Source organism: Nostoc sp. ChiSLP03a, from assembly GCF_034531215.2.
Classification (GTDB): Bacteria; Cyanobacteriota; Cyanobacteriia; order Cyanobacteriales; family Nostocaceae; genus Nostoc.
Map to the genome: position 1 here is coordinate 1 of NZ_JAVRBQ020000188.1, position 43,539 is coordinate 43,539.

At 42.9% G+C, this 43,539-nt stretch carries 32 protein-coding genes and 2 pseudogenes; 13 read left to right on the plus strand and 21 right to left on the minus strand.

Features of this window, described 5'->3' with window-relative positions; all coding sequences use genetic code 11:
• Positions 1 to 608 precede the first annotated feature (608 nt).
• On the minus strand, positions 609 to 896 hold the full coding sequence (locus tag RMY32_RS31435; protein ID WP_322713555.1) for a Mo-dependent nitrogenase C-terminal domain-containing protein: 288 nt from the start codon (positions 894 to 896) through the stop codon (positions 609 to 611).
• A 382-nt stretch (positions 897 to 1,278) separates the two neighbouring features.
• Between RMY32_RS31435 and RMY32_RS31440 the strand changes: the two genes are divergently transcribed.
• From RMY32_RS31440 to RMY32_RS31450, 3 genes are all read left to right on the plus strand, one after another.
• Complete coding sequence (locus RMY32_RS31440) at positions 1,279 to 2,181, plus strand: ABC transporter permease (RefSeq protein WP_322713556.1); 903 nt, start codon at positions 1,279 to 1,281, stop codon at positions 2,179 to 2,181.
• A gap of 368 nt (positions 2,182 to 2,549) precedes the next feature.
• A complete protein-coding gene (locus tag RMY32_RS31445) occupies positions 2,550 to 3,362 on the plus strand; it encodes a DUF3598 family protein (protein ID WP_322713587.1) in 813 nt (270 codons plus the stop codon).
• A gap of 72 nt (positions 3,363 to 3,434) precedes the next feature.
• Positions 3,435 to 4,955, plus strand: a complete 1,521-nt coding sequence (locus RMY32_RS31450; protein ID WP_322713557.1) for a BamA/TamA family outer membrane protein — start codon at positions 3,435 to 3,437, stop codon at positions 4,953 to 4,955.
• Positions 4,956 to 5,141: 186 nt separating this feature from the next.
• Here the strand turns inward: RMY32_RS31450 and RMY32_RS31455 are convergent.
• Positions 5,142 to 5,525 (minus strand): annotated as a pseudogene (locus tag RMY32_RS31455) (ISAzo13-like element transposase-related protein); the annotation flags it as partial.
• A gap of 287 nt (positions 5,526 to 5,812) precedes the next feature.
• Here RMY32_RS31455 and RMY32_RS31460 point away from each other — a divergent pair.
• From RMY32_RS31460 to RMY32_RS31470, 3 genes and pseudogenes are all read left to right on the plus strand, one after another.
• A complete protein-coding gene (locus RMY32_RS31460) occupies positions 5,813 to 6,172 on the plus strand; it encodes a hypothetical protein (protein WP_322713559.1) in 360 nt (119 codons plus the stop codon).
• 99 nt (positions 6,173 to 6,271) lie between these two features.
• Positions 6,272 to 7,093 carry a hypothetical protein gene (locus tag RMY32_RS31465; RefSeq protein WP_322713560.1) on the plus strand — a complete coding sequence of 274 codons (822 nt, stop codon included), beginning with the start codon at positions 6,272 to 6,274 and terminating at the stop codon, positions 7,091 to 7,093.
• 119 nt (positions 7,094 to 7,212) lie between these two features.
• Positions 7,213 to 7,508 (plus strand): annotated as a pseudogene (locus RMY32_RS31470) (ISAzo13-like element transposase-related protein); the annotation flags it as partial.
• A 509-nt stretch (positions 7,509 to 8,017) separates the two neighbouring features.
• Here the strand turns inward: RMY32_RS31470 and RMY32_RS31475 are convergent.
• From RMY32_RS31475 to RMY32_RS31555, 17 genes are all read right to left on the minus strand, one after another.
• Positions 8,018 to 8,695, minus strand: coding sequence for a hypothetical protein (locus tag RMY32_RS31475; RefSeq protein WP_322713561.1), 678 nt, complete (start codon positions 8,693 to 8,695; stop codon positions 8,018 to 8,020).
• A gap of 335 nt (positions 8,696 to 9,030) precedes the next feature.
• Positions 9,031 to 10,209: an ABC transporter permease gene (locus tag RMY32_RS31480; protein ID WP_322713562.1), complete on the minus strand. Its 1,179-nt coding sequence runs from the start codon at positions 10,207 to 10,209 to the stop codon at positions 9,031 to 9,033.
• Between the two features lie 70 nt (positions 10,210 to 10,279).
• Positions 10,280 to 11,551, minus strand: coding sequence for an efflux RND transporter periplasmic adaptor subunit (locus RMY32_RS31485; protein WP_322713563.1), 1,272 nt, complete (start codon positions 11,549 to 11,551; stop codon positions 10,280 to 10,282).
• Positions 11,552 to 11,707: 156 nt separating this feature from the next.
• On the minus strand, positions 11,708 to 12,922 hold the full coding sequence (locus RMY32_RS31490; protein WP_322713564.1) for a glycosyltransferase family A protein: 1,215 nt from the start codon (positions 12,920 to 12,922) through the stop codon (positions 11,708 to 11,710).
• Positions 12,923 to 12,949: 27 nt separating this feature from the next.
• Positions 12,950 to 14,080: a glycosyltransferase family 2 protein gene (locus RMY32_RS31495; protein WP_322713565.1), complete on the minus strand. Its 1,131-nt coding sequence runs from the start codon at positions 14,078 to 14,080 to the stop codon at positions 12,950 to 12,952.
• The gene (locus tag RMY32_RS31500; protein WP_322713566.1) at positions 14,065 to 15,249 is read right to left on the minus strand and encodes a glycosyltransferase; all 1,185 of its coding nucleotides are present in this window, start codon (positions 15,247 to 15,249) and stop codon (positions 14,065 to 14,067) included. The genes RMY32_RS31495 and RMY32_RS31500 overlap by 16 nt, the downstream gene beginning before the upstream one ends.
• A gap of 24 nt (positions 15,250 to 15,273) precedes the next feature.
• Entirely contained in the window at positions 15,274 to 16,410 is a 1,137-nt protein-coding gene (locus tag RMY32_RS31505) for a glycosyltransferase family 1 protein (RefSeq protein ID WP_322713567.1), read from the minus strand.
• Positions 16,407 to 17,747 carry a glycosyltransferase family 2 protein gene (locus RMY32_RS31510; protein WP_322713568.1) on the minus strand — a complete coding sequence of 447 codons (1,341 nt, stop codon included), beginning with the start codon at positions 17,745 to 17,747 and terminating at the stop codon, positions 16,407 to 16,409. Before RMY32_RS31510 ends, RMY32_RS31505 begins: the two co-directional genes overlap by 4 nt.
• A 79-nt stretch (positions 17,748 to 17,826) precedes the next feature.
• Complete coding sequence (locus RMY32_RS31515; RefSeq protein WP_322713569.1) at positions 17,827 to 19,026, minus strand: hypothetical protein; 1,200 nt, start codon at positions 19,024 to 19,026, stop codon at positions 17,827 to 17,829.
• A 2-nt stretch (positions 19,027 to 19,028) separates the two neighbouring features.
• Positions 19,029 to 20,210 carry a hypothetical protein gene (locus RMY32_RS31520; RefSeq protein ID WP_322713570.1) on the minus strand — a complete coding sequence of 394 codons (1,182 nt, stop codon included), beginning with the start codon at positions 20,208 to 20,210 and terminating at the stop codon, positions 19,029 to 19,031.
• Complete coding sequence (locus RMY32_RS31525) at positions 20,200 to 20,850, minus strand: acyltransferase (RefSeq protein WP_322713571.1); 651 nt, start codon at positions 20,848 to 20,850, stop codon at positions 20,200 to 20,202. The genes RMY32_RS31520 and RMY32_RS31525 overlap by 11 nt, the downstream gene beginning before the upstream one ends.
• The gene (locus tag RMY32_RS31530) at positions 20,850 to 21,434 is read right to left on the minus strand and encodes an acyltransferase (RefSeq protein WP_322713572.1); all 585 of its coding nucleotides are present in this window, start codon (positions 21,432 to 21,434) and stop codon (positions 20,850 to 20,852) included. The genes RMY32_RS31525 and RMY32_RS31530 overlap by 1 nt, the downstream gene beginning before the upstream one ends.
• Positions 21,435 to 21,584: 150 nt before the next feature.
• Positions 21,585 to 23,390, minus strand: coding sequence for an ABC transporter ATP-binding protein (locus RMY32_RS31535; protein ID WP_322713573.1), 1,806 nt, complete (start codon positions 23,388 to 23,390; stop codon positions 21,585 to 21,587).
• Positions 23,387 to 25,177, minus strand: coding sequence for an ABC transporter ATP-binding protein (locus RMY32_RS31540; RefSeq protein ID WP_322713574.1), 1,791 nt, complete (start codon positions 25,175 to 25,177; stop codon positions 23,387 to 23,389). Before RMY32_RS31540 ends, RMY32_RS31535 begins: the two co-directional genes overlap by 4 nt.
• Before the next feature lie 222 nt (positions 25,178 to 25,399).
• Positions 25,400 to 25,966, minus strand: coding sequence for a hypothetical protein (locus tag RMY32_RS31545; protein ID WP_322713575.1), 567 nt, complete (start codon positions 25,964 to 25,966; stop codon positions 25,400 to 25,402).
• A 121-nt stretch (positions 25,967 to 26,087) separates the two neighbouring features.
• The gene (locus RMY32_RS31550) at positions 26,088 to 28,142 is read right to left on the minus strand and encodes a glycosyltransferase (protein WP_322713576.1); all 2,055 of its coding nucleotides are present in this window, start codon (positions 28,140 to 28,142) and stop codon (positions 26,088 to 26,090) included.
• Between the two features lie 527 nt (positions 28,143 to 28,669).
• Complete coding sequence (locus RMY32_RS31555; RefSeq protein WP_322713577.1) at positions 28,670 to 31,033, minus strand: NACHT domain-containing NTPase; 2,364 nt, start codon at positions 31,031 to 31,033, stop codon at positions 28,670 to 28,672.
• Positions 31,034 to 32,138: 1,105 nt separating this feature from the next.
• Here RMY32_RS31555 and RMY32_RS31560 point away from each other — a divergent pair.
• From RMY32_RS31560 to RMY32_RS31575, 4 genes are all read left to right on the plus strand, one after another.
• The gene (locus RMY32_RS31560; RefSeq protein ID WP_322713578.1) at positions 32,139 to 32,606 is read left to right on the plus strand and encodes a DUF4870 domain-containing protein; all 468 of its coding nucleotides are present in this window, start codon (positions 32,139 to 32,141) and stop codon (positions 32,604 to 32,606) included.
• 169 nt (positions 32,607 to 32,775) lie between these two features.
• The gene (locus tag RMY32_RS31565; RefSeq protein ID WP_322713579.1) at positions 32,776 to 33,873 is read left to right on the plus strand and encodes a Gfo/Idh/MocA family oxidoreductase; all 1,098 of its coding nucleotides are present in this window, start codon (positions 32,776 to 32,778) and stop codon (positions 33,871 to 33,873) included.
• Between the two features lie 7 nt (positions 33,874 to 33,880).
• On the plus strand, positions 33,881 to 34,126 hold the full coding sequence (locus tag RMY32_RS31570; protein WP_322713580.1) for an HNH endonuclease: 246 nt from the start codon (positions 33,881 to 33,883) through the stop codon (positions 34,124 to 34,126).
• A 38-nt stretch (positions 34,127 to 34,164) separates the two neighbouring features.
• Positions 34,165 to 34,410 carry a hypothetical protein gene (locus RMY32_RS31575; protein ID WP_322713581.1) on the plus strand — a complete coding sequence of 82 codons (246 nt, stop codon included), beginning with the start codon at positions 34,165 to 34,167 and terminating at the stop codon, positions 34,408 to 34,410.
• A gap of 205 nt (positions 34,411 to 34,615) precedes the next feature.
• Here the strand turns inward: RMY32_RS31575 and RMY32_RS31580 are convergent, their stop codons facing one another.
• Positions 34,616 to 37,333, minus strand: a complete 2,718-nt coding sequence (locus tag RMY32_RS31580; protein ID WP_322713582.1) for a DUF3536 domain-containing protein — start codon at positions 37,331 to 37,333, stop codon at positions 34,616 to 34,618.
• A gap of 531 nt (positions 37,334 to 37,864) precedes the next feature.
• On the opposite strand from RMY32_RS31580, the gene cax reads away from it, so the two are divergent.
• Positions 37,865 to 38,956: a calcium/proton exchanger gene (gene cax, locus RMY32_RS31585; protein ID WP_322713583.1), complete on the plus strand. Its 1,092-nt coding sequence runs from the start codon at positions 37,865 to 37,867 to the stop codon at positions 38,954 to 38,956.
• A 206-nt stretch (positions 38,957 to 39,162) separates the two neighbouring features.
• Entirely contained in the window at positions 39,163 to 40,311 is a 1,149-nt protein-coding gene (locus RMY32_RS31590; RefSeq protein WP_322713584.1) for a serine/threonine-protein kinase, read from the plus strand.
• Positions 40,312 to 40,769: 458 nt separating this feature from the next.
• Here RMY32_RS31590 and gndA read toward each other — a convergent pair whose 3' ends face one another.
• Complete coding sequence (gndA, locus tag RMY32_RS31595) at positions 40,770 to 42,254, minus strand: NADP-dependent phosphogluconate dehydrogenase (protein WP_322713585.1); 1,485 nt, start codon at positions 42,252 to 42,254, stop codon at positions 40,770 to 40,772.
• A gap of 216 nt (positions 42,255 to 42,470) precedes the next feature.
• Here gndA and RMY32_RS31600 point away from each other — a divergent pair, with 216 nt between their 5' ends.
• Positions 42,471 to 43,208, plus strand: coding sequence for a Ycf66 family protein (locus RMY32_RS31600; RefSeq protein WP_322713586.1), 738 nt, complete (start codon positions 42,471 to 42,473; stop codon positions 43,206 to 43,208).
• Positions 43,209 to 43,539 lie beyond the last annotated feature (331 nt).

A 43,539-nucleotide genomic window follows, 5' to 3' on the forward strand; every position in this document is an offset into this window, starting at 1 on the left:
TTATACCAATTTAATGTGAAGTTGCACATATCTTGATCCCCCTAAATCCCCTTAAAAAGGGGGACTTTGATAGATGTTTTTCCGGTTCCCCCTTTTTTAAGGGGGGTTAGGGGGGATCGAATTCTATGCAGCTTTATAAAAAATTGGTATGAGGTCAAGATATTAGCTAGGGGTTAGGTCTTTGAGGTTCTATTGTTAGCAATAATACTTTTTAAATATTCCCTTAGACGTAGTACCAATCTCCAAAATAATTATTGTGAAGTCACGTTGCACCATACTTGGAGCGATGCTTTTATCGAGGCTGACATCATTAAACAGTACTTTTAAATGTGAAATTGATTGTCATAGCAATTTTCTATGAAGATGCACTTAATTATTTTGGGACATAGCGAATTATCTTCAGAAAACCTCTGTGTACCTTTGCGCTAACCTCTGCGTACCTTTGCGTTGAAAAAAAGCTAGGATTTGGCGCAGCTTTACAAAGAAACGAGCTCGGTCGTTTATCAGCTTATTTCTGATTCATATCTGATTGCAACTAGGATTCCTATACAATTTTTCTTAATAAAAAGATTTCTCCAATCAATTTTTTTATTTATGCAAACCAATGTTTAGCAATATTTTCTGGCATCTTCACCACATTCATTGACTAAATATAATAAACACTTAAAACGAAGACCAACTATCTGTTCATAAAGGGGGTTTAATTTACACATAGGTGGAATGCGAAGTAGAGTCCGACCGAAAACTTTAACAGTTCTTTCAAAAGGGCAATTGGAAGGAATTATTTTGCACAATAGTTTGGCCAGATTAGAATTATGTATTTCTACGGACTCAAGCTGAGAGCGGATCTGGTTTAATAAGATATTGTCCAAATTGGCTTTGTTTAAGAATTTCATGGTTTAACTTTCCTTCAATTAATCTGTTTCTCCTATAAATTACTCCGATATTTAGAGAAAAACATAGTATAAATACCAAACTATTTTCCCTCTTCCTAGAGGTCAAGTTTAAATAACAGTAAAATTGCTGATAAACCAGAACAGCTAGCCAATTATTATCAATAACTGTTAGAGGCAATAGTGAGTATATCTGTGGCAAATGGTATAAAAATCGGGTAAATGGTCAAGATAGCAGGACGACAGAAGAAAGAAGTAGCAATAGATAAAAGCTGATATATTGGCAAACTTTGCACTATTGACTATAAATAGTGGTGTTATTGACGCAAAGACGCAAAAGCTGAACTTAGTGCTTTGGCGTTAAGTTCAAATTTTGAGGTGATGTGTGTTTAAATCTTTCACGAAACTTGACTATTTGCTAAAAGAAACTTTCCTCGGTTTACTGCGGGGGGGTTGGATGAATTGGGCCGCTGTCAGCACTGTGACGGTGTTACTGTTTTTATTCGGCTTGAGTCTGCAAACCTCTTGGCAAGTCGAAAAACTTCTTTATCAGTTTGGTAGCCAGCTAGAAGTATCAGTTTATCTCGAACCGGATACGCAAATCGAAAGTATTGAGCCACTAATCGCTAAAATGCCAGAGGTAGCGGCGATAAAAACCGTTACCAAAGAAGAAGCTTGGACTAAGTTAGTTAAGGAAATGAGAATTTCTGATATTGAAGGTGCTACCCAGCAGCTAGGTGAGAATCCTCTAGTTGATGAGATGAAGGTGAAAGCACGTAATTCTCAAGTTGTACCAACCTTAGCAACACAGTTGGCTAAATTACGAGGAGTCGAGACGGTGCAGTATGTGGATGAAGCAGTTAAACGCATTGCCCAGTTGCATCGGGGTCTGAACTGGATTACTTTAACAATTACAATGATTCTGACTTTAACAGCGATCGCAGTGACTACCACCACAATTAGGTTGATTGTCATGGCGCGTCGCCAGGAAATTGAAATTATGCAACTAGTGGGAGCAACTTCTGTTTGGATTTACCTGCCGTTTATTTTACAAGGAATTGCCTTTGGTTTGGTTGGTGGTGCGATCGCTTGGAGTTTCATTTCTGTGATTCAACAGTTTCTCGGTAAGTTGCTAGTCAATCAACCTGAGTTTATCCAAGTCATCACCAACAGAGTGCAACTCACTCCAGCAGAAATTTTATTATTGCCTCTGATTCTTTTGAGTTTCGGTGCAGGTGTAGGATTAATGGGGAGCTTATTTGCTGTCCAACGTTTTGCTAAAAGATAGTCATTGGTCATTGGTCATTTGTCCTTTGAACTCGGAACTTCAACCTCTGAACTCGGAACTTCGACTTCTGAACTTGGAACTTCGACCTCTGAACTCGGAACTTCAACCTCTGAACTCAGAATTTTGACCTCTGAACTCGGAACTTCGACCTCTGAACTCAGAACTTTGACCTCTGAACCCGAAACTTTGACCTCTGAACTCGAAATTCCCAAGATTTTAAAAGAATAACTGAAGTTTTGCTTGAACGAATATGAAATTAAACCTATATATCAACTTAACAGGGCTAATCAAATGACAAATGACCAATGACAAATGACAAATGACCAGTGACAAATGACCAGTGACAAATGACAAATGACAAAATCACTATGAAATCACAATGGGAATGTTTTTTGCAAAATCTCGGTATTTGGGAAGGTTCATTTACTAATTTTTCTCCCCAAGGGACACTTTTAAATGATACTCCTAGCCGTCTTTCACTAGAAGGTTTGAACAATAACCAGACAGTGCGTTTAACTCTATGCCGTTCTGGACGAGATGATTTAGTTAAAGAATATAGTTCTCTGGGGCGAAGTTTACTATTTTTTGAAAATGGTTCCTTCTCTGAAGGTGTAATTCAGCTAGGGCCATTTTCCGAATTTGGTGGAGAACTCGCTTTGGTTCATGAAAATCGCCGCTTGCGTCTGGTGCAACTGTTTGATAATACTGGTGAGCTAAAGGAATTAATCTTAATTCGAGAACATCTAGCTGGAACCCCAGCAGATGAACGTCCAACTTTACAGATAAATGATTTGTTGGGAGAATGGCAAGGCCAAGCAGTGACAATATATCCAGATTTGCGATCGCCTGATACTTACTCTACAATTTTCAAATTACAACTTGATGATGCTGGGCGATTAATTCAAAGTACCTCTTTTGCAGAACGCACTATTACCTCAACTGCTACCATCAAAGACTCCATTGTTCTCTTTGACCAAAACCCCCAAAAGCAGGTACAAGTATTGTTTTTACCAAATGGCGCTTCTGCAACTTCACCTGTCAAAGTGCAGTTACGCCAACCATTTTTTCTGGAAGTGGGGTGGTTAATTCAGCCAAACCTGCGCCAACGGATGATTCGCAGCTACAACGATAAAGGCGAATGGGTTAGCTTGACATTAGTCACTGAAGAAAGGAAGCTTTGATATCATGTCCGCTTGATTACTTATCAAATATTTAACTGTTGCCAAAATGTGGGTAATGACAAAGCTTTATTTATGTATATTCAAATAGCTGTAGTTGCGATCGCATTTATCTTAATAGCTGGAGAAAATCTAGAGGCCGTTGCAGACACGCAATCTTCTACTGAAGATAGCCCTAGTAGTATTGTGGCAACAAAACCAACTTTAGAAATAGAGGGAGGATATGCAAAATATGGTGACTATATCGGATTAACTCCAATAGATAACCAGTCTGTGGAGTTTTCCCAAATTTCTCAAAGAATTGTCAAAGATATCCAGATTCGTTTTGTTAACAACAAAGATCGATTAGTCGATGAAAAAGGTCAGCCGATCGAAGGACGTACCCGAAAAGATTTTATCATTGGTCTGCTGAAACTCAAACCTGGTGAGGTATTTCGTGAAGATTTACTAGAAGCAGACTTGCAACGATTGCGGAGATTAGAGTCATTTAATGAAGTCAATGTTTATCGCCAAGAAGATGCCAATAGCGTTAATCTTATCTATGAAATCAAAGAGCGTAACTTCCCTTCTCTAATTTTCGGAGGCGGTAATAACGACGATGTTGGATTATACGGTCGGGTAGGTTATAGAGATGAAAATATCAGCGGTGTTAACGATAAATTAGATACAATTGTACAAATCAGCGGTAAAGATGTCCAATTTAATGGTCAGTTCATTAGTCGTTATCGTCCTCAAGAACCAAATCGCTTAGGCTACAGCATCAGAGCTTTTCGTACTCGTAATACATCGGGAACTTTCAACGACGATATCAGATTGTCTAACGGTGACAAGGTACGCGAGGGAAGGTTTGGCGGTTCTGTAGGAGTTTTAAAATCTTTTGATGAGTGGGATGCAGCTATAAGCTTGAATTATACCAGAATTAGCTTACGCGATCGCGACTATAACGTTACACAGGTCGATAGATTAGGGAGTCCTTTATCTCTTAGCGGTACTGGTATTGATGACTTATATACAGTATTATTTTCTGTATCCAGAGATCGACGCGATCGCCGAGAAAATCCGACTCAAGGATCGATTCTCACTCTTAGCACAGAACAAGCAATTCCGATTGGATTGGGTAATATTTCTAGCAACCGCCTTCGGGGAGATTATATTCAGTATTTACCAGTCAGTTGGATCGGTAATGGTAGACCAACTGACAATCCAGAAATGTTGGCGATTAATTTCCAAATTGGTACGATTCTTGGAAACTTTCCACCAGCTGATGCTTTTAATATTGGTGGACTAAATTCTGTCAGGGGTTATGGTTATGGAAAAGTTGCCAGTGGTCGGAGTTATGGTTTAGCTTCTGTGGAATATCGTTTCCCAATTTCTTACTCAATCGGAGGAGTTGTTTTTACTGATTTCGCCTCAGATTTCGGGTCTAGCGAAACCGTGCTAGGAGAACCAGGAGTGCTACGAGATAAACCCGGAAGTGGCTTTGGTTACGGCTTCGGATTGCGCGTCAAGTCATCCTTTGGACTGATTCGAGGTGATTTAGGAATTAGCGATCAAGGAGAACTTAGATTTGAACTTACAACAGGTCAGCGATTTTAACGAGTGGCAAAAAAGCCCTAGAAAACTACTGAGGATTGCTTGATACAGCAAAATTCACAATTCCGGAGTAAAACTTAATTGCTATTGCCTATACTTGCGCTGTTTTAAGAATCGCGCAGAAATAAATTACCTATTTGCTGAGGATGAAGAAAGATTCAAATCGTCTTGAGGTATGATCCGATAGTTCTATTCCCCATGAAACTCAAACTTCTCCAAGTAGACTTTTGACAGTTCCCGATCACTGATTCTTATTCCTTTTTGATATTTGTGTTTATTAAGTAGAGCTTTAATTGTCAGTTTTTTATTAGTAGTAGTGTTACCAATCAGGTTAATCACTACCTCTTGACTAGTCAATGGTCTGCCTCTCCAGTTTTCTGTAAGATGGCAGAACATACAGTGTTCTATCTTATTCCACTTGCTTGTACCTGGTGGAAAATGTGCAACTTTAATTACAAGTTCAAATTCGTTGGCAAGTTTCTGGATTTGGGTCTTCCATAACCTCAATCGATACCCGTTGCTACCGCCACAATCTGCTGTAATCAATAGCTCTGTTGCATTTTTGTACACGAGTAATATTAGGTTAGCCTTACCTTTGTCAAACTATTAGGTAGGTTATTCAAGCGCGATTAAAGAATCGCTTTATTTCTGAACTGACTAACCTCACATAGGTCTTTTCTGAATTCGCCAACAGTGTCCTCGTTACTTTTACCCCAAGAAAGTCTGGCGTTGCTGAATTAGGGGATGATATAAAGAAACGTATATTTCTTTGACAAACTGCGTAAATCCCCAGCTAATCTCAGATATATCAACAAATCGTTTCTGATTAAGTCTAATAAGTTCATTATTAGGAGTAGTTTATGTCATCCTCTTTGTTTTTGACTCTCCTCGCTTCGGCAAATCTTGCAACCACATCGCCTTTTGTTATCGACGTTTCAATTCAAAACGGCGGCACAGTACAGCAAGAGCACGCGATGCACCTGCTCGACAGCGAATTGAAGGCGCAGTTGCCTTCAACTGGATTTGCATCGAATCTGGGCGATAAGCTTAACAGCATTTCTACCCACGGGCTAGCTTTGAGGCCCTCGTTTATACGAGAAGGCTGCGGATATTTCGCACAAATCCAAGTCCCTCGCGACATTCATGCGACAGTATCCAAATCTGAAGTTGCTCTTTCAAAAGCAAGTGCCGTTGATATTTTCCAGGCAATCTTTGGCTAAAAGGTGGAGAGGGATCTTCTAGATTTCCCTTCACCCCTCACACCACCATTCGTACTTCTGGTATGCGGCGCTTAGTTCAGAATTTAGCTGGAGATATGGATGTTACACTATCTAATCCCAAATAGAGGTTGTGAATGTTTACTGAAGGAAGAAAAGTTCAATTTGTTGTCAAAGTCTCAAAATTCGTGGCGGCTCCCAACCCTCGCAGAACATCAACTCATTTTTTCCGATCAAAAGTCGGGATCGGCTCAAAGCTGGTCGGCAGAAGCAAGCATTGGTATCTTTCGTATTCCAGATATGACATTGAAAATATTTCAAAAGTATTTGCCATTATCGCTCTCTTCTCCCCAAATCTATCCACAGGAATACGCGGATCTGCTGCAATTCTATACTATCGAGAATCTATTGCCGATTCTGAAGGAAGCTATAGCTGAATGGCCAATGAATGTGAGTTCTTTAGAGTTGTTGCGAGTCCATACCGCTCCCCCAGGAATGCAAACTATTACATTAGAATCACCAGATCCAGAAAGATGTCTCTTAGTTGGTATGCATATGGATAGTATAGACGCACTTCCACTCCGGAGCCGTTACAAAGCAAGAAGCCGATTGTGTATCAATATTGGCTCTGAGACTCGTCATCTGCTTTACATTAATCAAACAATAGAAAAGTTATTTGCCTATCTACCCGTCCATGAAACCAAACAAATCGCGAAATATTATCGCGGACAGGAAGTTGGTTATGAGTTTATGAAACGTAATCCGTATTACCCAGTCATTCGCTTAGCACTCGCTCCTGGGGAGTGCTATATAGCACCTACAGACAACTTGCTTCACGATGCGTCAACTGTGAATAAGTCTTACGTGGACATTAGTCTGCATAGCGTCGGTCATTTTCAGGTGGATAAATCTGCCATTTGGTAGCTACCAGGATTGAAGGCGTTGGAGCGCTTTCGGGGAGACAAAATACCCTAAAAAGACTACAAGAGAAAACAGGACTTAGGCATCTCTGATAGGTTAAAAAAATTATTTTTCACCAAGTAACAAGCAAGTGGAATAAGATAGGACACCGTATGTTATGCCATCTTACAGAAAACTGGAGAGGCAGACCACTGAGTAGTAGAGAGGTAGTGATTAACCGGATTGGTAACACTACTACTAATAAAAAACTGACAATTTAAGCTTTAATTGATGAATACAAATATCGAAAAAGCATAAAAATAAGCGTCGGGAACTGTCAAAAGTCTACTTGGAGAAGTTTGAGTTTCATGGGGAATGGAATTATCGGATCAGACCTCAAAACGATTTGAATCTTTCTTCATCCTCAGCAAATAGGTAATTTATTTCTGTGCGATTCCTTATATGGTTGTAATTATTGTCAAATGGAACTCCAAAAATATGTTGGTCGTTTGAAAGAATTAAAGCGATTACACTGCCGACATAGTGCCTTTTGGATTAGTTTGTACGCCTTATGTGAATTAAAAATGCCCAAGCTATAGCAAGGGTTTCAGGCTATAGTTTAGCCAAGATGTTTAGCCATGTTGACGTATTTACGCCTTTCCAGACTGCAACTCACATAAGCCGTTTTATATAAACAACTTTGAGTGGGAGCAATGAAGTTTTGGTCTGATTTAGCTTATGATTTGATGCGCTTAAAGCCCCGTAAACTACCCTATTTTCAGAAGGGTTTACGTGCTATGACTTTTATCTAATCTGTTTTATAGCCTCTTTGTCACCCCTTAATCTCACTTTCCTTGAAATCTGCTGTAACACACTCAGGACTATTTCATTCTAAAAAGCTGCTTGAGTGTGTCTAGTCCAAAAGGACATAATCAAGAATATTGAAGATTAATTGCACATTTGTAACGTGCGGCGATCGCTAGCTGCGATCGAATTTAACCGATAAAAGTCTTGCAGAGCCAGGGAATAAGCATAAGAATTTGACTCATCCTCACCAACCCGGGGCAGTCTATTGCTTGTAGCTACCTGATTCGATTGTTCAGAACTGGCTTCATTTGACGAACTATTAACCGTCATCGCCAACTCTCCTGATGGGTTGATTGTACCCTGAAAGCAATTTAACTCTGATTGGGGCATATACAACGCACCCTTTACCTTGTCTTGCTGCTTTTGAAATATGATATAACCTTGACCAAGCTGGTTTGGCTTTGGGGATTGACCATAAAGGTAAATCCCATCTTTTACAGGAAAACTTCCTTTTGGTAAAACTCTGGCGCTTTTTATAGTTCCCCCATCGCCTGGAACCAGCGCTGTGATTGTAGGTACTGTGTTTCCGCCTCCAGAAGCCGCATTCAGTTGACTTCTTTGATCTCGAACTTTTCTCAGCTGCGACAAAAGAGAGTTTTCGGAGGTTTTGTGAATCTGAGCCGATGATAATCGAGAATCTGTAAATGATGTTACTTGAGTTTGCTTGGCTAGAAAGCCCAAACCGAGAAGTAAGCCTAAGCCCGCGAGGGGAATTCCCCACTTTCGGGGAGATAATAACTGATGAAGGTTGTTAAGCACCCTACTTCTCCTGTTAAAAAACTAACTAAGTTCTCTAGAACTTACTTAAATCATCACCAAGTCTTAATTGTTAAAGACTTTATCCACGACTTATATTACTGTTGTCCAAAAAAGAAAACTGTCAAAAACAAAAGTTTTTATTGGATTTGGTTCTACAATCTTAGATTACCATCAGTTAGAGTCTTTATAACAGAGGGTAGGAGGCAGTTCTTGCTGGGGCAGGAGTCAGAAGGCAGGAGTCAGCCACCTTTAAAAGCATGAGATAAAAGTAAGAAGAATTGTATCTGGCTACACTCTACTCAATATACTTCCTGCCTCAAAATGTAGAAAAAAACTTATGAGCGCAAGGCTTTTACTGGATCGATCTGGCTAGCCCGCACGGCGGGAAGCAAACTAGCTCCCACCCCCACCAGTAGCGCTGAACCCACTGCTAGCACTGCAATTCTGCTATCAAACTTATAGGGCAAGCTAAAGGTATCGGTAATTACAACAGTCAATCCATGCACTACTCCTAGAGCCGCTGTTCCTCCTATTAAACTTAAAAGCATCGCCTCTAAAATAAATTGCAGCATGATTTCGCGTTGGGTTGCACCTATGGCCCGTCTCAAACCTATTTCAGCAGTTCGTTCATTTACAGAGGCAATCATAATATTCGCAATTCCAACACCGCCAACCAAGAGCGCGATCGCTCCTACTGCTGTTAGACCTTGAGAAGCCATCTCTAGAGTTTTCTGCTGCTGTATAATATCTGATACATTATTCCAAAATTTAAATTTGTAACCTGGAAATCTTTGTAACAGTAACTCCTCTGCTTGGTGGCTTAACTCATCCACATCTGCAAGTGCATAAGGGCGCATTTGGATGCTCCCAATGTCGCGGCTACCAGTCGAAGCGTTGTAAATAGACATCGGCACATACAGTTGACCCGCCGGAGGTGCATTTTCACTTAGAATAGTTGCTACCACCCCGATAACGATATAGGGTCTGTCCCCAGCATAAATCAGCTGCCCTACAGGTTCTTGCTTTTGAAAAAGTTGTTCTGCCAGTAATTGATCGATTACGATTACCGGGCGGTAGTTGGCAAAATCTTCAGACGTGAAAAACCGTCCTGATACTAAAAATATCCCTGAAGTCAACAAAAAATCTTGAGAAACAGGTGACAAGGTTGGAGTAAATTCCTTGTCCCGAAATATAGTTGGTGTAGAACCAGCCCAATTAAAAGAACTGATCGCTTGCAAGCCCACCATTCGCTGTCGTAAGAATTCCATATCTTCCAACTTGAGTTGGGTAGCTTGACCACCAGAATCCCAATTTGGATAAACTGAAACTTGAGGCGCGCCTCGTTTTGCTAATTGTTGAGCGATCGCATCTCGGCTAATATTACCAACCTGAAGTGTAGCGCTGACAGCAGCCACACCCATAAATACTCCTAGAGTAGTCAGAGCAGAACGCAAGGGGTTTCTACCTAAAGAGTGAAACGTAATATTTAATAAGTCAAAACCTGAAAGAGCCATAATAGTTGCTTTGCTCTAGCTTGGGGATTGGGCAGAGGGGCAGAGGGGCACAGAGGCAGAGGGGAAAAACTTACTGCAACTTCTCCCCTGCTCCCCTGCTCCCCTGCTCCCCTGCCTTAACTGGCGTTCCTGGCTTGAGTTCCGACTCAACGGGCGGCAGTATAACTTGTTCGCCGGGATGCAAACCAGAGGTTACTTCTACATTCATTAACCCCTCCAATCCTAGATTAATGGTGCGTTTTTGGGCTTGATTTTGGCTATCCAGAACCCATACAAACGGGCGTGGTTGCGATCGCACAATTGCCTCTGTCTTCAAAACTACTACGTTCTGGCGTTGCTGCAACACAACTTCGACATTTACCCTGCTACCAGGGAGCAGTGTGCGAGTCGGGCTATCAAGCTCAACCGTTGCGGGTACTGTTGGTTGCTCTGATTGTTTTGAACTGCTACCATCTTGTTTTTGGGCTTCAGGGCTGAGTGCTTGAGGATACAAGCTTTTTACGCGTCCAGAGAATCTCCTTGCATTCGGCCCGATCGCATTAATGCGGGCAAGTTGGTTGACGCGAACTTGAGCAGCGTTGAGGGTAGAAAGCTGGAGTTTCACTAAAACTTTTCTGGGATCGCCCAAAGTGAGCAGATTGGTACGCAACTCGACCCCATCACCGTTTTCTACATTCACACCCAAAACTACGCCATTCAATGGTGCAGTGACAATATTATCTTGGAGTTGCTGCTGAATAAGTTGGCGCTCCAATTGCAAAGTCTGAATTTTCAGGGCGGTTGTACGTGCTTCTGCTTGACTATCTCGCAGGCTAGCGCGAGCAACGCGTACAGTATCTTCCTGCGTTTTGGCTTGTTCTTGGGCAATAGCTCCCTCTCGCACCAAGGGAGCAAGCCTCTGGAGTTGTTTTTCTTCGGCTGTTAGTCGTTCTTGGGCTTCAATAATTTTCTCGCGACTACGTGCTAGGTTGAGTTGCTCTTGTTGAATTTGTAATTGCTGATTGGTAAGAGCAACTTTTCGTTCGGGGTAGCGCAGGGTCAGCAGCACTTGACCAAGTTTTACCCTCTCACCAGGTTTTACCATGACTCGTTCTACCGCACCCTCTTTTGGGGACTTCAAGATTCGCTGTTCCCGTAACTCAACAGTACCGCTCTCATTGATTGTGGTTTCAACATTACCTCGTTCCACGGTTAACAAGCGTACTGCTACTGGTTCGGGAGGTTGATTCAGAGCTAAGAAGTAGGTTAGCCAACCGCCAGCACCGGCTAAAGCCAAAACTCCTGACCAGGCTAGCCATCGACTTGGGATATTAAATTTATCTTTTTCATATTTCCAGTTCATGACAACTCGATCCAGTGAGTTTGCAGTTAATTACAAGCAATAGACTTCTTGCAAAAGTAGGGAAAAGGGTAAGGGGGAAAGGGGAAAGGAACAATAAAAAACCTTTTCCCTTTTCCCACAAGAGTGCAAAAATTATTTTTGCAAGAGGTCTAATGTCTACGACCAGAGATCGAACACGACGAGACGACTGTTGTCCAAAACGCGGCAAAAATTTGAACTGAGATAATTTCGCAAACCAGAGTAATAATCAAGCCACCAGAAAGCGGGCCAGGCGATGACTATGAAACTTGCTCCCGTTTGACGCATTCGTTCCAGTTCCCGGATGGCAATCTCGTCATTCAGTGGCGCTCCCCAGTATTGACCGTCTTGTTCTAAAAAGGGCAGAGCATCGTATTGCGGCAGAATCTCGCAACTCCATTGATTTTCATCGACCAAAATCAAACGCTTGCCGGCGGGAATCACAGATGCAATTTCCTGCATAGCAATTCGTAGGCGTTCTGACCAACTCAAATTAAGTTCAGGTATCAGCTCAGACGTGAACTGACTGCGGCGCATACTTATATGCAACAGGCGCTCTGCTAGCCACTGACGATAAGATGCATCCTCTGCACGCGGCGACTTTAACAAATAAGCGATCGCATCAGTACGTTCTGCTACCACAGCTAGCGAACCTGTTCCCCCTGGAGAGTGGAAGCTAACCTGGGAATCCTGTTCAACATGGAACCGGACTTGAGCCAGTTCTTTAGCAATAAAGAAGAAATCGAATTGCGCTGCCATCCGCAAATATAGATTTAAATCTAGCAAGTATTTTGTGTGAGTTAGGTCAAAAACGCCAACTGCATTCAGTGCATCAGCGCGAAACATAACTGCTGAGGTACGCAAAATCCATTTTTGCCCATCAACAATTTGATGAATGAAGTCTAGACCGGAGATTAGCCCTTCTGGTAACTTATCTGAAAGTTCTGTACCTGTCAGATGCAGCGTTGCACCGTTAATGTCAATAAACCCAGCTTGGGCAACCGAAAGACCAACACGTGGATGATTGTCTAATGCTAAGACAGATTCACGGATGAAGTTGGGTAGCAGAATGTCATCGTCCGACAAGATGCTGAGATAAGGGCTAGAATTTAGCTCAACAGCCAGCTGCCAATTGCCAAAGATGCCAATATTGGTTTCGTTGCGGACATAAGTGATTCGTGGATCTGCGAATAAGCGGACAACCGCCTCTGTATCATCGTCAGAAGCATTATCCAATACAAGAACTTGGTAATCTCGATAGTCCTGTGCCAATGCACTCTCAAGGCTAGCTTTTAGTAACTCCGAGCGATTGTAAGTTGGGATTGCGATCGTAACTTTGCTTTCAGGTTTCATATTGTTTGGTAATAACGACCAGGTAGTTCAAGCTAAAATCTGTAAATCAAAGACAACCAAGCGCTCATTTTCCAAAACACAACGAAACTTAGTACGCAAATAGCGAGCGAATTCAATATAGTAGTCAAGCCACCAGAAGGCAGGCCATCCAAATACAATGAAACTTGCGCCTGCACCATGCAATCGCTCGAATTCTTGAATCGCGATCGCATCATCTGTTGGTGGGCCCCAATAGAGACGATTTTTTTCTAGAAAGGGGATTGACTGACTATTTTCAAGTAGTTGATGCTGCCCGAATTGATTCATATCAACTAAAATATATTCTTGTTCTCCTGGAATGAAGGGTTCTAATTCTTGCCCCAAATCGACCATGCTTTGCAGAGATTGATGATAAGAACCTTTCCAGTGTTCAAAAGCATCATCGATTTGAATTCCCTGCTCTTGTAAATACTCGCGTAGAACTGCCACTTCATTGTGATAGTGGTTAAGTCGCCAATTGTAACTACGCTTGCTAGTGCCATTGCTGGCATGAATGCGATACAAAGCTTGATATTCAGGAATGCGCTTGATGCTGCCAGAAAAGGGAGCAAGAATTGCTAGGTAGGAATCGGCATTGAATCGATAGCGGCTTTCCGGCAAGGGTAAAATCTTTTCTAAATAGCTGCGTGACCAAGCATTGCCACTGGTAGGGGAAAAAATATGACCTTCTATACCACCTTTAATCTGGGCATCACGTAAATCTCCCTCTGACAAAGGATCTTCGGGAATTAACTTTCCTAACAGCTTGCCATGAACGTCAACGGCAGACAGAGGCCAATGTACCTTAACTACATTTGGATCGTGCAGCAATTCAACTGCTTTTCCAATTGCACTAGGTAGTAAAACATCATCCGCATCCAAGAAGCAGATCGTTTTACCTTGGCTAATCTCAAACCCGGAATTGAATGCGGAACCTTGACCGGCATTCTCTTTTAACAAAGGGATAATTCGTTCTCCATAATCAGCAACAATCTGCCGTGAATTATCCGTTGAGCCATCATCAACTACAATTACTTCTGTCGGCTGATAATCTTGATTTAAAGCACTTTCAATCGCTTCAGGCAGAAAATGCCCGTAGTTGTAGTTATTGATGATAATACTGGCTAGAGGTTTTTGCATAAGCGTAGGTCAAATATAATCACACAGTCATTTCGCAACACACAGGGGAATTTTTGACTTAAATAGTCATAAAATTCAACGTAATAGTCCAGCCACCAAAAAGTGTGCCAAAGGAAAACGATCGCACTAGCACCTGTTTGATAGAGACGATTAAATTCTCGGATAGCCGTTTCGTCGTCTGCTGGTTGCCCCCAATACTGCCCGTTGTGTTCTGTAAAGGGGATAGTCTGGAAACCTTTAATGATTTCGTTACCGTTGAGGATGTCCTCATCGACCAAAATAAACGATTCCTGCGGTGATATCAGGGTTTTGAGTTCTTCTCTAATTGCATGAAGCTGACCGATGCGATTTCGCTCCATGACAAAATCTAAATCTGCGGTTACACGAACCAGATTCCACTTTTTTTGAATGCGATCGATCTCGCTAGCAGCTTGTTGAAGATCCCATCTTTGCCAAAAATAATCGAGTTCATCTAGATGGGGAGGATAAGGATGCCAAAAATGAATAACAGATTTCGGCTCAAACACAACTGGAATTTTGGCATTATATAAAGCCAAACTAGAATCGATCCAATCTAGATAAATAATATCTCCATCGAAAGGATTAACTTTGTCAAAAACACTCCGGCGATAAAGCTGACAGTGAGCTTCTCCAGACAACTTTATCGTCCGGCGATCGCAACCTTGGTCAAGTTGAAGATCGCCTGTCGGTGGCAAGATTTCCCATTTGACTCCGTTGGCTGTTTGCACTGGCTGAACCTCACCCAAGCCTGGATCCCAGTGAATTTTTGTCTCTCCTAAAGACCCTTCAATAATGCGTGGGATTGCCACATCTGCGGGATGTTCTTCACAGGCGGCGATCAAATAGGATAACCAGTCCTCCTCAACCAGAACATCATTCTCTATGAAGCACACAAAATCATCTTTGGCTTCCTGAATCACCAAGTTTTTGGCTTGGTTAGGCATTAAATAACGATCCGCGCGCAGGATTTTGACATTGCTGTGCCCTTCTAACACCTGTTCCATCTGTTGCCAATATACCTTTGGAGTGTTGCCGTCCACCACAATCAGGTTAAAGGGGATAGAGGTGTAATCAAAAATTCGCTGCAAACATTCAGCAGCCAGAGAAAACTGTTCGCGAGGAGAAAAGCCGATAGTTACTGTTGACATAATATCTCCTAAACTGAATGGCAGTTAGTTCATTGCCGCCTCTAGCAGAGACGAAAGAACTTTATCTGAGTCAAAATATTCTTCTGCTAACCTCCGCGCTGCATACTGATGTTGCTCATAGTCAGCGTTGATGGCTTCTACACCTTTGACTGCCTCCTGTTGGTCGCAAAAAGTTAAAATCCCTTCTCCGATGGGTAGCCAATCGCTTAAACCTGTATCTTGAACTAGAATTGGCTTACCGGAGGCAAGGTAACAAACGCTGCGATCGCTAAACCAGCCACCTTTGGTAGCAACATAACCGTGTTTTGCGACTCCAAACTCAGCACAGGATGTTTGGACAAATTTCTGGTAAGATTCTGGTGTAAAGGAGGCAATCCATCCCGGAATCACCTCCCAGCCATACTGTGATAGTTCATCAGGAAAGCCGCCGCTTAAGGCAATCCGAAATTGCTGTTTGGTAAGTTGCGGTATATCAATAAACTTTAAAAACTCTTTATCCTTGTTACCGTAAGTGACTCCTTCGTAGACCACCTCGCGATAACTGTGCCACTGCATAATCGAACTGAAGTGGGTGTTATCGTTTTGAGTCACTGGCCAGTAAGGCAGTACTACAAGAGGTAATGTCTTTTGCCAATGCCTACCGTTTGTGGGGATGAGACAGTCTTCAGCATCTATGCGTTGCCCAATCGTGAACAAGCGATCGCAATGTTCAATTGTCTGTACTAATTCCCCATGACCGCAAGCAATGTTAATCTGAGTGAAACCGGGATCGGCATCAATATAAATACGACGCTGCGGCAGCCTATATTCCTCTCTCCAGAGAGAAATTGGTGAGCCACGGACAATCATCAAATCAGCTTGGGAGCAGATGTCTTTAAACTCGTCAACCTGCATCCCGACAGAGCGATCGCCTGCACGGTAAATCCATTTGTTTGCAAAGCCAAGCGGTTCCAGGCAGTTTCTTACATAATTGGTGGGATAGTCTAACTCGGTTGTAAATTCCTCAGTCTGCCAGTTATAAACCCACGACTCTGAACCGCATTCTTCCAAATAGAAGATATCATGCCCAAGGGCACGCAGACCCAGAAGGTATTGTAGGTCAGACCAGGCGTTGCCCCCTATGGGAAATCGACCGATAGCACTAGCAAAAATTATAATCATCCGACCTCAACTCTTTCTAATTCGTCTTGAACTGTAAATTCCAGTTCGTGCTGGAGATTGAATACGACAAAATAATTGTTTTCTAGGATGCAGTCGAACTTTGTCCTCAAGTAGTCGTAAAACTGGGAATAGTGATCGAACCACCAAAAGGAAGACCAAGCGAAAACAATAAAGTTGGCTCTCAATTGGCGCAACCGCTCTAGTTCCTGAATGGCAGTATTGTCGTCCGCAGGTAAACCCCAGTATTTTCCTTCGCGTTCCAGAAAAGGTATAGTTCTCCACTTGGCAAAAGTCTCTTTACCAAGTCTGTCCTCATCAACGAGAATAAAGGTTTCTTCTTTGAAGATAATAGTTTCCAATTGTTTTACCGATTGTCTAACCTGCTTTAGCCAACGTGCTTCAGAGCCTTTGCGATAAGCTTTGGCAAGTTTTGAACCGATCGCAGGTAAATATTCAGTGGCAACAATCAAATCGTGCCCCAAATTTTGTTGATGATTTTTCACCCATTTGGCTAGTTCACTGTAGCAAAGTAAGCGATCGCGCCAACTCAAAGGCGCTCGATTGATGCCTGCCAGATATTCGGCAAACATCCTCCAAGATGGGAAAATCAGCTTTCCAGCCATTTTTGGGTTGAACCAAACAATAGCCTTATGAGGTTGGCGATAATCAAAGGCACGCGAGCCTCGCTGACTGTGGTCTCGACTGTAGAAGAGATATTCAGGTATCTGATAAAATCTTCCATGAAGACTTAATTCTGCAAGTAAAGGCAGATCGTGAGCCGGATAATTTCCCAGCAAAGGAGTTTTGTTTAGGACATCTGCCCGAATTAACCCTGATATCGGATTGGATGACTGGAAAATTTCCTCGCTAATAAACTCTCGAAATCTTTTGGAGGGAATTGTTGAATTGATCTCGGCGTTTGATTTTAACTGTTTAAAAGGTTTTCCTTGAGCATTAATAGTGATTGTTCTGGTATGACACAAGATAATTGTCGGTTCTCGATCGAGAACTTTGACACATTCGGCTATAAAAGTAGGCGCACAGATATCATCGTGAGCTGCCCATTTGAAATATTCGCCAGTAGCCATTTGAAACACGCGATTGAAATTGTCGGCAGCTCCAAGGTTTTCTGAATTACGATAGTAACGAACTCGCCGATCTTGAGTTACATACGCCTGACAGATTGCTTCAGTGCGATCGCTCGAAGCGTTATCAGAGATGATTAATTCAAAATCCTCAAATGTTTGATTCAGTATAGAATCAATCGCCTCTTTGATAAAGTTTTCTCCGTTATAAACAGGAAGACCAATACTTACTTTTGGTGATTGAGTGTTCATTTTTTATTAATCTCTCATCTTTATTTTAAATTTGTTAAATGTTTTGATTAGCTGATGATTTCTCTTTCTTTATAGGCAGTCAGTAAAATGAAGATATATAAGGTATATTCGTGGTTAAAACTGTTTCCAGTAGTCGAGGTAGCACCACTTTGTAACTAAAGAATTGCTCGGCTAATTCCCTTGCTGCCTGACAGTGAGCCTGATAATTTGTATTGACGCGCTCGATGCAATCTACCGCTTCCTCCAAAGATGAAAACGCCAACACACCTTGCCCTGTCGGCAACCAATCGCTAAATCCGGTATCTTGTAAGATCGCGGGACGACCAGTAGCGAGATAACAAACACTGCGATCGCTAAACCAACCACTACGGGTTTTGACATAAGCTTGTTTGGCAACGCTAAACTCCCCACGGGAGCTAGTCAGATAAGTTATGTAGGTTGACAGACTAGCGCTAATTTCCTTACCATCTTGAACTAACCAACCTGCTGCCTTTAAAGATTTCGTGACCTCTGCTATTTCTGCGTCCTTGCCAGCAAGAGCGAGTTCGAGCTTTTGGCAACAGTAGCTAGGGAGTTCCAGCAAGCGCATAAATTCCCGATCTTTCTGCCCATAATCCTCAGCTTTGTAAGTCACACTTCCATAAGCATTCCAATTAGCAATTGTCGTAAATGGTAAATCTGCGCATTCTTCGCCACTATCTTCGGGAATAAGTATCGAACTTTTCCATATCTCTGGGACAACAGGCGGTACAGTGGGGAGCCATTCAATTCCATCACTCGGTATGCCGCAATTTGGTTGCCCAATATTAACGCCATAACTAAAGTAGGCGTGATAATCGTTACGACCCTCAGCGGCGAACGTCCCAATCTGGGTAAAGAATGGGTCCATATCGATTAATACTCGATGTTTGCATAAAAGAAATTCAGATAACCAGCAAACTCCACCGATATTTAATAGCAGATCCGCCATCCTGAGCATCTGCTTTATTTCTTGCCAATCTGCACCGTAGACATCTCCTGTATCCCGATTTACATAGCAGACTGTTGCATTCACGCCATAACTGTGTATTAGCGTTTGGACTGCGTGAAGTCCAAAGCCTGGGTCATCAGTGTAATTGTGGGTGATGGGATTATAGCAAGACCCAGCCCAGCCGCTTTCCTCCAGGTATAAGACTTCATGTCCCAAATGATGTAGCCCTAAAACATAATGAAAGTAGGCTAAGAGATTGCCAGCTACAGGATGTCGAATCATATATCCGCAAACAACAATGCGTGCCATACTTATAACCCCGCTCGTTCCATGAGACTGCCAATCACTTTCTCTGCGGCAAAGTACTCTGAGGCAATTTCACGAGCTGCCCGACAATTGCCTTCGTAGTCGCTTTCGATCGCGTCCACTGCCGCGAGAATATCTTCCATAGTGTTGAATGCAAATAATCCCTTTCCTGTGGGTAATAACTTGCTAAACCCTGTTTCTTGTGTTATTACAGGACGGCCTGCTGCCAGATAGCAGGCAGAGCGATCGCTAAACCAGCCACTATGCAATCGCGTATATTGATCTTTTGCTACAGTAAATTCACCGCGCGATCGCTGGATATAACTGCGGTAAGAATTTAGATTTTGGGAGAGTTCCATTGAATCTACCTGGCTCCAACCGTGTTTTTGCAGCAAGTATCGGACATCCTGACTGATATCAGCCGCCGCAATCTCAAATTGCACTGAGCGCAGCAGCGGCAGATCGATAAATTTTTCAAACTCGCGTGCCTTGCGCCAGTAATAGGTTTCACCCTGATAGGTAATATCTTTACCTCCCTTGTTGTCCCAGGTGGTAATAGTGTTGTAAGCGATACCTGGTGTGTTATCTGACGTGTGCCACAAGTCTGTTGCGATCGGTTGACGGGTCGGCAACCACTCAAAGCGAGCTGTTGGGACTCCACAATCAGGCGCACCCAGATTTTCCCCAAAGCTAAAGTGTGTATCATGAGCTTCCAGATCGGCAATTAAGGTTTTGTCTCCCTGAACAACCCGAATCTGAGATCCAACTGGATCGGACTCAACATAGATGCGGCGACGACAAGTCAAATGTTCTTCACGGATTTCTTGAGCGCCAGTTACATTCAAGAATGCGTCTGCTTCTTTATATAAGTTGAGGATTTGGGTTTCGCTCATTCCATAACACTCGCCCCCTGGATAATGGCCGCGAAATGCCCAACGCTCTTTAAAGCCATAGTCCTCCAAAATTGGTGCAACTCGCTTAATGTTCTCAGTAGCGTCTGGAGATAAATCATTAATTAAGGGGTTGTAAACCCAGCGTCCTGAATCTTCGATGTAGTAGGGGTCATAGCCAAGCTGACGCAGCCCCAACATATAGTGGAGAAATTGATAAGTTACTCCTGCTAGGGGATACCAAAACAAAATCCCGAAGACAATAATTTTTCCTTTACTGGGGGATTCATAGTTCATACTCGCTACCTCCCGCCTCCTGCCTCCTGCTCCTCTGCCCCTCTACCTCCTGCCTCCTACCTCTGTCCTCTAACTGCCGAACGATCCGAGCAGGATTGCCAGCCACAACCGTGTATGGTGGAACATCCTGGCTAACAACAGATCGGGCACCAACGATCGCTCCTTCACCGATTGTCACTCCCGGCAAAATACAGGCATCAAATCCAATCCAGACGTTATCTTGAATCCAAATTGGTTGGGCTGGGACATCGGCGTTAGAGGATTGAGAAAGTTGACACGATCCTCGTTCTAAAATTTTTCGTCGCTTGGCAATGTCGAATGGTAAGCGGTAGGTATCCATGAGGACGACTTGCCAGGAGATTAAGGCATAATTGCCAATCTTCAATTCGGCATCGCAGACGATGCGGGCCCCGTGAATCAAGGCATATTCTCCTACCTTTACCTGAGCGCGACAACCCAGGTCAAACATAGTATCTTTATATACAGCAGAAGCTTTACCTAATCGTAGTCCTACTGGCAATTGGCTGCGGTAAAGTTTAAAGCTGAGACTAGTCTCAATGTAAGTGTCGTCTCCTAAAACAACATTGTCGGGAATTGTTCCCGGATACCAGTCCCACGGCAATGTTCGTGTGGCTTCCATTAGGCTTCTACCTCCCCAATCACCTGGGCTGGATTGCCCATCACTCTGCTACGTGGTGGTATATTCCGTGTCACCAATGCCCCAGCCTCAATCCAAGCTCCCGCACCGATGCGAACTCCTTTGAGGATCGTGACATTGGGGCCAACCCAAACATCATCCTCGATAATCACCGGCTGGCACATCACAGGAGGGCGGAGCCGTCCTTTCCCTAGAGGAGAGCAGGCGATCGCATCTGCTATTCGTTCTGCTGGTGCGATTGGATGAAAGTCAGTGTCAGCGATCGTGGTATTCCATCCCAAAACCACATAGTTGCCGATGCAAATTTCTTGTTCGCAAAGCAGGATAACACTAGTCAAATAGCAATAGTTTCCAATTTCAACCCTAGCAGCTTCGCCCAGCGCAAAATGCACATAATCCAACGTGCAGTTTTCTCCGACGAGCAACGCGGGGTTAACGCGGCTTTGAAAGCGACCAAAACAGCGCCGATCGTGGTTGATAACACTGTTAAGTCCCACCTGGACATTGGGTGGAAAAGCTATTGTCTGGCTAGGTAAATCATTCACAAATTCAGAGGAGCGCTGCATGTTGTAATGCGAATCAAGGTGAGTTGGTAAACGGTCGGTTAAATTGCGAAAAAGAGTATAATTTGGCTATAAAACAATCAATTTATTCAGTGTTTTTACTTTTAAATAGGTTAGGTAATTGCTGTGTTTAACTCTTTTAAATACTTGCATCTAAGCTGATGCTGGTTGAGTTGAGCCGAAGTGTAATTTATACAGCTTCTTGTAATAGCCACTAACCGCTAGCAACTCCTCGTGAGTTCCCATCTCTACTACTTTCCCCCGATCCAAAACTACGATTCGGTCAGCTCGTTGAATTGTCGAGAGGCGATGGGCAATGATAAACGTAGTCCGTCCTGCCATCAGTCGTTCTAAAGCTTCTAGCAGCAGAAACTCGGTTTGAGCATCTAGGGCGGAGGTGGGTTCATCCAGAATTAGCACTGGAGCATCCTTGAGCAGGGCGCGGGCGATCGCTAACCGTTGTTTCTCTCCTCCTGAAAGTGTGGCTCCGCGCTCGCCAATTACCGTGTCATAACCTTGAGGTAATCGTTGAATAAAGCTGTCAGCATTGGCAACTTGAGCAGCTTTGACGATCGCTTCCCGGCTAGCATTAAAGCAGCCATAGGCAATGTTCTCAGCAATAGTTATCGGCAGTAAAAACGGCTCTTGCAGCACTAGGGCAATCTGCTCGCGCAGGCTTTTCAGTTGTACACTTTGGACATCCACCCCATCAAAGAGGACTCGTCCCTGCCAAGGATCAAAAAACCGGAGAATCAGGGAGACTAGGGTAGTTTTGCCAGCACCCGTTGCGCCTACGAGTGCGATCGTTTCTCCCGGTTGCGCTTCTAGGGTAATTTCTTGAAGGACGGGATAGTTAGGTTCGTAACCGAAGGTGACTTTCTCTAAATATACGTGTCCCCGTCCCCCCAACGGACGAACTGGCAATGGTCTGGCATTAGGGGCATCCTGCACTCCATCTTGAGCATCCAAAACCTCTAACACTCTCCTAGCACTAGCAGCTGCGCTAGCAAAACTAGAGGACATATAAGCCAGAGTCGCCATTGGTACGTACAAGGAGGCGAGATAAGAGAGGAAGACAAGTAAAGAACCAATTGAGAGTGACCCATCCAAAACCTGGAAGCCACCGTAAGCCATGATTGCTGCTGTTCCAACTGCGGTTACACCTCCCACCCCAACTTTGAATTGCATTTGGGCAAGGATAGAGCGTACATAAGCTTGCAGGGCTTTTTGAGACAGGTGGCGAAAGCGCCGATCTTCGTGTGCTTCACGTCCGAATGCTTGAATAATCGGTATTGCTGTTAAGGTCTGCTCGCTGAGTGCGACGATCTCACCTTCAAATTGTTGATACTGATAGGTTCGTTCAGTCATGGGCTGGTTAAAGACCCAAATTAGTAAGATTATTAAAGGAGCAATCGCCAGCGAGAGCAATGAAAGCAGTTGATTAATCTGCCACATCACGCCGAACATTGCGACCAAATTCACCAGAGAAGTAAGCACGGGTAGAAAAACCCCCATTGCCAGATTCTGAATACAGATGCTGTCCGTCATCACCCGCCTGACCAGATCGCCAGCGCGCTGTTGGTTGTGGAATCTCAAAGAAAGATGCTGTAAGCGATCGAACAGTGCTGCTCCCAAGTCATAAACCATCTGGCTGCCAACACCAGCCCCAACATATTCCTGTATCAGCCGAACTCCCTCACTGGATAAAAATAAAACGATTGTGGTAGCTGCTAACCAAGCAAGCAACTGCATATTGGATTCACTACCAGGCAAGGTTTTGAGCCAAATAACGCTATTTGGCAGCGATTGGTTGTTCAGGACGCAATCAACAATCAACTTCAAAGGCCAGGGCTTGAGTACATTCAGCCCGACATTAATCAGCATTAGCAGCATGACAAAAATGAGTCCGCGCCAACGAACCAGGGCGTAACGTGCCAATCGCAGCCACCACAGTTTCATAGAACGACCTCCTGCGGCGGTTTGGAAAACTGCAAGGAGTGCAAACGCTGGTAGAAACCATTGATAGCCAGCAACTCCTGGTGCGTTCCCATCTCCACAACCTTTCCCTGTTCTAGAACCACAATTCGATCTGCTCGTTGAATCGTGGAAAGTCGATGGGCAATGATAAACGTAGTCCGGCCTTCAATCAGGCGATCTAAAGCTTCTAGGAGTAAATTCTCAGTCTGGGCATCCAGGGCAGAAGTAGGTTCATCGAGAATCAGTACTGGTGCATCCTTGAGCAGCGCGCGGGCGATCGCTATTCGCTGTCTCTGTCCTCCAGAGAGGAGCGCTCCTCTTTCACCGATCGGGGTATCATACCCTTGGGGCAACTGTTGGATGAAGTCGTCTGCCTTAGCCGCTTTGGCTACTGCGATAATTTTCGCTAAACTTGCTTCTGGACACCCGTAGGCAATGTTCTCTGCCACCGAAAGCGGCAGTAAAAACGGCTCTTGCAGCATCAGAGCAATTTGCTCGCGCAAGCTTTTCAGTTGTACATCTCGGACATCCACCCCATCAAAGAGGACTCGTCCCTGCCAAGGGTCAAAAAAGCGGGGAATCAGGGAAACCAGTGTACTTTTACCGGCACCTGTCGCGCCGACGAGGGCGATCGTTTCTCCCGGTCGCGCTTCTAGGGTAATTTCTTTGAGGACGGGATAGTTAGGTTCGTAACCGAAGGTGACTTTCTCTAAACATACGTGTCCGCGTTCTCCCAACGGACGAACTGGCAATGGTCTGGCAGCAGGGGCATCTTGTACCCCATCTTGAGCATCTAAAACTTCTAAAACTCTATCTATATTGGCATCTACAGACTTCAGGCTCCCGTAAATGCCAAATAGACCCTTAAATGCTCCTTGTATAGATTGTAGGTATGCTAAAAAGACAAGCAAGCTACCGATACTCATAGCCCCCAGTAACACCTGCTGCCCGCCCACATACAGAACGATCGCAGTACCAATGGTTGTCACAGTACCATTTGCCACACCGTAAACACTCTTGAGCAGAGTTTCGCGTTGTGAGAGAACAACTGCGTCTGCCGCTAAATGCTCAAACTGCCGGGTATTGTAACTCTCTCTACCAAATGCCTGAATCATCGGGATTGCTGTTACCGTTTGGTGGACAAAACTGGTGAGGCGGGACTGGGCTTCACGGTTAAGTTTTGTCCGGCGCTTGAGTCGGGAACCAAAAACAAGGGCTGAACCACCCATTATTGGGGCTACGAAAAGCGAAAGCAGCGTTAGTAAAGGACTCAGATTCCAGGCGACGATGCTAATAGTTGCTAGCGTCAGCAAGTATTGCACAGGTGAAATCAGCAAAGCACCGCTCAAGGTGTAAACGCAATAGGTATCTCCGGCCAGACGGCTGAGGGAATCACCCACAGTCCGTTGGCTGTGGAACAGCAGTGAAAGGCGTTGCAAACGATAGAACAGTTTTTGGGCTAGTTCGTAGACCATACCTTGCCCAGCAGCGCTCCAGGCCCAGCTTAGGCTAGTTTCTAGGGTAGCGTTTAGGGCATAAAGTCCAAGGCTACAAATAGCGGCGACAACAACCAGCAACGCTGGTGTGAGCGCCAAGTTCAAATTCCCCAAGAATGAGCGAACCAGCGGGGGGATGACTGCCTGACCGAGAGCATAATCCACCAAGATTTTCATTGGCCAAGGTTGAAGTGTGGCGGTGGCACAAGTGCCAGCCGTGAGACCGAGGATTGCAATTAAGATACGCCACTGGCGCAGCGGATATCGGAGCATCTGCCCGTATCGATGCATTAGACTTCTTGCAGAAGTGGGGAAAAGGGGAAGGGGAAAGGGGGAAAGGTTTGGTTTTTTCCCTTTTCCCTTTAACATGCACCCTTTTCCCACAAGAGTGCAAAAGCACTTTTGCAAGAGGTCTATTATTAATTTGATCTCTTGCCTCACTTGCAGATTTACCTCTCGTCTGGTCATTTGCTTACTGGAGTACCAAGACGTTTGTCATGGCTGTAATATTACACTTTCTGCGACAGACTGGTTGTTGGTGGTTTGTATTGGCAGTAAGTAAACTCTTTTGGCAACAATCTCCAGTACTTGGTAAAGAATACGTCCCAACTGGAAGTTTTGATATAAGATGACAGTGGCGTTCAGCGTACATAGTGCGACTGTGAGTTTTGCTACTTCTGGCATTCCCAGAACGATCGCCACAATTGCCAAGAGACAATAACCAACCATCGCCATCATGGCTAACTGTGACATTCTCAAGGCACACCGCACCCGCAAAACTCTTTTGTTACCTCCATGATTTTCAGCACATACTTTCAGCTGAACTTTTGACCAAATCCCCTGATAAATCTCTAAATCCCAGTCGCTCCAGCCTCGATCCATTGCAATGAAATACTTACGAGCCACGAGTAAATCCATTACCTTTTGCAGCAGGTTCTCCTTTTCGATTCCTGCTTCTGTCCAATAGGACAACTCATAGGCGCGATCGCGCCAGGAAATATTTATTTTGTGCTTTGGCAAATCAAATTGAATTAAATCTGCTTGAGTTAATGTTTGAGTCACGTCGCTTCGCTCCGAATTCAAAATTCAAAATTCAAAATTCAAAAATTTTTGATCCCCATAAATAAAGTTGCTCTGGATCGTGAGTCGTTTTCGGTCATTTTTTTAATGCTTCTATTTTTATTTACAGTTCATCAAACTTTATCGGCTCGGCTTTCTTAAGTTCTTTGATTCGCCATTTATAGCGCTCTATACTACGTACAATCGGCCCCAAGTAAATCAGTAGCGCCACCAGTAACCGTGCCCTTCTTTTGAGAAAACGAGAGTCAATCCGCGCTTGTATAGCACCAGCTACACACCAGCTAAAAGAGATGAGGAACATTACCGCACCCAACCACGGGCGATCGCCGGATAAAAGCGCAAACACAAGTAGGATCAAAGCTGTGACATTCCACTCCAGTGTCAGCGGCAGGTAAGAAATCAGAGAGGAGGAAGGCTCGTACAAGGTTTGAAACAGACCGCGACCAAACACCCCAGAGTAGATAATTGGTTGACCGATACGAAGAAATGCCGATAAATCTCCGTAGATTCTCCCCAACCAAGAAGGCTGTCCCAGAAGGTTAAAGCGGTAGGGATGCTGAAAATAAACGAGCGCTTCTGCCTTGCCATAACCTTGCTGCTGTTTGAGATAGGCTACTACTGTATTACGGCGAAAATGCCATACGATTGCCGTTGGGCTAAAACCAATGGTGTAACCTCGATCTTGCACTCGCCAGCAGATATCAACATCATCCCCAGCAGTACGAAATATCGGGTTGAAGCCGTTAATTTCTTCTAAAACCTCCCGACGAAAAGCCATGTTACAGCCAGCAATATGTTCGGCTACTTCATCACTCAAAAGTATGTGGGTAGGTACGCCGGGAGAGACAGCAACGCAGGCGGGAACAAGAGAGTCCTCCGGGGGAGATAAGTTTGGCCCGCCTACAGCAGCTACACCAGAAGAGAGAAACTTGGCGACCAGATAGGTGAGCCAGTCTGGATCTGCCATACAATCAGAATCGGTATAGGCGACAATCTCGCCAGTTGCGGCGGTCATCCCAACGTTGCGGGCGACGCTTAATCCTTTATTTTCTTGGCTAATTAGCCGTACATAGTCGTAACGCTGAGTAATTTCTAAAGTGCGATCGCTCGATCCATCATTAACTACAATGACTTCATAGTTGGGATAGTTGAGTTCTTGGAGGGAAGCTAGACAACTATCCATCGTGCGTTCAGCATTATAAGCGCAAACAATCACTGAGACTTTAGGATACTCAGGTAGGGCTGGCGGCAGAGGCGCTGTGTAATACTGCTGAACTGTCTGGAAAGCTGGCTTTTTGAGCCGTTCGGCATCAACTAGACCAAAAGCCCAATCCTGTATGGCATATCCGCCAGTAAACCATTCATCCGTCCAAGAAAAGATGATTGTCCCGGCTGCTCCCATCTCAAAACTAGATGACAGCTTTTGAGAGAGAATTTCGGCTTGGGCTTGGGTTCCTTCACGCATCGAGTCAACGCCAAACTCACTCAGTACTAGAGGTTTATCCTCGGCTAGATTATGGAGTCGTGAGAGGTAGCGACGAAAATCTGTTTCCCGATGCAGGTAAACGTTAAAGCATGAAAAATCAGTAAAGTCAATATTTAAATATTCTGTAGAGGGGTAATTGGCATAGCTCACCAAACCTTCGGGATCGCTGTCTTTTGCTACCGCCATTAACTCTTTAATAAAAGCCCGAACTGGTTTTGCTCCATGCCATCGGACAATATCTGGAGGAATTTCATTGCCCACCAAATAGGCAAAGGTAGCGGGATGATTTCGGCAAACTTTAACTCCTTGAACAATGCAGTTACGGATTTCTGCTTTGACAGCAGAAGAGTTAAGGAAGGCAATATGCTGAGACCAAGGTATACCAATTAACAGCCTCAGACCAGAGATTGCAGCGAGATCCAACAGCCAATCAGGTGGAACAGTATAGGTACGCACACAGTTAGCCCCCATTTCTGCCATCATGGCGAAATCTTTTTCCACAACTGATTTTTCTGGAAAGGATTCACCGTGGCTACCAATGGAGAAAGGGCCGTAACTCACTCCTTTAAGAAAAAACTTTTTATCCTTAATAAAGAAAAACTTACCTTTTACTGTGACTGCCTCGCCTTTTGCAAGTGGTTCAGCACAGAAGCCAGAAGGTGTTGAAGTCAAGTTTCGCAAATTACCCCCGACAATTCCCTGTAAATTTATTTCCTTGTTGCTGAAACACTACGTCAGTTGGCTCAAAAAAAGAAACACACATATACTTAGCTCAATAGACTTCTTGCAGAAGTTGGGAAAAGGAGAAGGGGAAAGGGGGAAAGGTTTGGTATTTTCCCTTTCCCCTTTAACATGAGTCCCTTTTCCCACCTCTTGCAAAAGTGCTTTTTGCAAGAGGTCTAATGCATTGGCAGCATATTTTGCGTTAATACCACCACAATCGCCATTAATTAACAACCTTGTAATACTTAAGAGTGTGTCAGAAGTGCGTTTGCGATCGCGTTTACGGAAATGTATGAATTAACGTATATTTTCAGTCTACTTTTGTATCCAGTTGGTCAATTAAACTCAGCAACACCAATTGCTGAGTAAGTTCAAAATCTACAGTTGAATATATAGATATAGGGTTTCATTTCAGTCAATGGACAAAATGTTGTAAAAATTTGATACTACATATACTCAACTGGAAATGAGTAGTTTTAAAACTTCTTACTACTATGGTTTATAAACTTGCTCTCTGCTTTAGCGGTAGGTAACAATAACGTTGCCAAAATACTCTCTGGTACGGTGGGAGTTACTTTAAAAGCACTATTGAGGCAATCTACCAATAACTGGCTAGCAGTATAGTACTGTTTAAGTATTTCTTTCTGCTCCTCGCTGAACTGCCATTGATGACCAATGTTGCGACACTGAACTATCGCCAACCTCAAATTATTAGCCCAAGTTTGACCGTTAGCATTCCACCATTCTTTTAACTTTTCTCTGCCTTGAAATGGGGTTGGTAATTGTTCTTTGAGTTTTTGCAAAGAATGCTGTAACTCAGGGTGAAAGACAAGAATTCGGTCATCAGAAAGAGCAAAGCTTAAAGCCAAAACTCGATCTAAAGTCGGCTCATTAGAGAGAGCAACGCTTAAGTGAAGGGCACACTGAAGAGTTATATCTAGAGCTAAATCAGGGGTAAGATTACTAGTAAGTCTGAGATCGATGCCAAGGGAAAAAGCCAAGTCATTATTAAAGCTCAAGTCGTTGAGAAGTTCTAGGGTTAGATAAAAGGCACGAATAGCTACTCTTTTATGAGTAGACTTAACTGAAAGAGACTTATGGTTAAGCCAGTTGAAGAAATTTTGTAATTGCCAATCGAAGGCGACAAGCCGATCGATATGTTGCTTCATTAATTGCAACAGACAAGTTGCATTATCCAACATACCAGCGGTTAATAAAAAGATTTTGCACCAACGTGGTTCAGTTAAATGGCTAACCAGATCGATTAATTTTTTTTCTAATATTTGGGGGTTAGCCCTAGTAACAATATTTTTAGCTGTTAAATACTCCTGAAAAGCTATATGCGAAAACGAGTAAACTCCCTGCGCCTGCTCTATCAGTAATCCATGTGTCTCAAGCAGTTTCAGCACTGCTTCACTGTTGAGTTGCAGTATATCAGGCTCAGTTTGGGCTATGGGTAAGTTACAGAGGTAGTCCGTAATGTATTGCTCGATAATACTTTGTGTGAAAAAGTAATGACCTTGTTTAAAGGTAATAGTAGCAATTTGACTCAGCAGTTCAAGCTTCTGAGCTAAAGACAAATTAAGATAAATTTCATCTCGTTTAATGTTCCTCACTTTATCCCAGCGATTGAGCAAAATATCTAATCCTTGCTTGTAAAATTCGACCTTTCTAATTGGAAAGTCCGAGCAAGCTTGAAACACACAACAAGCCAAATTAAGCAAAAGTGGTCTGACAGCTAGTTCTCGAATTTGTTGATTTTCTGATAACTGTAATTTTTGCACGAATCGACAAGCTAAAGCTTTTCCTTTTTCGATGGAGTTCTTGCTAACATTGACAAACCAATTTTGCACAAAAGCCTCAATTTGAGAGCAATCAAAATCAGCAATTTCAACATCGCTAAATTCTTCAAACTGATACTGTTGATAACCGATACGACACGTTAAAATCAACTTATTTTGGTAATAGTTTGCAGCAAAACTGCGAATTTTAGTGATGATTTTGGCATTATCATCTTCTGGAATTTCATCTAAGCCATCCAGTAGAATTAATATTTTGCCACTAACTAATAATGTTTGAATTTCTTGGTCTGAAGCACCGCAGTTGGCAAGCTCTTGACTAATATAGTTCAATAAACTATAATTTCCGGTTTCTCTAGCATTCTCGGCAAAGTTTTTCAAGCGAATAAAAATTGGTATCCGGTCTGATAGTAATTTGCCTTGATTGCATTGCATAGCAATATACTGTAAAAACGTAGTTTTACCAGACCCTGGTTTACCTAGTACCATGAGTTTGGGATAGGTGATAACTGCTTGGATTGCAGAAACTCGTTCTTGATAAAGTTGATTATAAGCAAAACAGTTGAACTCTTCGGGAATGAAGCTTTGTAAGTCGAGGATATCTACCCATCTTCGACTTGTAATATTATTCAGAATATTGGTGCTGACATAAATTTCTTCTAGTTGAATTGGTCGATCGATATCTAACAATCTCGTAGTGCCACATTGGCATTTAATCTTATCACTTAGACGCGATCGCAACATTTGCACCAAGCTTTCGGTATCTTGACAGTTTTCCCTTTCCCATTCCTGGTTGTTTTCTGTCAGTAGCCTCTGATTGGGTAGTTCAGCAATATCTTGCCAATCTAAACCGAGTCGAAAGCATATTTCCATAAAGTTCTGACGCTCAATCGGCTTGCCTGTAAAAAATTTCCAGATTGGTTGCCGAGTCTCAAGTCCTATCTCGCTAGCTAAATACTCTTGCGTCCATTCTCTAATTTTAAAAGCCTTTTTTGCTTTCTCAATACCTACAGTAGATGCTTTCAACGAACGTCGTGCCATAGACCAGTTTTTTAATCTCCAGTTTTTAACTTAAAGAAATATCTAATTAATTATTGATTCATAAATTATGTCACTTTCATGTTTAAATTTTATCAACTTTTTTTGATATATCTAAACAAGATATTTGTAACTAACGTAATTTATGTAGGTTCACTGATATTTATTAATACGATCAGTTTAATTACTGAGTTTTAAAATTAACTAATTTCTTTCGGGGCTTCTTCCCTCTTATGGCTTATATTTTACCTTTATTTTGAAAAAGAATGTTTTGATGATTTGTGATTTTAAATACGAATTAAAACAATTTAATTAAAAGTAGGAAAGGTAGGAAAGGTAGGAAAAGTAGGATAGATATACAAATTAAAGCAAATTTATTTGATATAACTTATACGTTAAGTCATACATGCTCCTGAAGGCGATCGCAAACAGATTTATTGGATTCCTCCCCTATTTAGAAAACTTTGCTATTAGGTATCCCAAAAGATAGTTGTTATTTTCGCCAGTACTGAATGTAAACTTTCAGACTATTTTCAGATTGCGATCGCCTTGATAAAATTCTCAAAGGTTTTACCTTAAAAAGCTACGCCAAGGCCATCTTTAGCAGTGCTATCTGCGAAACTTTATGCCAAAAGGGGGAAGCAAAAAGTCCAAAAACCTCTCTTATCTGCATCTCTGCGATCTCAATGATAAGTTTTTAAGCGGACACGGTATCAACTAGCTACGCCTACGCAGGTATACTTTAAAAGTAGTGAATTATACCACAATCTGAACCAAACAATTGTGTTTGCTACTTCGAGTTGCTTAACCTAACTATGATAGAAGTTGCACTATAGGACTCATATTTGATTTCTGAAAAAACTCAGTACACCTTTATTCCTATCTTCCCAGTCCCCAGTCCCCAGTCCCCAGTCCGAAGTCCCCGATCCTTACGAGTAATCAGGAATCAAATAGGATTGCTATATTACCAGGAGAAAACATAACCTGGCAAATAAAACCTCTTTTCGTCAATTATCACCGAGAAATACTCAGATTTTAACTTTGGTGGCTTTTTTATAGATAATTATAGTGGGGAATTATCAGCTAAATCCACTACCAATAAAAAGCCATGAAAGAAAAACCTAAACAACAAATCCGTATATGGGCGATGTTGTGTCATCTCTCGGCTTTGCTAGGGTGGATATTATTGGGTTTTTTGGTATTTATTGGCATTCCTTTATATTTACCTTTAAATATTTTGCCTCCATTCATAATTTGGCACTTGAAAAAGTCTCAATATCCTTGGATTGATTTACAAGGTAAGGAATCTTTAAATTTTCAAATCTCTTTAACTTTTTATACTTTTATTGCGATCGCAATATCATTAATTTTAGTAATAACTAGTTTGAGTCTAGCAGTGACTACTAATGGTTCAATTAATCAAATAAAAAATACTTTAGATAATTTATTAATTATACTTATGTTGTTAATTTTATTCAAACTGTTACTACAATCCTTTGTAGTGACTTTTGCTGCTGTTAAAGCTTACAATGGCGAGCATTATCGTTACCCCTTTACAATTAGAGTTTTACGATAAACCTATCTGATAGTATACTAGATTCAAAAGAGCGATCGCTAGATGTTATCAACTCAATAGCAACCGCAAAGCAGGAGGAAAATATCGCCGATAAACTTTGATATAACTACATATTAGATGTGAATTATAAGTAAATAATAAGTTGCATAAATATGAGGATAAAAATTAGATGATTGGAGTTGCGATCGCCGGCACTGGATTTGGTCAAAAAGTCCATATACCCGGATTCCAAGCACATTCTCGGACTGAGATAGTTGCTGTTTATCACCGCGATATAAATAAAGCTGAAGCCATAGCAGAATCCCATAATATTCGTCACGCTTCCAACTCCCTTGCAGATATTGTGGCATTACCAGAAGTGCAAGCCGTCAGCATTTCTACACCGCCTTTTTTGCACTATGAAATGGCAAAAACTGTACTACAAGCTGGCAAACATTTATTATTAGAAAAACCGACAACTTTAAATGTATTTGAAGCGAAAGAACTTTATCAGTTAGCTAAAGTCAAAAGCGTCATTGCAACTGTAGACTTTGAATTTCGCTTTGTACCAGCATGGCAATTGTTTGCAGAATTATTGTCAGAAAAATATGTGGGTGAGTTACGCCTAATTAAAATTGATTGGTTAGGTTCTTCTCGTGCTGATGTTTCACGCCCTTGGAATTGGTATTCTGAGAAAGAGAAAGGAGGCGGTGCATTGGGATCTTTAGGTTCTCACGCCTTCGATTATATTCACTGGTTATTCGGGCCAGTGCGTAGATTAAACGCTCATTTAACTACTGCTATTCCTACACGAGTTGACCCGATTAGCGGGGAATCTAAGGCAGTGAATACAGATGACAATTGTATATTAACGCTGGAATTAGCCAATGGTACACCTTGCCAACTTTCTATCAGTGCGGTTGTTCATGCAGCAAGAACCCATTGGGTAGAAGTATATGGCGATCGCGGTACATTAATTGTAGGCAGTGAAAATCAAAAAGATTATATACATGGTTTTCGTGTTTGGGGTTCCCAGCCAGGTAAATCTCTAACAGAAATAGAAATACCGAATCGGTTAATTTTTCCCAAAAATTATGCTGATGGCCGGATTTCGGCATTTATCCGCGTAGTAGACCAATGGGTGCAAGGAATTGACCGCCATCAGGAAATTACACCATCACTACGCGAAGGAATTTATTCTCAGCTGTTGATGGATTTGTCTCATGAATCGCATCAAAAAGCAAGTTGGGTAGATGTCCCAAGCTTGGAAAGATTTCTGAGTAACTAGAAAACAAATGACCAAAACTCCCCGCATTCGTATCCCGCCGGAAGTCAAAAAATATGTTTTTCAACGCGACCAATATCAATGCCGAAGCTGCGGTAAAACTAATGTAGAAACTAACCTCAGCATCGACCATATCATTCCCCTGGCTCGTGGCGGTCAAAATGATATCAGCAATCTCCAAACTCTCTGTTTTACTTGCAATCAGCAGAAAACAGATAATATCGATCTGCGTTTTAGGCGATATTTTGAACTTTAGGTTACGATGGTATGAGCTATTAGTTTCTCCTCATTTCTATGCCTCAAAATCAAAATAGCAATTCCCTAATATTTCTCAATATTAGAACTACCCTTTTTTACTTCTTCACTATCATAGCTATTTTTGCAGTAGCCTTTCCCTGGTTATATGAGATTAAAACGAAAGCTGGGATCGATATATCACCTGGACGCCATGCAGGAACATTTTTTGAAAAACATACACGCGGACTCTTCAAGTGTGAGTGGCTTTATCCCTACCATTGCGATCGCTCTCACGTTAGGTAATATCATTTCCGGTTAAATACTTGTCATCTCGAAACTAATTTACCGGACATGGATTATATAATATCATGTCCGGCAAATCAAGCTGAATAAAAATGTTTGTTCGTAGTAAGGACTTTAGTCCTAGCTTTGGGGACTGAAGTCCCCACTACAAACTGCTTATTATGGCTGAAGTTGACACCAATGTACCGCTGTAGTGTCCCTACATCTATTTCAACTGATTTGAGATCGAGCTAACATCAACGGCTAACTTTTTACCCAACTTGAGCAACTGAAGACACTGATTATCTGCTTCATTACCAACGCTAGTAATACACACTGGTGCTATCTGACTTTGCAGACAACTAAAATATAATTCCTGCGATCGCTGTAGGGAAATATGAATATTTAGTTGATCCCCGACATCAATCAATCGTTCCAACAGTTGGATATCTGCATTAAAGGTATCATTGGCATCGTGCAACAGTTGCCAGAGCGATCGCGCAATTAACTGTTCTAACATTTGCTTACCGTCGGGAATATTCAGCCGACAACGCAAATGTTTTGCTTCAGTGGCGATCGCCTCCAATTCTAAGATGTGACTCCAACTCTTTTGGGGATCGGCAATCTCTTGCTCAAGCGATCGCAATGTCATCAGACAGCGATGCCCTAAAGCAATATCTGCTGCCACCTGCAATTCTTGCGGTACTGCAAGTTCATCACGATGAAACGCCATCAGCACACCGTAATTATCACGGTAGGCTTGAGTATATAACTGTCCTAAACGTGCCAGTGTTTCCTGACTCAACAGCCGCATAATCCGGTGGCGTTCTTCAGCAAATAGATTTTGCAAGTTAAAAGCTTCTTTTCCAAATAGCTGTGTCATCGCCAAGATCGTATGAGCCGCACTAGCTTGTTTTAGCGCCCCAAACAGCTTTTCTTTTAATTTGCTGTAGTCACGCCGTCCAGTAAATTGTTGAATGCCACAGTGGAAATCCCAGCCTCCCAAATGTAGGACTGCAAATACCAAATGCTCACTTTCCCAAGTAATCTCTGATACCAGCTTTAAATTTCCCACAGCCAGAGTTAGCGATCCCATACGTTGCAGTTGGTAATCTAGCTCATTGGCAGCATAGCAATAAACCCGCTTCTGGTAACGCTGAGACTGTTTGTCAGCAGCATCTTTTCTCGGTAGAGAATTGTGCGTTTCTGCTGGTTTCTGATTGGTAAACAGGGAAGTAATGGCGTAATGGGCTGCAACTTGCTTAAAGCCAAGTTGGGCAGTTAACACTAGTTGCCGATAAATTTCTGCACCGTGTTTGAACTGATCCACATTACTGGGGGCTAAACCTAGATGTTTGACGAAGCCTTTTTCCAGCTGCACGCCGGCCACTTCCCCTGCCAATTCCAAAGCACGGGCGGCATAGCGCAGAATTTGTGTCCCTTCTGGACGGGAAATTTCTTCAAAAAACCAGCCACAACTAGTGAACATTAACAACGCGTGACGCTGCATTTCTAATAGGCGCAAAGCGTCTACTTGTTCGGCTGCGGTTAGTTTGTGGGTTTGATGACGGGCGAGAAAACGGTTGACATTGGTAGCAGAGCGATCGCGTATTACTTGGATATATTCATCTCGCGCTAGCCAGGGATCGCGAAATAACTGTCTACCATGTTCTGTATACACTTCAGTTAGCCGATCCCGCAGCCAATTTAGAGCATCCCGCAGTGGACGACGCCATTTCTGATGCCAAACTGAGCCTTCCCCACCGCAACCACAGTCATCCTCCCATCTGCCGACACCGTGGGCGCAACTCCAGGCTGTGACTGACTTTAATTCCACTTCCCAACTGGGAGAATTTAAGCTCAGGTAGTGGGCGAAGTTCGTCACCGTCCAACTTTGTTGAGGAAACTCTTTGGTAAAGGCGTAGGCTAAAGTTTTCTCTGTTCCCTTTTTGTGATGTCCGAAGGTTTCTCCATCTGTCGCCACAGAAATTAGCTGTGCCAGACGATGATCCCCACGCACTGCCGAACCAATACGTCCGGTAAAGTGACTGGAATTATAAACGACATCACTAAAACCCATATCCCGCGATATCGGGCCATCGTAGAAGAAGATATCAATGTAGGGTAATTCTTCTGTACTAGCATCCTTGGGGCTAGTGGCGATTGCACTCAGAGGTGAAGATGAAGTGTCTAATGTGGGCTTCAAATAACAACGATAAGGACGGGTAGAATCAATCTGACTACCGCCGACTTCGATCCATTCAGGATGGGGACGATCTGGAGTTGGGAGGGGACGGCAACGCAGTGCTTGAGATGGTGCCAGGACAATGAAGCGAATACCCTCAGCCACAAGAGCTTCTAGGGTGGCGTAGTCTACAGCAGTTTCTGCTAGCCACATTCCTTCGGGATCGCGGCCAAAGCGGGATCGGAAGTCTTCTTTACCCCAGCGAATTTGGGTATATTTGTCGCGCTCGTTCGCCAGAGGCATGATGATGTGATTGTATACTTGCGCGATCGCATTGCCGTGACCATGCAAGCGTTGGCTACTCTTGGCATCCGCCTCTAAAATCCGCTGATAAACTTCCACATCGTAGCGTTCTAGCCACGACATCAGCGTTGGGCCAATATTAAAACTGAAATACTCGTAATTATTGACGATCCCCACCACTTCGCCTTGCTCATTTAAGACTCTGGCAAAGGCGTTTGGACGATAGCATTCCCAATGAATCCGCTCATTCCAATCATGGAAAGGTGCAGCGCTCGGTTGGCGTTCAATTGCGTCCAGATAAGGGTTTTCCCTTGGTGGCTGGTAAAAATGACCATGCACCGTCACATAAACACCATTAGCTTTTCTCAGGGGATCGGTTTCTTTGGTGTTATTGGGATCTGAATGTAATGTTAACGTTGAGCCAGAGCTAGCTGGCATTTGGTCAGCAGAAGTCATGTATATTTATCCAAAACAAAAAACTTGCAGTTGCACCGAAATAATTCTGTGTAAACCTTACTCCAATAGTTTTTACACAAAATCCGGTATAAACAACAACTATGGAATCCAACCAAATTTTTGACGAGGCAGTTTTATTTTAGTCGGAAATCTGCGTTATCGCACAGCCCTTTCCTTGAAGGCTTAAAGTAATTGGCCATTGAACAAAGCCTTAGTTAGGGGTTTTCTCTTCTTAAGCGCCAATCAAAAATTTAATTGTCTTTTAATATATTAAACCCCATTTTTGATGTAATATTTTGGCTCAAATTCATAGTTTTGCAACAAAAGATTACGAAAACTCATTATATCGCAATTTTGCTTTACACAACATCCACAGCGGTGAACGGAAAACAGTACAATCTCTGAATTGTTCTACAGGCGGTTGAGAGTATCCTATGGGAGTGCTGAGTGAAAGTAATTGTTAATTCAACACTCCAAATTTAAAATTTAGGATTGCTCGCTGTGAATGATACCCTCAACTTAAGACAACAAATGTCAACCAAAAACATTATTCTTTTCGCTTTACTACTGTTTATCCCGGTTTCTGTAGCAGCCCACTTTCTGGAGTGGGGAGAATTAATAGTTTTCATTACAGCCGGATTAGCAATTCTGCCCTTAGCAGCTTGGATGGGTACAGCTACAGAAGAAATTGCTGTGGTAGTTGGGCCATCGCTGGGGGGCTTGTTAAACGCCACCTTTGGCAATGCTACAGAATTAATCATTGCCCTAGTAGCGTTAAACGCTGGGTTAGTAGATGTAGTCAAAGCTAGTATCACGGGATCGATTATTAGCAACTTACTACTAGTGATGGGTTTTTCCATGCTTTTGGGAGGACTGCGCTACAAAGAACAGACATTTCAGCCAATTGTGGCGCGGGTGAATGCTGCTTCGATGAATTTGGCAGTGATTGCCATTTTGATGCCAACAGCAATGAACTATACTTCTCAAGGAATTAACGAACAAACATTGCAAAATCTTTCTATTGCTGTTGCCGTAGTTTTAATCTTGGTTTACGCGCTAACGCTGCTATTTTCGATGAAAACCCACTCCTATCTTTATGATGTGGGTGTAGCGGAGACAGAAGAAGAGGAAACCCCTCACGCGAAACCAAATATGATTTTGTGGGTTGGCGTGTTGCTAGTATGTACCTTACTAGTGGCAATTGAGTCAGAAATGCTAGTAGATTCTCTGGAAGTGGCTACATCTCAGCTAGGTTTAACGGCGCTGTTTACAGGGGTGATATTGGTTCCCATCGTTGGTAACGCGGCTGAACACGCCACAGCAGTCACCGTGGCGATGAAAGACAAGATGGATCTTTCCCTTTCGGTAGCTGTGGGATCGAGTATGCAGATTGCCTTATTTGTTGCACCCGTGTTAGTTATAGCAGGGCGGGTATTGGGGCAACCAATGGATTTGGATTTCAAACCCTTTGAATTAGTCGCTGTAGTTGTGTCAGTGTTGATTGCCAACAGTATTAGTTCCGATGGAAAGTCTAATTGGCTGGAAGGCACTTTGTTATTAGCAGCTTATACAGTATTGGGGTTCGCCTTCTACTTCCATCCAGTTATGGAAGGTATGGGGTAGTACCGCAAGGCGGAAGTCAAAAGTCAAAAGTTTGTATATCAAGGCTTTTGCAAGTTTTCAAATGGTGGCTTGATTTCCGCCGCGCTGTAATAGTTAGTAGTGCGTAAGCGTAGCCCGTCGTAGAGATCGCTCATATTTTAACGGATTCGCAAAAGTCTCCACCCTTAACGCCAGTAAAATAAAGAGATATAAGAGCGATCGCCTATATGAGCTACTGCCTTAACCCCCATTGTCCTAAGCCTGAAAATCCCAATCATGTCAATTTTTGCGTGACTTGCGGTGCAAAATTACTCCTCAAAGAACGTTACCGTGCGATCAAACCAATCGGACAAGGTGGTTTTGGCAAAACCTTCTTAGCTGTGGATGAGGATAAACCTTCAAAACCACGCTGCGTAATTAAGCAATTTTATCCTCAATCCCAAGGCACTAGCACTCTGGCAAAAGCTGTAGAGTTATTTAACCAAGAAGCAGTACAGTTAGATGAATTGGGCAAACATCCCCAAATTCCCGAACTACTGGCATATTTTACCCAAGAAAATCGGCAGTATCTTGTACAAGAATTTATCGACGGGCAAAACTTAGCCCAGGAATTAGCACATAGGGGTGCTTTTAGTGAAATAGAAATCTGGCAATTACTAAATGATTTATTACCCGTATTGCAATTTTGTCACGCCAGACACGTAATTCACCGAGATATTAAGCCAGAAAATATTATTTTACGCGAGAGCGATCGCAAACTAGTACTAGTAGATTTTGGTGCTGCTAAATCTGCCACTGGCGCTGCCTTAAATAAAACTGGTACTACTATTGGTAGTCCAGAATATGTTGCCCCGGAACAAATGAGAGGTAGGGCTATTTTTGCCAGTGATATTTATAGTTTGGGTGCGACTTGTATTAATTTATTAACAGTGCGATCGCCCTTCGATTCTTATGATACGAATAACGATACTTGGGTATGGCAGCAATACTTGAAAACTCCCGTCAGGAATGAGTTGAGTCGCATTCTCAACAAAATGCTAGAAAGTATTCCAATTCGGCGTTATCAAACAGTAGATGAAGTTCTCAAGGACTTAAATAAATACTCGCCAGCAGCATCAAAGCCAGCGATTGCACCAAAACCGATTTCTCAATCACCACCAAATTCTTCACCTGCTTTTGTATCGAAATCTCCTAGTCAAATTGAGAAAGAATTAGAAGAAATGAAAACCCAATTTATGGGTGGTAGTAAACCTCAACCAAATAAAATACAGCCACCAAACCCGACACCTCAGCCTACTAGTAAAAGCAAAATAGATGAAGAATTAGAAGAATTAAAAGCCAAATATCTTGGAAAGAATAATACGCCAAACCAATGATAAAACTAAATATCAAAAGCCTCTTTACATAAACTACCAATTCAATCGGGAAATTTACAGCAGTTTTCTTTTGCATAAGGTACAAAGTCACTGGTTTTGAGGCGGGAGGCAGAAGAATAATTTGATTTGTGAATCCTTGGTTCTGTACCTCATTTAGCTGCAAACTGCTGTAAGTGCTAACACCATTTTCTTGCGCAATCAGATTTTTTAGTCACCTGATTTTTTTGCTTGAAACGCTTGTAAATCAGCGCTTTTTCGGGAACGAAACAGCCCTGCCCTTATAAAGGGGGGAAACTTGAAATCTTACCCCCTCCCCAATACATCGGGGAGGGTTGGGGAGGGGTGATTCAAGGATTTTTGCAAGAGGTGTATTACCGCAGTCGCTTAATTTGAAAATGGTTTTAACAAAAAAGTGACTCTGAATTCAGAGCCACTTTCAATTTACAAACTAAAACTCTCTAATTTGTAGGTGTAGTTGGTTCTGAAGTTTGCAGCTCTCTTGGCGTGGAAGTTTGCACTGATGCTTCAGAAATCGGTGTCCATTCAGTGTGGAAGACTCCGGGCTTATCAAGTCGCTCGTAGGTGTGCGCCCCGAAGTAGTCGCGTTGGGCTTGAGTGAGGTTTTGGGGCAAGCGATCGCGTCGATAGCTGTCAAAATAATCTAATGACGCACTGAATGCTGGCACTGGAATTCCCAGTTTTGCTGATGTTACCAACACTTCGCGCCAAGCTGTTTGTCTATCGAGAATCGTCTGCTTGAATTCAGGAGCCAACAGCAGGTTAGGTGGCGCTGGATTTACGTTAAATGCGTTCTTAATCTTATTCAAAAATCCAGCACGAATAATACAGCCACCCTTCCAAATCCGCGCCAATTCACCTAAATTCAAGTTAAAATTATAGGTTTTTGAAGCTGTAGCTAACAGTGCCATGCCCTGAGCGTAAGAACAGATTTTTGAGCAATACAGGGCATCCCGCACCATGTTGATAAAGGCTTTGGTATCTCCCTCATACTTGCCAGAAGGGCCTGTAAGTATCTTGGATGCTTCTACCCGCTCTTTTTTGAAGGAAGACATGATTCGGGCGTTCACCGCTGCAATCATTGTCGGTACAGCAACTCCCAAATCCATTGCAGTTTGCACTGTCCAGCGTCCGGTTCCTTTTTGCCCTGCGGCATCAACAATCAAATCGACCAACGGTAGATTTGTATCTGGGTCAATGTAGGGGAAAATCTTTGACGTAATTTCAATCAAAAACGAATTGAGTTCGTCTGTGGTGTTCCATTCGGCAAAAACTTCGTGTAGCTGATTGTGGTCTAATCCAGCAGCATTTTTCAGCAAGTCGTATGCTTCTGCAATCAGCTGCATATCGCCGTATTCAATGCCGTTGTGTACCATTTTAACGTAGTGACCAGCACCACCAGGACCGCAATAGGTTACGCAAGGGCCATCATCAACTTGGGCAGCAATTTTATTAAAAATTGGTGACAGATATTCGTAGGAGCTTTCTGTACCTCCAGGCATCAGTGAGGGGCCATTTAGCGCACCTTCTTCACCACCACTAACACCCATCCCGATAAACCGAAGTCCAGCGGGTTCTAATTCCTGAGTGCGTCGTTCTGTATCTTCAAACCAAGAGTTACCACCGTCGATAATGATATCGCCTTCCTCTAACAAGGGTTTGAGTTGAGCAATCACCGCATCTACTGGCTTACCAGCTTGCACCATTACTAGAATTTTGCGGGGACGTTCCAATGCAGCAACAAATTCTTCTAGGGTAAAGGCGGCTTTGACGTTCCGTCCTGGCGCACGTTCTGCCATGAATCTGTCGGTTTTATCGCGCGAGCGGTTGTATACTGCGATTGGAAAGCCATTACGTTCCACGTTTAGAGCGATGTTCTCACCCATAACGGCTAATCCAATCACACCAAAGCTTTGTAGTGTCATAAAAAATTTCTGGCTAACTCTTGCAGATCCTTTTACTTTAAGGGTAGTCCGATATTTTCCCTTCTCCCCTAAAGAAGACCTTAAGACTTGATATAAACCACAAAAATCCACAACTAACATGGATAATTAATTTTAAATTGTATCTAAATCAACAATTGACTGGCAAAATTTGCAAAATTGAAATAATCAAAGGACGCAGTAAGGAGTAACCAAATAATGCTGGCATTTGTCCTAGCTTTGGTAGTGGGTCTTGGTAGTTTAGCCATTTACATAGCAGCTTTCTTTTTCCCAGAAATCCACCGCAAGAATGACTTTATCTGGAGTGGTGTAGGATTATTCTACGCTTTAGTCTTATGGGTGTTTGCACCACGCATTACTGGAGGTTTGTTGCTCGGTCATGTGGCTAGTGTGGCTCTTTTGGTCTGGTTTGGCTGGCAAACTCTATCATTACGTCGGCAATTGACTCCACAGGCACAACAAACCCAAGTACCCAGTACTGAGACGGTAAAAACTGGCATTCAAGAACAGGTGAATAAGTTGTCCCTTCAGGAACGGCTGGGACAGTTGCAAAAAGGTCTTGGTAGTACCTTCAGTGGCGCGAAAGACAAGGTGCAACAGACTGTGAGTAAAAAAACACCCACAACCCCCAAACCTGAAGATATTACTTCTGTACTGTCAGAGAAACCTGCCATTGAGATTATTGACAAAACTATTGTCATACCAGAACCACCAGCAGAGGAGACAGTTACTACCGACACCGAAGCAAAAACCGAGAGTGTACCGGAAGCGATTCCCCCACATCCCCCATCTCCTGAATTGGTAGAAGCAGCGCAACCAGATTTTGAAATTGAGGATAAGCAACCGATTCCCGTAGAAGACATTGCGCCGGATGCGGTACTCGCTCCCCCAGCAGAAACGCCACCTGAGCAAATACCGCCTAATCAAGGTAGTTGAATGCAGTGAAACCCAGTATTAATCTTAGATGATGTTGGTTTTCACTGAACTCATAGTGGTTTCCATTCAAGTAATATAGGGGCTAATTGTAGAAGCAATTTATGAATTGCTTCTACGGTTTAGCTAACTCCAATGTATTAATTTTGAGTTAATTTTTTAGTAGAATTGACAAGTAATTCTATTCTTTTTTCTAAGTAGCTAGGTGCAATTAAATATAAAACGCTCCAGTGTGTATTCACCAGCTTCGCTACGATTTTTCATTCCATCCATTACAGCGATCGCTAAATCGTATTCATTATCAAACATCTGTCCGGCAATTTCATGACTTTTA

Excerpts from the sequence above, each read along its gene's own strand:
- RMY32_RS31565 (WP_322713579.1), top strand. The coding sequence starts at position 32,776 with ATGATTGGAGTTGCGATCGCCGGCACTGGATTTGGTCAAAAAGTCCAT.
- RMY32_RS31500 (WP_322713566.1), bottom strand. The coding sequence starts at position 15,249 with ATGTCAACAGTAACTATCGGCTTTTCTCCTCGCGAACAGTTTTCTCTG.
- RMY32_RS31590 (WP_322713584.1), top strand. The coding sequence starts at position 39,163 with ATGAGCTACTGCCTTAACCCCCATTGTCCTAAGCCTGAAAATCCCAAT.
- RMY32_RS31570 (WP_322713580.1), top strand. The coding sequence starts at position 33,881 with ATGACCAAAACTCCCCGCATTCGTATCCCGCCGGAAGTCAAAAAATAT.
- RMY32_RS31460 (WP_322713559.1), top strand. The coding sequence starts at position 5,813 with ATGTCATCCTCTTTGTTTTTGACTCTCCTCGCTTCGGCAAATCTTGCA.
- RMY32_RS31560 (WP_322713578.1), top strand. The coding sequence starts at position 32,139 with ATGAAAGAAAAACCTAAACAACAAATCCGTATATGGGCGATGTTGTGT.
- RMY32_RS31480 (WP_322713562.1), bottom strand. The coding sequence starts at position 10,209 with ATGGCTCTTTCAGGTTTTGACTTATTAAATATTACGTTTCACTCTTTA.
- RMY32_RS31465 (WP_322713560.1), top strand. The coding sequence starts at position 6,272 with ATGTTACACTATCTAATCCCAAATAGAGGTTGTGAATGTTTACTGAAG.
- RMY32_RS31575 (WP_322713581.1), top strand. The coding sequence starts at position 34,165 with ATGCCTCAAAATCAAAATAGCAATTCCCTAATATTTCTCAATATTAGA.
- RMY32_RS31555 (WP_322713577.1), bottom strand. The coding sequence starts at position 31,033 with ATGGCACGACGTTCGTTGAAAGCATCTACTGTAGGTATTGAGAAAGCA.
- RMY32_RS31485 (WP_322713563.1), bottom strand. The coding sequence starts at position 11,551 with ATGAACTGGAAATATGAAAAAGATAAATTTAATATCCCAAGTCGATGG.
- RMY32_RS31445 (WP_322713587.1), top strand. The coding sequence starts at position 2,550 with ATGAAATCACAATGGGAATGTTTTTTGCAAAATCTCGGTATTTGGGAA.
- gndA (WP_322713585.1), bottom strand. The coding sequence starts at position 42,254 with ATGACACTACAAAGCTTTGGTGTGATTGGATTAGCCGTTATGGGTGAG.
- RMY32_RS31435 (WP_322713555.1), bottom strand. The coding sequence starts at position 896 with ATGAAATTCTTAAACAAAGCCAATTTGGACAATATCTTATTAAACCAG.
- cax (WP_322713583.1), top strand. The coding sequence starts at position 37,865 with ATGTCAACCAAAAACATTATTCTTTTCGCTTTACTACTGTTTATCCCG.
- RMY32_RS31600 (WP_322713586.1), top strand. The coding sequence starts at position 42,471 with ATGCTGGCATTTGTCCTAGCTTTGGTAGTGGGTCTTGGTAGTTTAGCC.
- RMY32_RS31525 (WP_322713571.1), bottom strand. The coding sequence starts at position 20,850 with ATGGAAGCCACACGAACATTGCCGTGGGACTGGTATCCGGGAACAATT.
- RMY32_RS31505 (WP_322713567.1), bottom strand. The coding sequence starts at position 16,410 with ATGATTATAATTTTTGCTAGTGCTATCGGTCGATTTCCCATAGGGGGC.
- RMY32_RS31540 (WP_322713574.1), bottom strand. The coding sequence starts at position 25,177 with ATGCTCCGATATCCGCTGCGCCAGTGGCGTATCTTAATTGCAATCCTC.
- RMY32_RS31495 (WP_322713565.1), bottom strand. The coding sequence starts at position 14,080 with ATGCAAAAACCTCTAGCCAGTATTATCATCAATAACTACAACTACGGG.
- RMY32_RS31490 (WP_322713564.1), bottom strand. The coding sequence starts at position 12,922 with ATGAAACCTGAAAGCAAAGTTACGATCGCAATCCCAACTTACAATCGC.
- RMY32_RS31450 (WP_322713557.1), top strand. The coding sequence starts at position 3,435 with ATGTATATTCAAATAGCTGTAGTTGCGATCGCATTTATCTTAATAGCT.
- RMY32_RS31520 (WP_322713570.1), bottom strand. The coding sequence starts at position 20,210 with ATGAACTATGAATCCCCCAGTAAAGGAAAAATTATTGTCTTCGGGATT.
- RMY32_RS31510 (WP_322713568.1), bottom strand. The coding sequence starts at position 17,747 with ATGAACACTCAATCACCAAAAGTAAGTATTGGTCTTCCTGTTTATAAC.
- RMY32_RS31580 (WP_322713582.1), bottom strand. The coding sequence starts at position 37,333 with ATGACTTCTGCTGACCAAATGCCAGCTAGCTCTGGCTCAACGTTAACA.
- RMY32_RS31530 (WP_322713572.1), bottom strand. The coding sequence starts at position 21,434 with ATGCAGCGCTCCTCTGAATTTGTGAATGATTTACCTAGCCAGACAATA.
- RMY32_RS31515 (WP_322713569.1), bottom strand. The coding sequence starts at position 19,026 with ATGGCACGCATTGTTGTTTGCGGATATATGATTCGACATCCTGTAGCT.
- RMY32_RS31535 (WP_322713573.1), bottom strand. The coding sequence starts at position 23,390 with ATGAAACTGTGGTGGCTGCGATTGGCACGTTACGCCCTGGTTCGTTGG.